The sequence below is a fragment of the Cytobacillus sp. SAFR-174 genome, assembly GCF_051964675.1.
In the GTDB taxonomy this organism is placed as follows: Bacteria; Bacillota; Bacilli; order Bacillales; family Cytobacillaceae; genus Cytobacillus.
Window position 1 is genome coordinate 1 of record NZ_JBQCMZ010000009.1, and the last position, 57,671, is coordinate 57,671.

General features: G+C 41.7%; 59 protein-coding genes (1 of these 59 running past the window's edge). 41 read left to right on the forward strand and 18 right to left on the reverse strand.

The window, feature by feature from the left end:
• The first annotated feature begins 133 nt into the window (after window positions 1-133).
• The 4 genes from ACTHRG_RS10945 (at window position 134) to ACTHRG_RS10960 (ending at window position 2,994) form a co-directional block, all read left to right on the forward strand.
• Entirely contained in the window at window positions 134-646 is a 513-nt protein-coding gene (locus ACTHRG_RS10945; RefSeq protein WP_440231174.1) for a mismatch-specific DNA-glycosylase, read from the forward strand.
• Between the two features lie 192 nt (window positions 647-838).
• On the forward strand, window positions 839-1,804 hold the full coding sequence (locus ACTHRG_RS10950; RefSeq protein WP_076256501.1) for a S8 family peptidase: 966 nt from the start codon (window positions 839-841) through the stop codon (window positions 1,802-1,804).
• Window positions 1,801-2,610 (forward strand): endonuclease I family protein, encoded by an 810-nt coding sequence (locus tag ACTHRG_RS10955; RefSeq protein WP_076256499.1) that lies wholly within the window; start codon window positions 1,801-1,803, stop codon window positions 2,608-2,610. Before ACTHRG_RS10950 ends, ACTHRG_RS10955 begins: the two co-directional genes overlap by 4 nt.
• Window positions 2,611-2,676: 66 nt before the next feature.
• The gene (locus tag ACTHRG_RS10960) at window positions 2,677-2,994 is read left to right on the forward strand and encodes an MGMT family protein (protein ID WP_076256498.1); all 318 of its coding nucleotides are present in this window, start codon (window positions 2,677-2,679) and stop codon (window positions 2,992-2,994) included.
• 49 nt (window positions 2,995-3,043) lie between these two features.
• Here the strand turns inward: ACTHRG_RS10960 and ACTHRG_RS10965 are convergent, their stop codons facing one another.
• Window positions 3,044-3,301: a YpbS family protein gene (locus ACTHRG_RS10965; RefSeq protein WP_440231175.1), complete on the reverse strand. Its 258-nt coding sequence runs from the start codon at window positions 3,299-3,301 to the stop codon at window positions 3,044-3,046.
• Window positions 3,302-3,561: 260 nt separating this feature from the next.
• Between ACTHRG_RS10965 and dacB the strand changes: the two genes are divergently transcribed.
• Entirely contained in the window at window positions 3,562-5,046 is a 1,485-nt protein-coding gene (gene dacB / locus ACTHRG_RS10970; RefSeq protein ID WP_440231176.1) for a D-alanyl-D-alanine carboxypeptidase/D-alanyl-D-alanine endopeptidase, read from the forward strand.
• A gap of 55 nt (window positions 5,047-5,101) precedes the next feature.
• On the opposite strand, the gene ACTHRG_RS10975 is transcribed toward dacB, so the two are convergent.
• A complete protein-coding gene (locus tag ACTHRG_RS10975) occupies window positions 5,102-5,635 on the reverse strand; it encodes a YceI family protein (protein WP_076256493.1) in 534 nt (177 codons plus the stop codon).
• A 206-nt stretch (window positions 5,636-5,841) separates the two neighbouring features.
• On the opposite strand from ACTHRG_RS10975, the gene ACTHRG_RS10980 reads away from it, so the two are divergent.
• Entirely contained in the window at window positions 5,842-8,418 is a 2,577-nt protein-coding gene (locus ACTHRG_RS10980) for a helicase-related protein (protein WP_440231177.1), read from the forward strand.
• Between the two features lie 166 nt (window positions 8,419-8,584).
• Window positions 8,585-9,046 (forward strand): CoxG family protein, encoded by a 462-nt coding sequence (locus ACTHRG_RS10985; RefSeq protein WP_440231178.1) that lies wholly within the window; start codon window positions 8,585-8,587, stop codon window positions 9,044-9,046.
• A 39-nt stretch (window positions 9,047-9,085) separates the two neighbouring features.
• Here the strand turns inward: ACTHRG_RS10985 and ACTHRG_RS10990 are convergent, their stop codons facing one another.
• Window positions 9,086-9,568, reverse strand: coding sequence for a ribonuclease H-like YkuK family protein (locus ACTHRG_RS10990; RefSeq protein WP_197207038.1), 483 nt, complete (start codon window positions 9,566-9,568; stop codon window positions 9,086-9,088).
• 251 nt (window positions 9,569-9,819) lie between these two features.
• Here ACTHRG_RS10990 and ACTHRG_RS10995 point away from each other — a divergent pair, with 251 nt between their 5' ends.
• The 16 genes from ACTHRG_RS10995 (at window position 9,820) to ACTHRG_RS11070 (ending at window position 24,434) form a co-directional block, all read left to right on the forward strand.
• On the forward strand, window positions 9,820-10,263 hold the full coding sequence (locus ACTHRG_RS10995) for a YndM family protein (protein ID WP_440231179.1): 444 nt from the start codon (window positions 9,820-9,822) through the stop codon (window positions 10,261-10,263).
• 125 nt (window positions 10,264-10,388) lie between these two features.
• A complete protein-coding gene (locus tag ACTHRG_RS11000; RefSeq protein WP_076256485.1) occupies window positions 10,389-10,766 on the forward strand; it encodes a hydrogenase maturation nickel metallochaperone HypA/HybF in 378 nt (125 codons plus the stop codon).
• On the forward strand, window positions 10,744-11,409 hold the full coding sequence (gene hypB, locus ACTHRG_RS11005; protein ID WP_440231180.1) for a hydrogenase nickel incorporation protein HypB: 666 nt from the start codon (window positions 10,744-10,746) through the stop codon (window positions 11,407-11,409). The genes ACTHRG_RS11000 and hypB overlap by 23 nt, the downstream gene beginning before the upstream one ends.
• Complete coding sequence (gene hypF / locus ACTHRG_RS11010; RefSeq protein WP_440231181.1) at window positions 11,387-13,675, forward strand: carbamoyltransferase HypF; 2,289 nt, start codon at window positions 11,387-11,389, stop codon at window positions 13,673-13,675. The genes hypB and hypF overlap by 23 nt, the downstream gene beginning before the upstream one ends.
• A gap of 12 nt (window positions 13,676-13,687) precedes the next feature.
• Window positions 13,688-13,921 (forward strand): HypC/HybG/HupF family hydrogenase formation chaperone, encoded by a 234-nt coding sequence (locus tag ACTHRG_RS11015; protein ID WP_076256480.1) that lies wholly within the window; start codon window positions 13,688-13,690, stop codon window positions 13,919-13,921.
• On the forward strand, window positions 13,896-15,002 hold the full coding sequence (hypD, locus tag ACTHRG_RS11020) for a hydrogenase formation protein HypD (protein WP_076256478.1): 1,107 nt from the start codon (window positions 13,896-13,898) through the stop codon (window positions 15,000-15,002). Before ACTHRG_RS11015 ends, hypD begins: the two co-directional genes overlap by 26 nt.
• A gap of 2 nt (window positions 15,003-15,004) precedes the next feature.
• Window positions 15,005-16,015, forward strand: coding sequence for a hydrogenase expression/formation protein HypE (hypE, locus tag ACTHRG_RS11025; protein ID WP_440231182.1), 1,011 nt, complete (start codon window positions 15,005-15,007; stop codon window positions 16,013-16,015).
• A 55-nt stretch (window positions 16,016-16,070) separates the two neighbouring features.
• The gene (locus ACTHRG_RS11030; protein ID WP_440231183.1) at window positions 16,071-16,550 is read left to right on the forward strand and encodes a cytochrome b5 domain-containing protein; all 480 of its coding nucleotides are present in this window, start codon (window positions 16,071-16,073) and stop codon (window positions 16,548-16,550) included.
• Window positions 16,550-17,455, forward strand: coding sequence for a hydrogenase small subunit (locus ACTHRG_RS11035; RefSeq protein ID WP_083675284.1), 906 nt, complete (start codon window positions 16,550-16,552; stop codon window positions 17,453-17,455). The genes ACTHRG_RS11030 and ACTHRG_RS11035 overlap by 1 nt, the downstream gene beginning before the upstream one ends.
• On the forward strand, window positions 17,448-18,857 hold the full coding sequence (locus tag ACTHRG_RS11040; protein WP_076256475.1) for a nickel-dependent hydrogenase large subunit: 1,410 nt from the start codon (window positions 17,448-17,450) through the stop codon (window positions 18,855-18,857). The genes ACTHRG_RS11035 and ACTHRG_RS11040 overlap by 8 nt, the downstream gene beginning before the upstream one ends.
• Complete coding sequence (locus ACTHRG_RS11045) at window positions 18,857-19,315, forward strand: hydrogenase maturation protease (RefSeq protein ID WP_076256473.1); 459 nt, start codon at window positions 18,857-18,859, stop codon at window positions 19,313-19,315. Before ACTHRG_RS11040 ends, ACTHRG_RS11045 begins: the two co-directional genes overlap by 1 nt.
• 136 nt (window positions 19,316-19,451) lie before the next feature.
• Complete coding sequence (locus tag ACTHRG_RS11050) at window positions 19,452-20,807, forward strand: DEAD/DEAH box helicase (RefSeq protein ID WP_440231185.1); 1,356 nt, start codon at window positions 19,452-19,454, stop codon at window positions 20,805-20,807.
• Window positions 20,808-20,830: 23 nt separating this feature from the next.
• Window positions 20,831-21,418: a branched-chain amino acid aminotransferase gene (locus tag ACTHRG_RS11055; protein WP_076256470.1), complete on the forward strand. Its 588-nt coding sequence runs from the start codon at window positions 20,831-20,833 to the stop codon at window positions 21,416-21,418.
• A gap of 148 nt (window positions 21,419-21,566) precedes the next feature.
• Complete coding sequence (locus ACTHRG_RS11060) at window positions 21,567-22,610, forward strand: fatty acid desaturase (protein ID WP_095242719.1); 1,044 nt, start codon at window positions 21,567-21,569, stop codon at window positions 22,608-22,610.
• A 91-nt stretch (window positions 22,611-22,701) separates the two neighbouring features.
• On the forward strand, window positions 22,702-23,838 hold the full coding sequence (locus ACTHRG_RS11065; protein WP_076256466.1) for a sensor histidine kinase: 1,137 nt from the start codon (window positions 22,702-22,704) through the stop codon (window positions 23,836-23,838).
• Window positions 23,835-24,434: a response regulator transcription factor gene (locus ACTHRG_RS11070; protein WP_076256464.1), complete on the forward strand. Its 600-nt coding sequence runs from the start codon at window positions 23,835-23,837 to the stop codon at window positions 24,432-24,434. The genes ACTHRG_RS11065 and ACTHRG_RS11070 overlap by 4 nt, the downstream gene beginning before the upstream one ends.
• Before the next feature lie 36 nt (window positions 24,435-24,470).
• On the opposite strand, the gene ACTHRG_RS11075 is transcribed toward ACTHRG_RS11070, so the two are convergent.
• Entirely contained in the window at window positions 24,471-24,776 is a 306-nt protein-coding gene (locus ACTHRG_RS11075; protein WP_440231186.1) for a hypothetical protein, read from the reverse strand.
• A 436-nt stretch (window positions 24,777-25,212) separates the two neighbouring features.
• Here ACTHRG_RS11075 and ACTHRG_RS11080 point away from each other — a divergent pair, with 436 nt between their 5' ends.
• The 3 genes from ACTHRG_RS11080 (at window position 25,213) to ACTHRG_RS11090 (ending at window position 27,674) form a co-directional block, all read left to right on the forward strand.
• Window positions 25,213-26,310, forward strand: a complete 1,098-nt coding sequence (locus ACTHRG_RS11080) for a branched-chain amino acid aminotransferase (protein WP_076256460.1) — start codon at window positions 25,213-25,215, stop codon at window positions 26,308-26,310.
• Between the two features lie 113 nt (window positions 26,311-26,423).
• Entirely contained in the window at window positions 26,424-26,693 is a 270-nt protein-coding gene (locus ACTHRG_RS11085) for a DUF1292 domain-containing protein (RefSeq protein WP_076256458.1), read from the forward strand.
• A gap of 69 nt (window positions 26,694-26,762) precedes the next feature.
• The gene (locus ACTHRG_RS11090) at window positions 26,763-27,674 is read left to right on the forward strand and encodes a CBASS cGAMP-activated phospholipase (RefSeq protein WP_440231187.1); all 912 of its coding nucleotides are present in this window, start codon (window positions 26,763-26,765) and stop codon (window positions 27,672-27,674) included.
• A 30-nt stretch (window positions 27,675-27,704) separates the two neighbouring features.
• On the opposite strand, the gene ACTHRG_RS11095 is transcribed toward ACTHRG_RS11090, so the two are convergent.
• Entirely contained in the window at window positions 27,705-28,868 is a 1,164-nt protein-coding gene (locus ACTHRG_RS11095; protein WP_440231188.1) for a glycosyl hydrolase family 18 protein, read from the reverse strand.
• Window positions 28,869-29,138: 270 nt separating this feature from the next.
• Here ACTHRG_RS11095 and ACTHRG_RS11100 point away from each other — a divergent pair, with 270 nt between their 5' ends.
• Complete coding sequence (locus tag ACTHRG_RS11100) at window positions 29,139-30,119, forward strand: DUF438 domain-containing protein (protein ID WP_440231236.1); 981 nt, start codon at window positions 29,139-29,141, stop codon at window positions 30,117-30,119.
• 28 nt (window positions 30,120-30,147) lie between these two features.
• Here the strand turns inward: ACTHRG_RS11100 and ACTHRG_RS11105 are convergent, their stop codons facing one another.
• The gene (locus tag ACTHRG_RS11105; RefSeq protein WP_440231189.1) at window positions 30,148-30,963 is read right to left on the reverse strand and encodes a hypothetical protein; all 816 of its coding nucleotides are present in this window, start codon (window positions 30,961-30,963) and stop codon (window positions 30,148-30,150) included.
• 360 nt (window positions 30,964-31,323) lie between these two features.
• Between ACTHRG_RS11105 and pepF the strand changes: the two genes are divergently transcribed.
• The 11 genes from pepF to ACTHRG_RS11160 all read left to right on the forward strand — a co-directional run bounded on the left by pepF (window position 31,324) and on the right by ACTHRG_RS11160 (window position 43,648).
• Window positions 31,324-33,111 (forward strand): oligoendopeptidase F, encoded by a 1,788-nt coding sequence (pepF, locus tag ACTHRG_RS11110; RefSeq protein WP_440231190.1) that lies wholly within the window; start codon window positions 31,324-31,326, stop codon window positions 33,109-33,111.
• Between the two features lie 168 nt (window positions 33,112-33,279).
• Window positions 33,280-34,293 (forward strand): glycosyltransferase, encoded by a 1,014-nt coding sequence (locus ACTHRG_RS11115; protein ID WP_076256448.1) that lies wholly within the window; start codon window positions 33,280-33,282, stop codon window positions 34,291-34,293.
• 20 nt (window positions 34,294-34,313) lie between these two features.
• Complete coding sequence (gene selD / locus ACTHRG_RS11120) at window positions 34,314-35,363, forward strand: selenide, water dikinase SelD (protein WP_175609045.1); 1,050 nt, start codon at window positions 34,314-34,316, stop codon at window positions 35,361-35,363.
• A 61-nt stretch (window positions 35,364-35,424) separates the two neighbouring features.
• Window positions 35,425-36,327, forward strand: coding sequence for a phosphate/phosphite/phosphonate ABC transporter substrate-binding protein (gene phnD, locus ACTHRG_RS11125; RefSeq protein ID WP_076256444.1), 903 nt, complete (start codon window positions 35,425-35,427; stop codon window positions 36,325-36,327).
• A gap of 11 nt (window positions 36,328-36,338) precedes the next feature.
• Window positions 36,339-37,094, forward strand: a complete 756-nt coding sequence (gene phnE, locus ACTHRG_RS11130) for a phosphonate ABC transporter, permease protein PhnE (RefSeq protein WP_076256443.1) — start codon at window positions 36,339-36,341, stop codon at window positions 37,092-37,094.
• A 12-nt stretch (window positions 37,095-37,106) separates the two neighbouring features.
• Complete coding sequence (gene phnC / locus ACTHRG_RS11135; RefSeq protein ID WP_076256441.1) at window positions 37,107-37,880, forward strand: phosphonate ABC transporter ATP-binding protein; 774 nt, start codon at window positions 37,107-37,109, stop codon at window positions 37,878-37,880.
• Between the two features lie 38 nt (window positions 37,881-37,918).
• Complete coding sequence (locus ACTHRG_RS11140) at window positions 37,919-38,530, forward strand: polysaccharide deacetylase family protein (protein WP_440231192.1); 612 nt, start codon at window positions 37,919-37,921, stop codon at window positions 38,528-38,530.
• A gap of 113 nt (window positions 38,531-38,643) precedes the next feature.
• Window positions 38,644-39,579 carry a phosphotransferase gene (locus ACTHRG_RS11145; protein ID WP_440231193.1) on the forward strand — a complete coding sequence of 312 codons (936 nt, stop codon included), beginning with the start codon at window positions 38,644-38,646 and terminating at the stop codon, window positions 39,577-39,579.
• 117 nt (window positions 39,580-39,696) lie between these two features.
• Complete coding sequence (gene htpG, locus ACTHRG_RS11150; RefSeq protein WP_440231194.1) at window positions 39,697-41,574, forward strand: molecular chaperone HtpG; 1,878 nt, start codon at window positions 39,697-39,699, stop codon at window positions 41,572-41,574.
• A 265-nt stretch (window positions 41,575-41,839) separates the two neighbouring features.
• On the forward strand, window positions 41,840-42,181 hold the full coding sequence (locus ACTHRG_RS11155) for a hypothetical protein (RefSeq protein ID WP_076256433.1): 342 nt from the start codon (window positions 41,840-41,842) through the stop codon (window positions 42,179-42,181).
• 102 nt (window positions 42,182-42,283) lie between these two features.
• Complete coding sequence (locus ACTHRG_RS11160; protein ID WP_076256431.1) at window positions 42,284-43,648, forward strand: amino acid permease; 1,365 nt, start codon at window positions 42,284-42,286, stop codon at window positions 43,646-43,648.
• 66 nt (window positions 43,649-43,714) lie between these two features.
• Here ACTHRG_RS11160 and ACTHRG_RS11165 read toward each other — a convergent pair whose 3' ends face one another.
• The 3 genes from ACTHRG_RS11165 to ACTHRG_RS11175 all read right to left on the reverse strand — a co-directional run bounded on the left by ACTHRG_RS11165 (window position 43,715) and on the right by ACTHRG_RS11175 (window position 45,069).
• Window positions 43,715-44,572, reverse strand: a complete 858-nt coding sequence (locus tag ACTHRG_RS11165; protein WP_076256429.1) for a DUF421 domain-containing protein — start codon at window positions 44,570-44,572, stop codon at window positions 43,715-43,717.
• Window positions 44,573-44,590: 18 nt separating this feature from the next.
• The gene (locus ACTHRG_RS11170) at window positions 44,591-44,797 is read right to left on the reverse strand and encodes a DUF1657 domain-containing protein (RefSeq protein WP_076256632.1); all 207 of its coding nucleotides are present in this window, start codon (window positions 44,795-44,797) and stop codon (window positions 44,591-44,593) included.
• A 68-nt stretch (window positions 44,798-44,865) separates the two neighbouring features.
• Window positions 44,866-45,069: a DUF1657 domain-containing protein gene (locus tag ACTHRG_RS11175; protein WP_440231195.1), complete on the reverse strand. Its 204-nt coding sequence runs from the start codon at window positions 45,067-45,069 to the stop codon at window positions 44,866-44,868.
• 234 nt (window positions 45,070-45,303) lie between these two features.
• Here ACTHRG_RS11175 and ACTHRG_RS11180 point away from each other — a divergent pair, with 234 nt between their 5' ends.
• The 3 genes from ACTHRG_RS11180 to ACTHRG_RS11190 all read left to right on the forward strand — a co-directional run bounded on the left by ACTHRG_RS11180 (window position 45,304) and on the right by ACTHRG_RS11190 (window position 46,887).
• Window positions 45,304-45,600, forward strand: coding sequence for a hypothetical protein (locus ACTHRG_RS11180; RefSeq protein ID WP_083675282.1), 297 nt, complete (start codon window positions 45,304-45,306; stop codon window positions 45,598-45,600).
• Window positions 45,601-45,693: 93 nt separating this feature from the next.
• Window positions 45,694-46,485 carry an LAGLIDADG family homing endonuclease gene (locus tag ACTHRG_RS11185; protein ID WP_076256425.1) on the forward strand — a complete coding sequence of 264 codons (792 nt, stop codon included), beginning with the start codon at window positions 45,694-45,696 and terminating at the stop codon, window positions 46,483-46,485.
• A 30-nt stretch (window positions 46,486-46,515) separates the two neighbouring features.
• On the forward strand, window positions 46,516-46,887 hold the full coding sequence (locus ACTHRG_RS11190; RefSeq protein WP_076256423.1) for an rRNA methyltransferase: 372 nt from the start codon (window positions 46,516-46,518) through the stop codon (window positions 46,885-46,887).
• A gap of 377 nt (window positions 46,888-47,264) precedes the next feature.
• On the opposite strand, the gene ACTHRG_RS11195 is transcribed toward ACTHRG_RS11190, so the two are convergent.
• The 9 genes from ACTHRG_RS11195 to ACTHRG_RS11235 all read right to left on the reverse strand — a co-directional run.
• The gene (locus ACTHRG_RS11195) at window positions 47,265-47,408 is read right to left on the reverse strand and encodes a hypothetical protein (protein WP_440231196.1); all 144 of its coding nucleotides are present in this window, start codon (window positions 47,406-47,408) and stop codon (window positions 47,265-47,267) included.
• A 96-nt stretch (window positions 47,409-47,504) separates the two neighbouring features.
• Window positions 47,505-47,978, reverse strand: a complete 474-nt coding sequence (locus tag ACTHRG_RS11200; protein ID WP_440231197.1) for a staygreen family protein — start codon at window positions 47,976-47,978, stop codon at window positions 47,505-47,507.
• A 76-nt stretch (window positions 47,979-48,054) separates the two neighbouring features.
• Window positions 48,055-48,816 carry a hypothetical protein gene (locus tag ACTHRG_RS11205; protein WP_440231198.1) on the reverse strand — a complete coding sequence of 254 codons (762 nt, stop codon included), beginning with the start codon at window positions 48,814-48,816 and terminating at the stop codon, window positions 48,055-48,057.
• A gap of 105 nt (window positions 48,817-48,921) precedes the next feature.
• The gene (locus ACTHRG_RS11210; RefSeq protein ID WP_076256418.1) at window positions 48,922-50,352 is read right to left on the reverse strand and encodes an alanine/glycine:cation symporter family protein; all 1,431 of its coding nucleotides are present in this window, start codon (window positions 50,350-50,352) and stop codon (window positions 48,922-48,924) included.
• A 324-nt stretch (window positions 50,353-50,676) separates the two neighbouring features.
• Complete coding sequence (gene parC, locus ACTHRG_RS11215; RefSeq protein WP_076256416.1) at window positions 50,677-53,121, reverse strand: DNA topoisomerase IV subunit A; 2,445 nt, start codon at window positions 53,119-53,121, stop codon at window positions 50,677-50,679.
• Window positions 53,118-55,100, reverse strand: coding sequence for a DNA topoisomerase IV subunit B (gene parE / locus ACTHRG_RS11220; protein ID WP_076256414.1), 1,983 nt, complete (start codon window positions 55,098-55,100; stop codon window positions 53,118-53,120). The genes parC and parE overlap by 4 nt, the downstream gene beginning before the upstream one ends.
• Before the next feature lie 314 nt (window positions 55,101-55,414).
• Window positions 55,415-55,828, reverse strand: coding sequence for a CoA-binding protein (locus tag ACTHRG_RS11225; protein ID WP_076256412.1), 414 nt, complete (start codon window positions 55,826-55,828; stop codon window positions 55,415-55,417).
• A 72-nt stretch (window positions 55,829-55,900) separates the two neighbouring features.
• A complete protein-coding gene (locus ACTHRG_RS11230) occupies window positions 55,901-56,761 on the reverse strand; it encodes a GNAT family N-acetyltransferase (RefSeq protein WP_076256410.1) in 861 nt (286 codons plus the stop codon).
• A 71-nt stretch (window positions 56,762-56,832) separates the two neighbouring features.
• Window positions 56,833-57,671, reverse strand: partial view of a 5'-deoxyadenosine deaminase gene (locus ACTHRG_RS11235; RefSeq protein WP_076256408.1) — the 3' portion only. The gene runs 499 nt beyond the window's last position; only the last 839 of its 1,338 coding nucleotides appear in the window; its start codon lies beyond the right edge, outside the window; it ends in the stop codon at window positions 56,833-56,835.

Sequence of the window (57,671 nt, forward strand, 5' to 3'; positions counted from 1 at the left end):
TCGAACCGCCGTATACCGAACGGTACGTACGGTGGTGTGAGAGGTCGGGGGTTAATCACCCCCTCCTACTCGATTGCCTGACGTTTTAGGTAAAATGAACAATAGCTTCTTGCAATATCGAAAGGATGGTTAAATGGAGCCTATTAAAGACCACTTAAAAAAAAATCTTGATTTGCTTTTTGTCGGCTTCAATCCAAGCATTCGGTCAGGAGAGACAGGCCACCATTTTGCAAACCCGAACAACCGATTTTGGAAAATTCTTCATGAATCTGGCTTAACTCCCCGTAAATACACCGCAGCGGAAGACTATAAATTATTGGAACTGGGCTATGGAATGACAAATATTGTGGCCAGGCCCACTAAAGCAGCCGATGAAATAACGAAGGAAGAATATAAAGAGGGAAGAACAGAGCTGATAAAAAAAATAGCTGAGCTCAAGCCAAAGGTTATTTGCTTTGTTGGAAAAGGTGTATACCAGGAATACAGCCGCAAAAAGAAGCTGCCATGGGGAGTTCAGGAGGAACCAGTAGTTCCAGGTACTATCGACTTCGTTGCTCCTTCATCTTCCGGTCTTGTCAGGATGAAAATCGATGAAATCATACAAATTTATGCGGAGATTCCGGAGCTTTTAAAAACTCAGAGATAAATCCGTTGCATGAATGCTTTGAGATAAGAATAAGGCCACCTCATAGTTCAAATATCACAAATTCTTCCTTTTCACTCTCTTAATTCTATTAATTTTCGCTACCAACGATACTGTTATTAAATATTCAGAATTGTTAAAATGTAGGTAACATCAAGAACCAGCTTCAATTTAATCTCTTAAGGAGGGAAAGAAATGGAGCAATATGTTCGTGTCATTCCTTATAAGGTGATTCAGCAGGAAGAGAATGTAAAGGAAGTTCCAAAGGGCGTAGAATTGATTCAGGCGCCAAAGGTTTGGAGCGAAACAAAAGGAAAAGGAATTAAAATTGCTGTTTTGGATACCGGCTGCGACATTAGCCATCCTGACCTGAAGGACCGCGTTAAGGGCGGGCGGAACTTTACAGACGATGATAACAGCGATCCAAATAGTTTCAAGGACTATAATGGCCACGGAACTCATGTGGCAGGGACTATTGCTGCACATGAAAATGATGCTGGTGTTATTGGGGTAGCTCCTGAAGCTGATCTCCTTATTGTAAAGGTCTTAAATAAAAATGGATCCGGACAATACGAATGGATAATTAAGGGCATCCATTATGCCATCGAGCAAAATGCTGATATCATCTCCATGTCGCTTGGCGGGCCAGCTGATGTTCCTGAACTGCATGATGCAATTAAAGCTGCTGTAAATAAGAATATCCTTGTAGTATGTGCAGCAGGAAATGAAGGGGATGGGGACGACTCGACCGATGAGTTTGCTTATCCAGGCTGCTATAATGAGGTGATTAGTGTAGGTGCTATTAACCTCGAAAGGGATTCTTCCGAGTTTACAAACTCTCATAATGAAATAGATTTAGTGGCGCCAGGGGAAGGGATATTATCCACCTTTCTGAACGGAAAGTATGCAACCCTCAGCGGTACTTCAATGGCTGCTCCACATGTTTCCGGAGCTCTGGCCCTCATCAAGGACTTTGCAAACAGGCAATTTGAAAGAAAGCTTTCAGAACCTGAACTTTATGCCCAATTAATCAGAAGAACGGTTCCACTTGGCAATTCTCCCAAACTTGAAGGAAACGGACTCGTTTATTTAACCGTTCCAGATCATTTAGCCGGAATCTTTGACCAGGAGTTCAAATCGACGGTTCTAAATGCCATATGATGAAAGTGACTAGTATAGCAGCGGAATGGGCCGAGGCTCAGTCAAAGTATATTGAAAGTGTTCAGAACGAACCTTATTATAACGCTGAGGAAGATATCATAAATCAAGAAGATTACTATGGAACCATTGATTTTGGGAAAGAGGATCTCCCGAAACAGGTTCATGATCTGCTGGTTCGTACTCATAGCCGGGAATTGGATTACTCACCTCACCGATATGTATATCCATGGGTGGATCTTCAGGAAAACCTCAAGCTTAAAAGTTTATATTCGGGGAAAGGGATTGATCCGCTTAAAGCCATTGACCAGGATCTCAAGCTCCTTCAGACGATTCACGAAGGCGGATTCCACAGCAATGAAAGAGTTATATTTAATACCGAGCATATCGTCCCGCAATCATGGTTTGAAGGAAGACAGCCAATGAAAGGGGATCTTCATCATCTTTTTGCCTGTGAGCCGGCATGCAATAGTATGAGAAGCAATTTTCCCTACTATGATTTTGAAGCCTATGTACCGGAAATAGAGGCAGCAGGCGTCAGGAATGGATGCGGGATGGCAGAACTGGAGAAGTTTGAGCCGGAATATGGAAAAGGGATTGCCGCAAGAGCTGTATTCTATTTTGCTGTCAGATATAAAAAAGGACTTAAAATTGACGAGAAGATGGATATGCAGATTTTGCTGAGATGGCATGAAGAAAATCCGGTGACTATATACGAAAAGCATAGAAACGCTGCCATTCAGGCACTCCAGGGGAACCGAAACCCATTTATAGATTTTCCTGAGCATGCAAAGAAAATGCTGCGATAATGAACAAACCCGTCTGAACTCAGGCGGGTTTGTTTTATAATAGAAAAGAAGGAGGAGTTATTACACGTGCAGCCATTTACAGAAAAAGTGATAAAAATCATTAAAAACATCCCAAGAGGAAAAGTCATGACATACGGACAAATTGCAAGGCTTGCCGGGAGCCCCCGGGGAGCAAGACAGGTGGTCCGGATCCTTCATACCCAAAGTGAAAAGCATCAGCTTCCCTGGCATCGGGTTGTAAATGGGAAAGGGGAAATTGGGTTTAAAGACGGAGATTCGCATGACTTTCAAAGAGAACTATTAGAAAATGAAGGGGTACAATTTAATATAAATAAAAGAATAGATTTGCAGGAATTTGCCCATGAATCATCACAGCCAATATAAAGAAGCGTGCATCCAATCGGAAGTCACGCTTCTTCATAATCATATGTACCTATTTTGTCTTTGATGCATATTCCTCAATCATCTCAGCTGTAACATACTTCCTTGCAGGTATTATGCCCTGTTTGGATAGTTCATTTATCTCAGCAGTTACTTCATTTATCTTATCCGCAGAAAAAGGAAGTCCTCTCCTGCAGAGATCCAATGCTTGTTCAATATAATACTCACGCTGCTGATCCAAGGCAGCAAACCTCGTGATTATCTTATTTTGCTTACCCACGTGTTCAGATATTGCTTTATGTACACTCATTTTTTCCACCCCTTATATAATTCACCTGTTTTTATCATACCATTTTTTCTAAGAGTTTTAAGAATAAATATTCTTACTGGCATAATATTTTGTTTAGAAAAAATACAAAAAAACAGCGATCCCACATAACTTGTACTGTGGAGAATAAAATAGTTAAGCAAGCGAAAAAATGATTCTATTTCCTCATTATGGAAATAAAGGGAACTCACCTTTCTTAGAAGAAATGGTAATGAAACAAATAGGAAGGTGGATTAATACATATGAAAAAGAGTGTAAAAATGCATATCAGTTTATTGCTGGTATTTATGCTGGCACTTGTTCCTTTAGCCCAGCCCGAAACTCCTCATGTCAAGGCAACAGAAGAAGGCAGTGAGCTCGTCCAGCAGCTGAACCAAATGCTTAATAATGATCCAATCCTAAAGGGAGGCCTTGCAGGAGTCAGTATCCGCAATGCAGAAACCGGTGAGCTTGTATATGACCATATCGGGGATGTGCGTTTAAGGCCGGCGTCTAATATGAAGCTCCTTACAGCAGCTGCAGCTCTTGAAACGCTGGGTGAAAATTATCAGTTCACAACAGAACTTCTTCACACAGGTTCAATAAAGGGAAAGACACTGCAGGGTGACTTGATCTTAAAAGGGAAAGGAGACCCCACTCTTTTAAAGGAAGATTTTGATGCATTTGCCGCTAAAGTGAAAGAAGCAGGTGTACAGGTTATTCATGGCAGCCTGATCGGTGATGACACCTGGTATGATGATGAGCGCTATTCAACGGATCTGTCATGGAGCGACGAATCCTGGTATTACGGCGGACAAGTCTCAGCACTTACTGCCTCCCCGAATGAGGATTATGACGCGGGTACAGTCATTGTAGAAGTATATCCTGCAGAAAAAGCCGGGCAGGAACCAATTGTAAAAATGGTGCCGGAAACAGACTACATAAAAATCGTTAATAATGCGAAAACCGTCGCTAAAGGGGAAAAGAAGGATATCCATATTGAAAGGGATCACGGGACGAACACCGTTTCAATAGAAGGAGAAATTCCTGTTGAAGGAAGCCGTTCAAGGGAGTGGATTGCCGTATGGGAGCCGACTGGCTATGCCTTGGATTTATTAAAGCGTTCTCTCGCTGAACAAGGGATTAAATTGAAAGGGAAGACAATAGCAGGCACTGCCCCTGAAGGAGCAAAACTGTTTGCTGAGCATAAATCCATGCCTATTAAAGAGCTGCTTATTCCATTTATGAAATTAAGCAATAATGGCCATGCAGAAACGTTAATCAAGGAAATGGGCAAGGTTGTCAAAGGGGAAGGCAGCTGGGAAAAAGGGCTTGAAGTATTAGAAGAACAGGTAAAAGCTTTTGGAATGGATGAAAAAACTCTCGTGCTCCGGGACGGTTCCGGAATTTCACATGTAAACTTAATTCCGGCCAATGAAATCTCTCAACTTCTTTTTGAAGTCCAGGACGAAGAATGGTTCTCTTCTTATTTGAACTCATTGCCGATTGCCGGCGACACAGACCGGATGGTAGGAGGTACTCTAAGAAACCGCATGAAAAACTCCAATGCAGCCGGGAATGTCAAAGCAAAAACAGGTTCAATCTCGACTGTCAGTTCGTTATCAGGTTATGTTAAGACATCCAGTGGGGATGAATTGATCTTTTCCATTATTTTGAACAACTTGATCGATGGCGGTGAAGGTAAAGTTATTGAAGATAAAATTGCCACGCTGCTAGCCGACCAATAACAGAAAAGAAAAAAGGCAGAATACCGCTTCGACGGTATACCTGCCTTTTTCTGTTTTACTCTGCTTTTGCTGCCTGTATTTGAAGATCGATTTTTACTTTATCTCCTACAAGGACTCCGCCAGTTTCAAGTGCTGAATTCCATGTTAAGCCATAATCGCTTCGTTTGATAGCCCCTGCAGCTGTAAAGCCGACTTTTTCATTGCCCCATGGATCTTTGCCTGATCCTTCATATGTGACAGCAAAGGTTTCTGTTTTTGTTACACCATGAATCGTAAGATCGCCTGTAACATCATATTCATCGTCACCCTTGCTTACAATGCCTGTTGAAGTAAATGTCATTTGCGGATGGTTCTCAACATCAAAGAAGTCTGCAGAACGCAGGTGATTATCACGATCTTCATTTCGTGTATCCACACTTGAAAGCGCAACATTGAATGTAATATCAGCTGTTGTTAAATCTGCGGGATCTGCTGTAATTTCCGCATCAAAGCTATTAAAGCTGCCTTTCACGTTCGCGATCATCATATGTTTGATTGAAAAGTCCACACTGCTGTGTGCTGGATCAACTGCCCATTTAGTTTTTGCCATTTTTTTCTCCTCCAATATCCGAATTTATTTATCTTTAATTCAAGATGTTTTAATTCTAAATAAATTATATTCCGGTTCAAGTTTTATGTCAATGATATTTTTTGAAAAGATGGTAAAATGAAGACTACTTAAATTTTCTACATCATACATAACCTAAGTCATAATGATTACATCGCCTATTTGCGATGTTTAAAGGGGAACGGATCATGAATCAGCTTGAACAGATATACAATAATGCTGAAGAGCATACAAAAATAAAAATTCTGGAGGATGCCGACCGTTATCTGGGCAGCCAGGAATCTATGCCCTCCTATAAGGAATATCTTTCTGAAAGATTTCATTATATCGATCAAATCTGGGTAAATGTGTGGCTTAATAAAATCACCGCTAAAATATCCAAGCAGGAAAAAAAGAAGTATTTAAGTGAGAAAGGATACGACACCGAAAATGTTGACAGGAAAATAATCAACCACCTGTTTCGGACGGAAATGAGGGATTATCAGCCCTTTAACAGTTTGGACTGGCTTAATGACCTGTTTGAAAACAATAATGAAGCTTGGGCTGAGCGTTTTGAGAAGGCAAGGGCGCATTATCTGCAGAAAGCAGAAGAGGAGCAGCTACAGCGAAAGAAGTATACCATTCGCGATGATATTGAAAAGAAAATGGATGAAATTATTGAAAGAGATTATAGCCTTCTTTATCTTCATGTCAGACATATGGCTTCAAAGCAGCTGGTTTCCGATTTGAAAAATAAGACAAGGTATCAAAAAGTGGATACTTTCGCTCTTGAAGAAAGGCTCGAGGAAATAGGGGAATTCCATGCCGGTGATTATGCTGTAATGGGGGATTTCTTTGAAGAGCTGACAGGAAATATCCATAAAGCAATTTATTTGGGCAAGGGCTATTTCGAATATGAAACGTATTACTATGTTTATAAAAACCATATATCAGGATTTCTTTCTGATACTCTGCAAACACTCATCCTGCAGAGCCTTCCGCAGCATCTATTCGAGGAATATGAAGATGCATATGATAAACCGCTGACCGGAAAGTCTGTAAAGAAGCTGATTGCCCATACTCTTCAAAATCTTAATGACAGCTTTTTCGAAACCATTCAGGAGGAATTTGTTGAAGATTTGGTCAAGCTTGCGGATATCCCCTTTGACCCTGAAGTCCATCAAGAACAACTGGAGAAGGACATTGAAGACAGGGAAAGAAAAATAGCAGAAGAACTGGCTGAGCAGCAGCGGAAGAAAGAGGAAGAAGAACGCATGCTCGAAAATATTTTCGGGCAGGAATACAGTCCTTCAGTGGAACGTGCCAAAAAATATGTACTTCATATTGGAGAAACCAATACAGGGAAAACCCATCATGCGCTTGAAGTCATGAAATCAGCAAACAGCGGTCTGTATCTGGCGCCTTTGAGGCTTTTGGCACTCGAGGTATATGATAAATTGAACCGAGATGGTGTACCATGCTCTTTGAAAACCGGTGAAGAAGAGAAGACAGTTGCCGGTTCCGAGCATCTGTCCAGCACAGTGGAGATGTTCTATGAAAAGGATTTTTATGACGTCATTGTGATCGATGAATCTCAGATGATTACGGATAAAGACAGAGGCTTTTCCTGGTATAAAGCCATTACCAAGGCAAATGCCAATGAAGTCCATATTATTGGAAGCCGCAGTGCTAAAAGCATGATGCTGCAGCTGCTTGGCGACGCAGATATTGAACTGAATGAATACAGCCGGGATATTCCCCTTGAAGTGGAAGCAAAGGAATTTAAATTCACTCATGTCCGAAAAGGCGATGCACTAATCTGTTTTTCAAGAAAGAGAGTGCTTGAAACGGCCTCAAGACTTCAGCAGGAAGGGCACTCAGTAAGCATGATTTATGGAGCGATGCCTCCGGAAACCAGAAAAAAACAAGTCCAGCGTTTTATAAATGGTGAAACTTCCGTTATCGTTTCCACTGATGCCATTGGGATGGGACTTAACCTGCCTATCCGGAGAATTGTGTTCCTGGAAAATGATAAATTTGACGGAACGAAAAGAAGGACCCTTACTTCCCAGGAAGTGAAGCAAATTGCCGGAAGAGCAGGCCGAAAAGGACTTTACAATATTGGGAAGGTTGCTTTTACAAAAGATATCAAAAGAATGAAGGCTCGGCTTGAAATGGAAGATGCACCAGTACACAGCTTTGCCATCGCCCCGACCAATACAGTATTTGAAAGGTTTCAAAGATATTACCGCGATCTCGGATCATTCTTTGAGCTTTGGGATAAGTTTGAGAGCCCAAGAGGAACCAAAAAAGCGGCATTAACAGAGGAGAGAGACCTATATGAAAGGATCCGCGGCACAGAAATTGAAGCAAAGCTCGGCCTGATGGATCTATATGGTTTTCTCCATCTGCCCTTTTCAAAAAAAGAATCTGATCTTGTCCGTCAATGGGAAGAAACCATGTATGCCATCATTTATGGCGAGGAGCTTCCTGAGCCCCGTATCAAGAACAGGAATCTGGAAGAGCTGGAGCTGACCTATAAAGCAATCGGCCTGCATTTGCTGTTCCTGTATCGTCTTGAGCAAAGGACCGAGGCGTTATACTGGGAAAGATTAAGGGAAGAAATCAGTGATCATGTTCATGAAAGACTGAAAACGGACATTAAGGAGCTCTCAAGAAAGTGCAGAAAATGCGGCAAGAAACTGCCTTGGGAACACGAATACCAAATCTGTGATGAATGTCATTCTTCTCGTTCAAGAAGAAGGTATCATTACTATAGAAGGTAAAATTTTAAGCCTGCTGGCATAACAGCAGGCTTTTTCACTGGCAGCAATTTTACGTTTTCCTTAAAGGAATGAGAAAGACAATAAATTCATGAATTTTACCCGTCCTTTCCGAATACATATTCATGGAAAACAACTATGTAAGTCTTATATTAAAGGAGCGGTATAAATGGCAAGCTGCACACATCAGGCAGAAGTAAACATTCCAATAGGGGCAATATGGAGCTTTGTCAGTGATATTGGGAACTGGGCACCATTAGTGCCCGGATATATTGCACATGAGGTACTGAGTGACAAAGAATCAACCTGGAGCTTCAAAAGCGATATGGGGATTATTAAGAAAAAAATCGAATTAAAAGTGAATATAACGAGCTGGCAGGAGCCAACAAAGGTTACGTTTCATTTAACAGGACTTAATGAGAAGTTTACAGGACATGGATACTTTCTTGCGGAGAAAGGAAAGAATAAGAAAAATATCATGACAGGATCACTTGATATTTCAGCAGAGGGAATGATGGCTAAAGTAGCCAATTCCTTGCTTAATACAGCTCTTCCTGAAATTACTGCAGAACTGACAGAGGCTGTGGCATTAAAGGCCGAACAGGAATACAGGGAGCATGCAGGTGTATAATTTGCCTCAATGAAAAGAACTCATATACCCTGAGTTCTTTTATTTCGTATATCGATTAGCGTAGCTGGAGGCCACGAATGCTTCCGGCTTTATTTTTGGCTCAAGGCCGATTGATTCGATCCTGGACACCATTTCTTTCACAAATTCCCTGGTTTTATTTCTTTTGCCTGATCCGATGTCCATATGTCCTTCCATTGAGAATGATCCGCCTTTATAAAGGAATGGCAGAACGATTTCAAACATTTTGTCTTTGTAATCCTCTGTAAACAAAGAGACCACTTCTTCAGTCAGCGAGGTTTCATAGGAGATTCGCTCATGAAGATGCAGCATTTTCCTTGGTATAACAGTTTTCCGAATACATGCCCAGGCGCCTTTTCGCTCGTTTTGAATCACAATCCCGGTTATAAACACAGTGCGATTGCAATGCACCTGTGAATCTGTTCCAATCATCAGCCTGAAGTTCCCATCAGGATTTCGCTTTATAAAAAGTAAGATCCTGTTGAATACCTGCTCAAAAGTCATATTCCTCTCCTGAAGATTTTGAAATTTATAGTCAGCATTCACCTATTATCACCACATTAAGTATTTTGTCTCGGAGTATCACTCTTCCACAACCTTTAACTTAAAATGTAATCCCTATTACTGCCATTATATTGAAGGACACTGAACAAGTTGTTTATTTTTTTGAAAAAATTGCTTATGAGGCACAGGAACACAAAATGAATGGGAATCTTCATATTGATAAAAGCTATGGTAAAAGAGGAGGTATTCTTTTGAACAAAACACTTATCTTAATACTTAAATTAGCATCAGCTATTATTGCTTTTGCCATAGCGCTTGATTTATTTTTTGATGCGACATTCGCTGATATTCTTTCTTTCAGTATTCTGGTAACAGCCATGTCCTATCTGCTCGGAGACCGCATCATCCTTCCGCGTCTTGGAAACAAGAATGCCCTTATTGCTGACTTTTTCTTAGTTTATGCATCTGTTTGGGTGTTTGGAAGTGTGCTGCTTAACAGTTATCTGCAAATCGCTTGGGGAAGCATTATTTCAGCAGGAATTATCACTGTTTCTGAGGTATTTGTCCACAGATTCCTTGTAAACAAAAGGGAAAGCAGCCAAGAGAAAGAGAGCAGCCAATCTGCTATAAATCCGCGGCTTGCTTATGGGATGGAAATGGCTGAAGAAAGAGAGCCAACAAAGGATTGGGAATAAATTGATATATAAGTCGAAGCCCCGTTCATGACCACTTGGTCTGAAAGGGCTTTTTATTTTGCATGTAACTAGAGATTTTAGAATATCCATTAACAAACAGTCAATTTGCTAAAAGGAGGTTACATATGCACGAAATGTCTCTGATGGCTGAAGTACTTCGCCTGGTGGAGGAAGATGCCATCGAGAGAAACATTGTGAAGGTTGATCGAATCTCTGTCATTGTAGGGGAACTTTCCAATGTCCTGCCCGATGCATTAGAACTTGCATTTTGTTACTTTCAAAAACAGGAGTGCAGCCTGATCAGCGAAAAAACCGAACTCGCTATTATAAGGGAGGAAGCAAAAGCCAGGTGCAAAGAGTGCAGAAAAGAATTTGCACCGGATTACCGAATAGCCCTTTGTCCACATTGCCATCAATTAAATACTGAAATAATCTCCGGTGAATCTTTTCAAATTGAGTCTTATGAAGGAAGTGAGAGTTGTGAAGATAATAATGGACGATGATGTTTTGAAAGATAATAATGTTGCAGCCAATTTTAATAGAACTTTATTTAAGCAAAATCAAACACTAGTCATCAATCTTATGAGTGCACCAGGTGCAGGTAAGACCACACTCCTTGAGAGAACCGTTAAAGCGCTGGCATCAGAATTTAAAATCGCAGTCATAGAGGGGGATCTTGCAACTGAGCGGGATGCAGACAGGCTTCGGGCTTTAGGTGTAAATACAGTACAAATTAACACAGTTGGCGGCTGCCATCTTGACGCAAGAATGATAGCCAAAACATTACCCCAATTCCAGCTTGAGGAAATTGATATCCTTTTTATTGAGAACATCGGCAATCTTGTCTGCCCCTCAGGTTATGATTTGGGACAAGACTATAAGGCTGTCATTCTCAGTGTACCTGAAGGCAATGACAAAATCCCCAAATACCCTTTGATGTTTCGCCGTACCGATTTAACCATTATCAATAAAACAGATTTACTTCCATACGTACAGTTTGATTTAGAAGAAGCACAGAGGGATCTACGCACGATTAACCCGGATGCTGCTTTTCTTGCACTGTCATCCAAGACGGGAGATGGGATGGAGGAATGGATAAACTGGTTAAAGAAAGCACGTGCCCATGCTGCGTTCAGTCAGAATTAAAGTAACCGGAAAAGTACAGGGTGTCGGTTTCCGTCCCTATATATATGGCCTTTCAAGAAAATACAACATTCAGGGAACAGTTCAAAATAATTTAGATGGCGTTTTCATTCAGGCAGAAGGCGAAAGCGACTCCATTGCCAGCATGATTGATCACATTCAAAAGAGCCCTCCTCAACTGGCAAAAATTATTGAAATGACTGTAGATGACAGTCTGCCATCGTATTTTAACGATTTTAAGATTGTACCAAGCAAGCGAAGCGGTCATGCTGAACCATTAATTCCAGCAGATGCAGGAATGTGCAATGACTGCCTGCGCGAGATGCGTCAAGAGAGTAACAGGCGGTTTCAATATCCTTTTATAAATTGCACTCAATGCGGCCCGCGGTATTCCATCATTCGGGAGCTTCCATATGACAGGCCACACACCGCCATGGACCAATTTCACATGTGTATTTCCTGCAGGGAAGAATATGATAATCCAACAGATCGCCGCCATCATGTACAGCCGGTATGCTGCCCTGACTGCGGACCTGACCTAATCCTTTATGATTCGAATAAGAAGCCGGTGAAAAGAAAGCAGAAAGCTATTCAAGCGGCCTCGACTCTTTTATCGGAAGGAAAGATTGTAAGCATTAAGGGGATAGGGGGATATCATCTTGCCTGCGATGCACACAATGAAAAGGCCATTAATGAACTAAGAATCCGGAAAAACAGGCCGCAGCGCCCTCTGGCAATTATGGCGAAATCACTTGAAATCGCCCTGAAGTATTGCCATGTTACAGGAAAAGAAGCTGAGATGCTAAAAAGTCCTGAAATGCCAATCGTTGTTTTAAGGAAAAAAAAGTGCTCCGATCTTCCTGAACTTCTCTCCCCGGGGTTGTCGACCATAGGAATCATGCTTCCGTATTCGCCGCTCCATCATCTGCTTTTTGAGAACAGCAAGCTGGAATGCATCGTACTGACAAGCTCTAACCCGTCTGGACACCCGTTATATTTCAAAGAGGACCCAGGCATTCTGTGTGACTATATTCTTACCCATAATCGTCCCATCCTCCACCCCATTGATGACTCTGTCATACAAGTCAATCAGGCCGGAGAAGTTATTTTCCTCAGACGTTCCAGAGGTTTTATACCGGAGGTTTTTAAAACCGCCTATCCATTAGATCAAATCCTAGCTTTAGGGGGAAACCAGAAGAATGCCTTTGCTGCCGGGAAGGGCCACAGCATTTATATGGGCCCGCATATTGGGGATCTGGATAACGAAGACATGATGCAGCATTATGAAAATCAGGTGAAGCATTATAGCAGCTGGCTGGGGTTTGAGGAAAAAGTGATCGCCGCTGACTCACATCCTTCGTATTCCGTAAGCAAGTATGCGAGCGATTTCAAGGGACCAGTGATCCAAGTCCAGCATCATCACGCCCATCATGTGTCATGCATGGCAGACAATGATTTATATGAACCGTGCTTTGGACTGATTCTCGACGGCACAGGCTATGGGGATGACGGTCATATTTGGGGGTTTGAATTATTGTATGGCTGTGCCGATTCCTTTGAGCGGCTGGGCCACCTTACTTATACACCGCTGCCTGGAGGAGAGAAGGCAGTAAAGGAGCCCTGGAGGAATGCTGCTGGAATGATTCTTCACTTCTGGCCAGGTCATGGAAAGGAGCTTGCTCTGAAACTGTTTCCCGAAAAAGCCAGAGAAATCAGCATTATCGAACACATGGTGAATAAGAAGATCCACACACCCCTCGCCGGAACGTGCGGCAGGCTTTTTGATGCTGTCAGTGCCATATTGGGAATTTGCCAAACTTCCACTTACGAGGGAGAAGCAGCGATGAAACTATCAGATTATCTGTATAGATCCCCGTCAGAATGTAACAAACCTTATCCCTTTAAGATAATAAAAGACAGAGGAGAACCATACCGGCTCGATTTTTCCCAGATGATTTATCAAATAATCCAGGAATATTTTGAGGCCGTTCCACCTGCTGTTATTATTCAAAGATTTCATCAGACAGTTGCATCTGCATCGGCAAAGTTAATTTTATGCAGAGCGGATGAAAGACCAGAGCTTAGCCGGAGGATAGTCTTATCAGGTGGCTCGTTTCAAAATTTATTTCTTGCCGGGGAGCTTTCCAGAATGCTTGAGGAGAACGGTTTTACTGTTTATACACATAAAAAAGTTCCTTGCCATGATGGCGGATTATCATTAGGGCAATTAATGATTGCAGCCAGACAAACAAAAGCTAAAAAAATATAAAGGGGTGATTTCATGTGTGTAGGTGTTCCCTCAAAAGTTATAAAACTGGAAGAAAACCGTGCTCTTGTGAATGTCATGGGATCTAAGATTTATGTGGGCATCCTTTTTGTTCCTGAGGTGAAAATCAATGATTATGTGCTAATTCATGCAGGACAGGCCATGACTATCATCAATGAAGAATTTGCCCGTGAAAGCATTGAAGAATGGAGGAGAATAATTGATGGACAGCATGGCACCCTTTTCTGATCCGGTTCTAAGCCAGCGGTCAGCAGAAGCAGTCATCCAATTAGCTAAACAATATATTCAGCTGAACGGAAGAAAACCTGTTTTTATGGAAGTGTGCGGCTCACATACGATGGCCCTTGCCAAAACAGGTGTAAAAACGAGATTAAAAGAGTATGTTCACTTAATAGCGGGGCCGGGCTGTCCTGTTTGTGTAACAGACCAAAGAACGATAGACAGCATGATCAGCTTATCAAACGAACGAGGCAGCATTCTGTGTACATTTGGGGATATGATGCGCGTTCCGGGATCCAGGTATTCTTTGCTGGAAGCAAAAACAGAGGGAAAAGACATTCGTGTAGTCTATTCCCCAATGGACAGCATACGAATCGCTGAGAAGAATCCTGACAAAGAAGTAATATTTTTAGGCATTGGCTTCGAAACGACCATTCCATTGCTTGCAGCAGCCATCAAAGAAGCGGAACAGAAAGGGTTAGCCAATTTCAGCATTTGGATGACGACAAAATTGGTCGAGCCAGTTTTACGGGCTCTCCTTGACGCAGGTGAAATTCACCTGGACGGTTTTTTGCTCCCGGGCCATGTATCCGTTGTGCTGGGAAAAGAGAGCTACTCTTTTTTAACAGAAGAATACAGTATGCCTGGAGTCATTTCAGGTTTTGAGCCGGTCCAGCTATTAAGCAGTATTTATAAATTGCTGCAGCTTTGTATAGAAAATAAAGCGGAAATCATTAATGATTATCCTTATGCAGTTTCTGAGTCAGGCAATGCCGCTGCCAAAAGCCTGATGAAAAAATATTTACAGCCGGGGGATGAAGACTGGCGCGGAATAGGAACCATTCCCAATAGCGGCCTGGCACTTAAAGAAAAGTACCAGAACTTTGATGCCAAAAGGAAATTTAAGATTACGATAGATCCTCCGCGAAAGACGAAATGCAGATGCGGTGAAGTCATTCGGGGACTGACTGCTCCTGAAGAATGTATTCTTTTCAGCAAAGCCTGCACACCAGCTAATCCAATTGGTCCCTGCATGGTTTCAGCAGAAGGCACATGTGCCGCACATTACCACTATATGAAGGAGGAGTGATCATGCTGCAGCGGATTAATCTGGCCCATGGCGAGGGCGGGGAGCTGACAAATATGCTGATTAAGGATGTTTTTGAAAAAGCATTCGGCCACGCGGAGCATACAAAGCACGATTCAGCCATTTTTCAATGCAAGCCCGAAACAATTGCATTGACAACTGACAGCTATGTAGTAAAACCGCTCTTCTTTCCGGGAGGGAATATTGGCAAGCTTGCTGTTGCGGGGACTGTTAATGACCTGGCTGTCAGCGGTGCCGTTCCCAAGTTTATGACAGCAGGGTTCATTATTGAAGAAGGTCTCCCCCTTAAAGATTTAAAGGAAATTGTTCATAGCATGGCTGACGAAGCAGAAAAAGCAGGAATCAGGATCATTGCAGGAGACACAAAGGTGGTCGAAAAAGGCAGTGCAGACAGGTTATTCATCAATACTTCCGGCATTGGAACAGTGGAGAGCGGGCACAAACTTCAGCCAAAGCAGATTAAGAAAGGCGATTCTATTATCTTAAGCGGAACAATCGGAGACCATGGAATTGCGATTCTCAGTGCCAGAGAAGAGCTTGGCTTGCTTACGGACACAGTCAGTGATTGCGCTTCTCTCATTGGGATTATTCAGAGTCTGATGCACAGGATAGATGGCATTCGCCTATTGAAGGATCCGACAAGAGGGGGACTTGCAACAGCACTTGTAGAACTTTGCGAAGACTTCCATTTCAATTGCGAAATTGATGAAGAATCCATTCCCATTCGGGATGATGTTCATGGTGCCTGCGATATTCTAGGCTTCGATCCCCTTTATCTGGCAAATGAAGGGAAAATGATTTTACTGGTGGATTCGAAAAAGGAAGAGCAGGCACTTCAAGTATTAAAGAGCCATCCTTTAGGTGAGAACGCAGCTGTCATAGGACAGGTAACCGGCACAACTCACAGCCCCGGGAAGCTTTATTTAAAGACACCTTTAGGAACAACACGCAGACTGCAGCGCCTTGCCGGGTTGATGCTGCCCAGGATCTGTTAAAGTTTTCTCTGTTTCCTGCATAGGATAGGGTATGAAAGCCTAAGGAGAGAATGCGATGCAAAACATCAGGATGCTTCAGCAGCAGGTGAATAGCCTTATAACTCAGGCAAGACATGATATTTATTCAATTTCTGCCACTTCAGACCCCACTGCCAAACAGGTAAAACTTCAGAGAATTTGGGACGCATTGACAAGCATTCAATTTCTAAATGATTTACTGGCAGCCCATGCAGCTGCAAATGATAGGCCACCTATTAACACGATGGCATCCCCGACTGCAGCAAATCCGGCAGTGGCTGTTCCAAATCAAACCTTTACAATTCAGGATTTAGCAAATTACGATGGCAAAAATGGCAGGCCTGCTTATGTGGCCGTGAGCGGCGTCGTTTATGATGTAACCAATAACAGAGCATGGGCCGCTGCTACCCATTTTGGTTTGGTATCAGGAAGGGATTATTCACAGGAGTTCGCCTCCTGCCATGCAGGACAGCAATCGATTTTAGCAACTTTGCCAGTCGTCGGGAGGCTGATTTAATGGAAGATTGTATCTTGCCGCCGGAGCCATTGACGAATGAAGCCATTGCAGAACGGTTAACAGCTGGAGCCAGAAACGGACTTGCAAACGGAACAGTCAAAAAGAAAAACCTTGTATATTTGGAGCTCAATGGATGCTCCGGCAATATCATCTCCCTGCTGAACGGGGCAAATCCGGACTTTGAATATATGATAGGCTCGATGGTCAATCTCGTATACAGCAACAGCTTAATGGCAGCAGAGGGGGAAAAGGCCATTGAACGGCTTATGAACGCATTGGATGAAGATTATATCCTGGCGGTGGAAGGTGCAGTGGCTTTAAGAGACAATGGATTATATAACATCATTGGCACCTGGAAGGGAAAACCGCTTACCGGTTTGGAAGCAGCCAAAATACTCGGGGAGAAAGCATCCCATATTCTTGCTGTCGGGGCATGTGCCACGCACGGGGGTGTTTCAGCAGCCAGGCCAAATCCTTCGCAGTCTGTAGGTTTGCAGGATGTTCTGCCTGATAAAAATATGATTAAACTGCCAGGCTGCCCTGTTCATCCGGACTGGTTTTTAGGAACCTTAGCCCACATTCTTTTATACGGGGATCCGGATACCGATAATCTTGGGCGGCCATTAATGTTTTACAGCACCCTTATTCATGACCGATGCCCCAGGAGGCCTTTTTTCGACCGGGGCATTTTTGCAGAAAAGCTCGGAGATAAAACCTGTTTATTTAAGCTTGGCTGCCGTGGCCCTGTTACCAGGACTGATTGTCCGACAAGGCAGTGGAATGGCCATGTGAATTGGCCGATAGGGGATGATACGCCTTGCATTGGATGTGCCCAGTTTGGCTTCCCTGATGCAATGGCTCCTTTTATCAGTTATGACACGACAAGGGTGGTGAAGAATGAGTAAGCGGATCGTCATTAATCCATTGACAAGAATAAGCGGTTTTATGGAAATTGAAGTGATCGTCGACAAGAATAAGGTCGTGGATGTTAAAACAAAAGGAAACCTATTCAGGGGCTTTGAGCAAATGCTTGCCGGCAGAAGCCCCTTTGATGCTGTTTATTTTACCCAGCGGATTTGCGGCATTTGTTCTGCAGCCCACTCAGTAGCTTCTTCGGCCGCTTTGGAGGATGCGCTGAACATTGAACCGAGTGAGCAAGGGAAGTATCTTCGGGATATTATCCATTGCTGTGAGTTCTTGCAGAACCATATCCGCCATTTTTATCAATACACGGTTCCTGATTTCGTCAAAATTGAAGGAAACACATTGCTGCAGACAGATCATGCTGATTTCAGACTGCCGGAAAAAGTAAATAGAGTCATCTCCCAGCATTACTTTGAGTCTCTGGAATTAAGCAGGCTCGCCCATCAAATGCTTGCCGTTCTCGGAGGAAAAGCTCCGCATAATCACGGTGTGTTTATTGGCGGCATTACAACACAGGCTACAGCAGAAAAAATTGTCCATTTAGATTCCATTCTTCTGAAAATAACAAAGTTTATCGACGAAAAAATGATTCCTGATGTTTTTGAAATTGCAAAATATTATCCTGAGTATTATAGATTAGGCGGCGGGTATGGGAATCTCTTAACATACGGCGCATTTAATCATTATAAAGATATCGGTACCCTGTACGTTGATCCTCTTGTCTTTACCGATGATGGAATCCGGCCATTTGACGAACAAAATATTCAGGAAAAGATAGATTATGCCTGGTTCCAATCACCAAAAACCACTTACTCTCCTGATGAACTGATTGCGGAACCTGATCGTGATAAAGACAAAGCCTATTCGTGGGTTAAGGCTCCCAGATACGCAGGGCTCCCATTTGAGGTAGGCCCTTTAGCAAGGCTGATACTGAGCGGAGAATATACAAACGGAATTTCCGCAATGGACAGAACCATTGCCAGGGCCCTCGAAGCAAAAAAGATAGCCGGCATTATGAAAAATTTGCTGAATTTGCTGATCCCAAATACGAATGTCCAAAAAAAGTATGAATTGCCTGAAGAAGAAGTTTCGGGTAAAGGGTTAGTTGACACCACCCGCGGCGCTTTGGGCCATTGGATTAAAATAAAAAATAAAAAAATCGATTTCTACCAGATCATAACACCATCAACCTGGGACTTTTCCACCCGGGATGAGAATGGATACATGGGAACCGCAGAGCAGGCATTAATGGGAACCCCCATTCATGATCCGGAAAATCCGGCTGAAATTGGAAGGATCCTTCGGTCTTTTGATCCTTGCATGTCATGCGCGACACATGTACATACACCCGGGAAAGAAGTCAAAACCATTCAGGTGCTATAATGAAAAAGACCATTATTTTAGGAATAGGCAACCGCCTGATGAAGGACGATGGAGTCGGCATCTATATTGCTGAAGAGCTGATGAACACAGAAGAAAACATGGATTGCGAATACATCATAGGAGAATCCGACATAGATTATAGCCTCTCTAAGCTCGAAGGTGCCGAGTTTGTCATAATCCTTGATGCCATTTTATCAGGGGGTATCCCCGGTGACATTGAAGTTTATTCTTTAGATAAGATAGACTCTCATCGATTTCTCGGCTTATCGCCGCATAATATGCATCTGTTTCAGGCACTATATGAACAAAGAGACAAAATGGAAGTCTGTCTGATCGGGGTTGAACCTTTTGATATTTCCTTTCAAATTGGATTAAGCAGTGAACTTGAAAAAAAATGGCCCGAAATCGTAAGCAAAGTAAAAAAAACAATGGATGAAATTTTATCAAATAGAGGTTAGTTTTCAGGGTCTGAACTGAATGCTCACCTTTTTTTGTGTTTTCCTGCAATAAGAATGCTTGCTATTTTGCCGTTAAACACACAATATAAATAAGGACATATTTAATAAAGAACAGGAAAAGAAAGTAGGGTTTTATTTGCAGGAATTTTTAAAACTTGGCATTTCAGGAGAGCTATCTGATATTCTGCTGCAGCAGGGCATCGCTAAGCCAACGCCTATTCAGGCACAGGCGATTCCAGCTGTTATGGAAGGAAACGATGTTATTGCCCAGGCTCAGACAGGAACCGGAAAAACATTGGCATTTACTTTGCCTATTCTGGAGAAGATGGACCCGAATGCTGTTCAGATTCAGGCTCTGATTATAACGCCGACAAGGGAATTGGCATTACAGATAACAGACGAAGTAATGAAGCTGACGAAAGACAGTGATATAGATGTATTAGCTGTATATGGTGGGCAGGATGTGGACAAGCAGCTCAAAAAGCTGAAAAGGAATGTCCAGATTGTAGTGGGGACACCTGGCCGGCTGCTGGACCATATCAAGCGAAATACCATTGATTTATCACAGGTGGATTTTTTAGTATTGGATGAAGCCGATCAAATGCTGCATATAGGCTTTCTTGATGAGGTTGAGAGAATTATTAAAGAAACGCCTGCCAAAAGGCAGACGATGCTTTTTTCTGCAACTATGCCGGCAGAAATAAGAAAACTGGCAAACAAACACATGAAAGAGCCGCAGTATATCCAAATTGAAAAAACACAGGGGCCAGCCCATTCAGTTAAACAAATAGCGATACATACCGTCGACCGCGCTAAGCAGGGGACGCTGATAGAACTGATTCAAACCCATAGACCATTTTTGGCCGTGATCTTCTGCCGTACAAAACGCAGAGTAACCAAATTATATGAAGTGCTGAAATCGAACGGTTTTGATTGCGATCAGCTTCATGGGGATTTATCACAATCGAAACGCGAACAAGTCATGAAGAGATTCAGGGATGCGGAGATACAGCTGTTAGTTGCTACGGATGTAGCTGCCAGAGGGCTTGATGTCGAAGGGGTCACCCATGTTTTTAATTATGATATCCCACTCGATCCTGAAAGCTATGTGCACCGCATCGGGAGAACCGGCCGGGCGGGCATGAAAGGACTGGCCATTACGTTTTATTCGTCTGCAGACAAGCCGCTCCTTGAAGCAATTGAAAAAGGACTGAAAATTACTATTCCTAAGCAAAACCTTGGCAACAGCGATATCAAGCATGAAGCAGCATCTGAAAAAAAGAGACAGGATTCCAAACGCCAAACCTCCGCTGGAAAGAAAAATGACAGCAGAAAAGGTGGCCAGCCCAAATCAAAAGAAGACAGGTTTTCCCATGAAAAAGGCAGAAAAGGCAAAAGCAGTTCACCACGAACAGGCCGCACAAAAGCTCAAGGGAAAAAGAAGCCTTCTCCCACAGCTTCAAGAAATTCATCAAAAAGACGGGGAAGGTAAAGATATTTGAGGAGGAAAGCAACTTGTTAAAAGAACGGATGGAAAAGCACTTGAAAGAACAGCCCTCTGAACTTTATGTAAAAGAAAAAGAATATGCCCAAAAGCACGGACTTTTGAATGATGGTCATGAAGCTGGAATCAAGAATCCAGAAGACCGATTTAATGATGCTTATATAGAAAGAGGAGATAAGGAAACAGAGGAAGTTCTCGGACAGGAGCCTGCCGGCTTTTTAAATCAGCCAATAGACTACTTCAAAAATCATAAAAATGAATTTATGTATCTGGAGTCGAAATGGTTTGACCTGATTGGAGCGGATGCCGTTTCCTTTGAAACAGATGATGTTTTTGGCAACTATGAAGTAATGCTTGGACTGAAGCTGCCAAAAAAAGCAGAATCAGCTATGAGAGCATTTATAGATGCAAATACTCTTACAGGCACACCAAAATACAGCCTGATGTTCAGCCAGCAGGATGGGCTTTGGGATTTTAATTTTTCGCTGAACGACATTGAAGGCTTTAAAGAGGAACTATCTATACAAGACGCATATCAGTTAGTATACGAATTTCTCTTTAACCTTGTGTCAGAAGTGGAAGAAACCCGCAATAAGTAAATATTTATAGCCAGATATTAGGATGAACTCTCAATTTTTCGTCCAAACCATGATAAATGTCATGGTTTGGACATGACACCTATGTCTACAAAGCAGTTTGCAAACCCTTTATTATTAAAATTAACGTCATGATGAAGGGAATTAACAAATGACTTCTAAACAAAAACAACTTAACTTAAAAAAACAAATGGCACCTTATGAAAAATCAGATTTAACAAAAAGCATTATGCAGCTGGTCAATACGCTGGGACCATTTTTCCTGCTGTGGTTCCTTGCTTATAAAAGCCTGAGCATTTCTTACTTGCTGACGCTTGGCATATCTATAGTTGCAGCAGGCTTTCTTGTCAGGATCTTCATTATTTTCCATGATTGCTGCCACCATTCCTTTTTCAAAAACCGCAAAGCTAACAAAATCATTGGCACAATCACAGGAATCCTGACCGTCTTTCCTTATCACCAATGGCAGCATGATCACAATGTGCACCATGCAACCAGCGGTAATCTGGACAAGCGCGGTACAGGAGATATCTGGACACTGACAGTGAAAGAATATCAGGATGCCTCATGGTCGACTCGTGCAGCATACCGCATCTACCGCAATCCGTTCGTTATGTTAGGTTTAGGTCCTATTTATGTATTTTTGTTAAAAAACCGTTTTAACAGAAAAGGGGCAAGAAAGAATGAACGCATCAATACGTATCTTATAAATGCGGCCATCGCCGGTTTGTATGCGTTCATGTGCTGGGCTATCGGGTGGGAAGCGTTCCTGATGGTGCAGGGGCCGATCTTTATGATTTCAGGAGCAGCCGGAATCTGGCTTTTCTATGTACAGCATACATTTGAAGACTCGTATTTTGAAGAAGATGATAAATGGGAGTATGTTAAAGCTGCTGTAGAAGGAAGCTCCTTTTACAAGCTGCCGAAAGTGCTTCAGTGGCTTACAGGAAACATCGGGTTCCATCATATCCATCACTTGAGCCCGCGCGTTCCTAACTATAACCTCGAAAGCGCTCATTATAATACAGCTGAACTTCAGAATGTGCCGACGATTACTCTTTCTACCAGCCTGAAGTCACTTCGATTCCGTCTATGGGATGAAGAAGCCCAGGACTTCACCGGGTATGGAGCAGCAAAGCAGTCGGCTGTCAGCAAAAAACAGAGCAGAACTAAAACGGCATCTGTGAAGCCGTAAACTGAATGTATAAGCTGAAGAACAGCTCCTTTGTGATATGATAGCAAAGGAGCTGTTTCATTATTTCATGAATAAAAAGAGGGTACCTCACATGTTAAAAAAATATTTAACTGCATTGAAAAGTTCAGGCATTTCTCCATATATATGGAGTGTATTCAGCATTCTGCCGTTTTATTTCATCTTCAGATCCACATCTAAAATCACCATAGCCGTCGGAATTATCCTGACTATACTCTTTTTTATATCACTGCGTTTTGCCTTTATTTCACGGAAATGGCCTGTCTATTTGTGGACTGGCATTTTAATCAGCATATCGATCACAATGACCATTCTCTTTTCATTTATTTATTTTGCATTTTATATTGCTTATTACAATGGCCATATCAAGAACAGAATTGCCTTTTTAACGCTGTATGTCATCCACCTGATCGCAACCACCATCTCCATAAACATTAATTTTGTCACCCAGAAGCCATTATTTCTCGAGCAGATTCCTTTTATTATTATCATCTGGATCAGTGTGATTTTGCTTCCTTTTAACATTCACAATAAGAAAAAGCAGGAAAAGCTTGAGGAGCAGCTTGAGGATGCCAACAAAAGGATTGCGGACCTCGTCAAACAGGAAGAAAGACAGCGGATTGCCCGGGATCTTCATGATACTCTCGGACAAAAATTGTCTCTTATCGGGTTAAAAAGCGATCTGGCCAGGAAGCTCATCAGCAAAGATCCGGACCAGGCAAAGGAAGAGCTTATAGACGTTCAGCAAACCGCCAGAACAGCATTAAACGAAGTAAGGAAGATGGTTTCGCAGATGAGGGGAATCAGACTGAAGGAAGAGATTATCCTTGTAAAGCAAATTTTAAAGGCGGCTTCTATCGAATTCATCGGGGAAGAAGATATCAAATTAAAAAATGTGTCACTCTTCCTTGAGAATATTCTAAGCATGTGCATGAAAGAGGCTGTTACTAACGTAGTAAAACACAGTAAGGCGACAGAATGCCGCATCAGAATAGAACAAACCTGGAATGAAGTCAGCATTACCGTCCGGGATAACGGGGTCGGCATGAATCCCTCAACAGATGTAGGCAAGGGGTCCGGACTGCTCGGCTTAAGGGAGCGGCTCGACTTTGTCAACGGAAGTCTTGAGATTGTATCTGAGAATGGAACAACGATTATAATGAAAGTACCAACAGTCGTGAAGGAACCAAACAAGGAGGAGAGGGCATGATAAAAATCGTCATAGCTGAAGATCAGCGGATGGTGCTTGGTGCGTTAGGATCTCTGCTAAATCTTGAAGACGATATGGAGGTCATTGGGAAAGCTTCAAATGGAAAAGAAGCCATATCCCTTGTCAAAACTCTTAAACCGGATGTATGCATTATGGATATTGAAATGCCGGAAAAAAGCGGCCTGGAAGCGGCGGAAGAATTAAAAGACTGCGGCTGTAAAGTTATTATTCTGACAACCTTCGCAAGGTCAGGCTATTTCCAGCGTGCCCTCAAGGCCGGTGTAAGAGGTTACTTGTTAAAAGACAGCCCAAGTGAGGAACTGGCAAGCTCTATCAGAAACGTCCTGGAAGGAAGGCGCATCTATGCACCTGAATTAATGGATGATGTCTATGGCGAAGAAAACCCGCTGACAGACCGGGAAAAAGAGGTGCTGGAGCTGATAGCGGACGGCAAGAACACGAAAGAAATTGCCGACCAGCTCAGCATTAAGACAGGTACCGTGCGCAACTATATCTCGGCTATTCTTGACAAGCTCGAAGTTACGAACAGGATTGAAGCCATAACCCAATCCAAAGAGAAGGGCTGGTTTAAATAGAATCTTCAATGAAAAAGGACAGCGGCCCATTAAGGCTTAGCTGTCCTTTTTCATTTTCTTTATTTCTTCCATCACGATGAAGGCAAGATCATCATTTCCGAACAAGGATAGAACACCAAGCAGAGTCTGATCAGGCACATCGCCTGCTTCTTCTTTTGGAACAGTCAGCTCCAGCGCTTCCTTTAGTGAACTGTTTTCCCCCTGATCCGGATATGCCTTTAAATAGATTTCCTCCGGATTTAAACCGTGATTGACGCACCACTGGGCAAATACGAGGATCATCATTTTCTCTTCGCCCTGATAGTTTTGGATAATTTTTTCTTCAAGCTCTTTACTGTTCATTATCATAAATCCCCTTTTGTATTTATATATTGATTATAAATTTAAAAACATGATTTTTCACCTTTATTTCTTTTTCTTTTGCATATAGAATTTTCAGTAATCCGAATTAATTCGAAATTTATTGTCAATTCGTATTGACAATTAAATAGTAGAATATCATAATATTAGAAAAACTTATAAAAACTTTAACAAATAACTGCACTACTGCCTTGAAGTAGAAAAGAGCGAAAGGCAACCCTTACAAAAACAGCATACGAGTCTTTTTCAATGACTTCAGCTGTTGCTGCCCATCATCCATATTGGTTGTTGCCGGGAAGCAAGCCCTTTCGTCCACGCTCGGAGGATGACTGGGCGTTTTTATTTACACTCTTTTAAGAGCAGCACGAAGAGCAGGCATTAGGTTTTTAAATCATCTACAGATAGGGAGTTTTGACAAATGACAGAATTTAAAATTGAAATCAACCACACACCTGAGAAAAAACAAAAACCTGCATTTGATAACCTGGTGTTTGGCAAGAATTTTACGGATCACATGTTTGAAATGGATTATACAGCAGGACGGGGATGGCACGACCCAAGAATTGTACCTTACCAGCCGCTTTCTCTTGATCCCGCTGCAATGATTTTCCATTATGGTCAGAGTGTATTCGAAGGGTTAAAAGCCTATCTTACCATTGATAATGAGGTGTTGCTCTTCCGTCCCGAAAAAAATATGGAGAGACTGAATAAATCCAACTCCAGGTTATGTATTCCTGAAATTGATGAAGAGCTTGCTCTTTATGCCTTAAAAGAATTAATTTCAGTTGACCGGGACTGGATTCCGAATGTGGAAGGAACTTCACTGTACATCCGGCCGTTTGTCATTTCAACTGAGCCATATCTGGGAGTTGCTCCATCAGCCAGATACAAATTTATCATTATTCTTTCGCCGGTAGGCGCTTACTATAAGGAAGGCATCAACCCTGTTAAAATTGCTGTTCAAAACGAATACGTGCGGGCAGTAAAAGGGGGAACAGGCACAGCTAAAACCGGAGGGAACTATGCAGCAAGTCTGAAAGCTCAGGAGCTTGCAAGCTTAACAGGATATTCGCAGGTTCTATGGCTTGACGGGAAAGAAAATAAATATATTGAAGAAGTGGGAAGCATGAACATTTTCTTCAAAATTAACGGAGAAGTTGTAACACCAGAACTTAATGGCAGCATCCTGGAAGGAATCACTCGAAACTCTGTACTGGAGTTACTGAAATACTGGAATGTTCCCGTGTCCGAAAGAAGAATTTCCATTGAAGAAATCTATCAGGCACATGCTGATGGCCAGCTTGAAGAAGCCTTTGGAACAGGCACGGCTGCTGTTATTTCTCCAATTGGCGAATTCTTCTGGGACAACAAGATTATTGAAATCAATGAAGGGAAAACCGGGGATTTGTCCAAGAAAATCTATGATACACTGACAGGCATCCAAAAAGGAACCGAATCGGATCCATTTGGATGGAGTGTAAAAGTGGAAAAGAAAGAGACAGCAGGAGTTAAATAATTCTTTATTGCAGGATCGGTATCATAAAGCCGATCCTTTTTCTATTTTAGGCATGAAATCCCTCTAAAACGGGAAAATATAGAAAGAACCTATTAAGGAGAGGAGATTAAAAAATGGACAAGATAGAAGTAGGAGAAGTTTTTACAATCAGTGATGAAAATGATCAGGAAATGGAAGTGGAGGTCCTCGCGTCTGCAGAGGTTGATGGCAATCAATATGCTGCTGTCAGCTTTGTCGAAGATCTTGAGGAAGACACAGAAGAAGATATTGATGTGTTCTTCTTAAAACTGGATGAGGATGGCGACTTTACACCCATTGAAAACGACGAGGAATTTAACAAAGTTTCAGCGGTATTTGAAGAGATGATAAACAACGAGGAATAGAAGAGAAGGAAGATTCCTTCTCTTTTTTACATATCCTGGAGAATGATTACGGAAACAGCAGGTGATTCAATGAAAATCTTATGCATCGATGGCGGCGGAATACGCGGTGTTTTTGCCGTAAGCATTTTGAAAGCTCTCGAAGAGGAACTGAAACAGCCTGCAGGCGACTATTTTGATATAATCGCAGGCACAAGCACCGGATCGATCATTGCCTCTTCACTGGTCATGAAAAAAGATATGAGCGAGGTCCTGAAAGGATACGAATCATTCGGGAAAAAGATTTTTGTCAAACAGGCTAAGGTCGGCCTTTTTAAAAGCGTATACAGTGATAAGTATATGCGGCGCTTTTTCCGGAAAGCCTTTGGCGAAACGGAGCTGTCTGATATAAAAAAACCGCTTTTGATTCCAGCTGTCGATGTGACACATGGCAAACCGTTTGTCCACCGTTCCAATTATGGAAGTCCCGGCAACGATAGCCTATCCATGAAGCTTTGGGATGCAGTGCTTTCCTCCTGTTCTGCACCTGTCTATTTCCCGCCGAACAACATCAGCAACAGTTATTTATCCATAGACGGAGGGCTATGGGCGAATAATCCATCTCTCGTTTGTATTACGGAGGCTATGCATCACTTCAGGATGGAGCTGCAAAACATAAGAATCCTTTCGCTTGGAACCGGTCTTCAAAAAATTGATTTTACGATTGATCATGATAAATATTGGGGTGTAAAGCATTGGCTGCCATTCCAGCTCCCGTCCATGAAAGTGACACCCAAGCTATTGGACCTGGCTCTTCATTTATCGTCCGAATCAGTTACCTACCATTGCAAACATCTTCTCGGAGAAAATTACCTGCGCATTAATGAAGAGCTGGGAGAAGAAATGCCTTTTGACGAAATAAAGTTTGTGGAAGAATTGATTATGCTCGGGGAGAAGGTCTATAAGGACCGGCGGGAGGAAATTAAGAAGTTTTTACTTTCATGAAAAAGAGCAGGGAATTTTCCTGCTCTTCTCTCATTTTGTATGCATCACAGAATAATACTTTACAGGCTCTGCTGTGTTTTGAAGAACTTCAGCAATCGTTCCAGTGAGGCTGTATGGCCCCTTTGCGTCATGGCCGGCTTCCCAGATCATCATTCCGCCGAAACCGTGATTTAAAGCCAGTATGGTTTTCTTTTGCATTGTGGCTGTCCCATTATAGTAATAGTTAATGCCGTTCATGCTGATCCTATCTTTAGCTGCATTTTCAGGATTTTCTTTTATGACAGCCTGATAGGAAACCGGCTTAACGGCAGGATCCTCCGGCTGGGCATAAAGCGGCACGCCCAGAACCAGCTTATCCTTGGAAATCCCTTGTGAATCAAAAAGGCTGCTCCAATAATTGGCGATATTCTCTGTAAAGGAATAGGGAGAAAGATTAGCGGCATTGTATCCCCCATCCCACTGGCCGTCATATGCCATGATATTCACATAATCAACCTTCCTGAACATGTCGGGCTCATACACAACATATCCGCTCTCTGTACCTGTTACACTATGAACCTTGGCATGAACCGCAACAGACAGCTCCTTGCCGTTTGCATGGAGCACTCCGCTCAAATGATTGATAAAAACAGCCAGGAATCTTGCATCCTCCTTTGAACGCGGATGCTCAAAATCAATATCAATTCCGTCTAGGTGTTCCTTTTTAACCAGCCCCGAGAGTTCTGTTACCAGCCTGTTTCTCGAGGAGTCTTCCGCTATTGCCTGTTTAAAATAATCATAGGATTCCCCGCCATTGATATGAAACCATCCCCCCACAGCCAGGAATGCCTTCACATCTTGCTTGTGAGCATTCGACACCACTCTCTGCAGATTATTCCGCGCCGTCTCACCATTAAAAGAAATGCTTCCGTCTTTCTCAGGATGAGCAAAAGAAAAAATGACATGAGAAAGATTTGAATAATCGATCGAAGCGGGATCGCGATAATCCTGGACATAACCCATCAGCACTTTTTCCGGGATCTCTGAAAACTCCGGAACCTTTTTTGGAACAGGAAGTTTGTCCGATTGGGAAGCAGGGGCAGGCTGTTTAATAGACTGGAGTCCGCTTGTGTTTTTTGTATAATAAATGCCGGCAGCGAATCCGCCGAAAAAAACAATTGCAATCATGATCAAAACTTGATATTTTCTCTTCACTTCTAGAAAACCTCCATCTTTCAATCCTTTAATAGTGTAACAAAAAAGGGAATGGGGAGGAGGTGGTAATTTATTGCTGACATTCCATTCAGGCATATAACAATAAACTTTTAATAAATATATGATTCTCATCACATTACGATCTTCCTCCACATGGTACATTCCTTATAAGCACTAGTAACAGCCTAGAAAAAGGAATGATATAGGAGGAATTGTACAGTGAGCGAATTAATAAATAACCGTGAGCATCCGGACCATCACAGCCATTCTATTCTTAGAAGTGATGAAGCAGCTGTTCATCCTAAACCGGAAGAACAGCCTGGACATCCCATTCATACTTTCAACCGGGAGAATAAGGCAATTGATAAGCATTTGAGAGAAAATGTTAAGGTCCATCTCGAGGCGTTCATCCAGGAGGATCATGAGGATAATGTTTATGCTCTATTAGAAGACTTCATCCTGCTCCTTGATCTTGATAAGCATTACAGCCGAAAGGAAAATCTGCTTTTCCCATACCTGGAGAAGTACGGAATTTATGGACCAACCAATAATATGTGGAGCATCGATGACTTTATCAGGGATGGCATAAAGGAAGCCAGGAACCTTCTCACTCAATACGAGGGGGACAAGCAAAAGGTCATCAATGCAGTCCGTTTCGTTTTCAATGAAGTTAGTGCCATGATTTACAGGGAGGAAAATATTCTTTTCCCAATGGCTTTGAAAAATCTTACAGAAGATGAATGGGTAAAGATCGCCCATGAAAGCGACGAGATTGGCTTCTGTCTGACCGGCCCTGAAAAGGAATGGATGCCTGAACGGAAAGGGATTGACGGGAATGCCATATCAGAAGGCTACATCAAAATGGAAACCGGCATTTTGTCCTTAAAGCAGATGGAGCTGTTATTTAATCACTTGCCTGTTGATATCACTTTTATTGACCATGATGACGTTGTCCGGTATTTCTCTCATGGCAAGGAAAGAATATTTGCCAGGACAAAAGCCGTGATTGGGCGAACCGTTCAGAATTGCCATCCGCCCCGCAGTGTACATGTAGTGGAGGAATTGCTGAAGGATTTCAAGGAAGGACGAAAAGACTCTGAAGATTTCTGGATCAAATTCAGAGATAAATATGTTTATATCCGTTATTTTGCCGTACGGGATGATAACGGGCATTATATGGGAACCCTTGAATTCACACAAAACATCAGTCCCATACAGGAAATCGAGGGAGAGAAAAGGATTCTTTCTTAATCAAAAAAAGCTAAGAGCGTGATGCTCTTTAGCTTTTTTTGATTTTTGATGGATTATTAACCTTGTATAAAACAGGTTCTTCAATAATGAATTCTTCGTCACAGTCTTTCCCTTTAGGCAATTTCTTTTTAACTATTTTCCCATCGAATTCGAGACTTTCACCCGGCTGAAGTTCAAATTTCTTCAGCGTTTTCGAATGGGAACACCAGCCAAGCCCAACTTCAATCGGTTCGTCCTCCTGAATAATAAGATCTTCAAGTATGATGACTTCATCATTGGCTTCATTGAAATGGTTCCAGCTCAGGGCAAGCTGCTTAACTTTAGCTGTAAAGTGAACCTTATCTGCCGGCAGCTCCAATGCAGGCTGTTTTTCCTTTTTGGCTTTTTTGGCTGCCGGTTTATCACTTTTGCTGTTTTCAGCAGATTTCTTTGTTTCTTCAACAGACTTCTCTGTGGCTTTTTTTGAAGCTTTTTCAGAAGGAGCTGAAGTGATATCCCCAAAATCAGCAGCAAGTGCTTTCCCAAAGCTCGGAGACTGCATCTCCTTAAGATAAGCCGGATGTATGCAGCTCAGATTCCCATCCTGAAACTCGATTATAATTGTATAAAAATCTCCAGACTCCCCGTACGTCTGATAACCTTTAACCGTAACAAGACGCTGCTGTGTTTTTTCTTTATACCAGAATTCCTTTTTAACTTCCCTTGTAGTTGATAATCCCCATTCCCTGACTTTCTCTTCATAATGGGCATCATCCTGAAACGTTTCAAAATGACCCGCCGGAGGAAAATACACAGTATTGTTTGAGTCTTCTATATGAGGCAGAGTAATCGCCAAACCGTCCACATCCTTTCAACATTATTTTAATGGCCATAAGTGATAAAATCAAAAATGTGGAAGGGTTTTTGCGATAACTTTTGAATATAGTTAATAAAAAAGGCTGTTTTTCGAAGATTGTTGTTTGCTAATGGATTATGCCCGTTGATTTCCGCTGCAGGCACTTGCTTTCCGCGGGGCGGGCGCTGAGCCTCCTCGACGCTACGCGTCTGCGGGGTCTCACCTGTCCCGCTACTCCCGCAGGAGTCAAGTGCCCTCCGCTCCAATCAACTCAGCAAATTATACTCAGTTACTCAGTTATGTAAAAGCAACAAATTTTACGAAAACAGCCTTATAAAACAACAGTTTGCTGTAAAGGAGTTAATTAGAATGAATACATTCAAAGACAGAAATGACGTTCCGCTGAATGAGAAATGGAATCTGGACGACATTTACTCCAGTTTGGAACAATGGGAAGAAGATTACAAGCTTATTGAACAACTGGCCGATAAGCTGAAAACCTTTGACGGACAGATTCACGATGGCAACTCCCTTTATCAATACCTTGAAAAAAAAGAAAAACTCTCTTACATATTTAATAAGCTGTACGCTTTTGCAATGCTGAAAACCGATGAAGACACACGTGTGACAGATTCGCAGGCCTATGTAGACAGGGCAAAGCAATTAAGCGTCAAAGTCAGTTCTTCCACTTCTTTTTTTATGCCATTTCTCTTAAGCCTTGATGAGGAAACACTGAAGAGCTATATTGCTGAGGAAAAGGGCTTGAAATACTTTGAGGAGGACTTGCTCGAATCCTTCCGCTATAAGCCGCATGTCCTTAATAAAGACAAGGAGGAAGTCCTGTCCCATCTCGGCGAAGCACTTTCGGTTCCCAGCCATACTTTTGGAATGATGAATAATGCAGATATAAAGTTTGGCGATGTAACAAAAGAGGATGGCGAGAAGGTTGAACTGACGCGGGGCATGTATGCGAAAATCATGGAAGAAGAAGACCGGGAAAAGAGAAAAGAAGCCTATAAGGCCTATTACCAGCCCTATGTGCAGCTTAAGAACTCCATTGCTTCCACCCTTTCTGCAGCGATAAAAAACAATGTCACCATGGCCAAAATCCGTAATTATCCTTCAGCACTTGAAAAAGGACTATTCGGTGATCAGGTGCCAAAGGAAGTGTATGTCAATCTAATTGAGACGACTAAAAAAAATATCGATGCAATGCATCAGTATACTGCGATACGCAAGGAACAGTTAGGCATTGACGAGCTGAGGCAATATGATCTAAGTGTTCCTTTAGTAAAGGGTGTCAAACCTGAAATTTCCTATGAAGAAGCTTATGACACCATGTGTAAAGCGCTCGAGCCTCTTGGGGATGATTATATTTCTATTCTGAAGGAATTTAAGTCAGGCCGCTATATTGATGTGCGGGAAACTCCAGGGAAGCGGTCAGGTGCCTATAATCTCGGCATTTATGGAGTTCATCCTTATATCCTCCTGAATCACCGTGATGATCTGGACAGCCTTTTTACACTTGCTCATGAATGCGGGCATGGTGTCCACAGTAAGCTGAGCTCACAGCACCAGCCGCAGATCACCGCCCGTTATAGCATCTTTGTGGCGGAGGTCGCTTCAACAGTGAATGAAGTGCTCCTGATTCATTATCTGCTGAACACGGAGAAGGATAAAGATGTCCGCAGGCATCTCCTTAATTATTTTATTGATCAGTTTAAAGGAACCTTCTTTACTCAAGTTATGTTTGCTGAGTTTGAGATGAAAACCCATGAATTAGCGGAAAGGGGAGCGCCGCTTAACGCTGAGGTTTTCAGCGGAATTTACGAACGTTTATTCCGTGAATATAACGGGGATGAAATTGTTTTTGATGAAGAAGTGAAATTCGGCTGGGCCAGGATCCCTCATTTTTACCGTCCATTTTATGTGTATAAGTACGCAACCGGATTTGCGTCTGCCATTCATTTGGCAGCGAAAATTCTTGAAGGAGACAATGAAACGCTGCAAAACTATCTGGAGTTCTTAAAAAGCGGAAGCGCCGATTATCCGCTGGAGCTGTTAAAGAAAACCGGAGTGGATCTGATTTCTCCATATCCTATTGAAAACTCCCTTCGGAAATTCAGAGATCTTGTAGAAGAATTCGGAAACCAATAGAAGGATTGGGCCTGTTTCTTGGTATAGAAACAGGCTTTTCTACAGTCATAATTAAAAGAAAAGCCTGCTGAAATACAATTAATGGACAGGATGAAATATTCCTGCAATAATTGATGCAAACTTTAATTAAAATGAAGATAATGCAAATAAATTGTGAAGGATGAAAGGATGAAAGTACTTCTGGCAAGCCCGAATTTTCACCAGGCAAGAGGGAACACAGTTACTGTTCAGCGTATATCCGATAACCTTAATAAGCTGGGCATTGAGACTGAAATAATCAATATCACAGACGGCTGCAAATTATCCAGCCTGCCAAAAGCCGATATTGTGCATGGCTTTAACGCTTATCGGTTTGGCCAATTCATGAAGGGGCTCGGTGAAAAACCTGAAAGATATGTCGTAACCATGACCGGCACTGATTTAAATATCGACCTTTATGACCCGGTGAAGAAAACCGTAGTCATTCAAACCGTTAACAATGCCGAAGCTATACATGTTTTTGATGAAGAAGCTAAGCTTGTACTGGCAGGTGAAGTTCCTGAAGCAAAAGATAAAATCAGCGTTATCCATCAGGGCACTGTAATATTTTCTGAAGCTTGTGCCGACTATAAAAAAGAACATGGCACTTTTTTATTTTTGCTGCCGGCAGGAATCCGCAACGTGAAGAATATTCCTTTTGCCATCGAAAAGCTTAAAGTGTTGTATGAAAAGAATCCCCACATCCGTCTTTGGCTGGCGGGTCCCATAATTGAAGAAGAAGAGGGGAATATCGTAAAGACCCTTACTGAAAAAAATAAAGAATGGGTTCAATATCTCGGCCAGATCCCGCATCACCATATGGGAGAGCTATACAGGCAAGCGGATGCCGTTTTAAACACATCCCATTCTGAAGGCCAGCCTGCTGCCATTTTAGAAGCAATGGGGTATAGCCTTCCTGTTCTTGCAGCCGATAACCTTGGCAACAGGAATATCATTTCACATCAGGAAACGGGTTTAATCTACACTAATCCGGTCGAATTTCTTGATTATGCAGACAAACTAGTGAATAATAACGAATTGAGGATAAAATTGGGGCATGCTGCCAAACTCTACGTGGAGGGCAGTCATTCTTCGGAATATGAAGCTAAAACCCTTCAAAACATTTACGAAATCATCTTTGAAAAGTCCCCAAGTAAACAATAAATGAGCAAGGAGTGAGAACTATGTCGAGAGAAGAAATCGTGAAACTGACTTCTTTATCAACAAAAGGCGGCTGAGGATGCAAAATTGGTCCTGAAGACCTGGCGCAGGTTCTGCGTCATTTGCCTAAGTCTGTACCTGACCCCAACCTCCTGGTAGGATTGGATACATCGGATGATGCAGGCGTATATAAAATAAATGATGAAACTGCCCTTGTGCAGACACTGGATTTCTTCACTCCTATCGTTGATGACCCCTACATGTTCGGCCAAATCGCCGCAGCCAATTCGCTGAGTGATATTTACGCTATGGGCGGCAAGCCTATAACCGTCATGAATATTGTAGGTTTCCCTATCAGCAAACTGGATAAAAGCATACTTGCAGACATTCTGGCTGGAGCATCCGATAAAGTGAAAGAATCCGGTGCTGTGTTAGTTGGAGGGCACTCCATTGACGACCAGGAGCCAAAATTCGGTTTATCTGTTACAGGAACCGTGCATCCTGAACGGATAAGAACAAATGCAGCAGCCAAGCCTGGCGACAAACTGATCTTAACCAAGCCGATTGGCGTCGGCATTCTTACTCAAGCGATTAAAAGGGATATGCTGGATCAGGAAGGCATTGACCGTGTGATGGAAGTGATGGCTGCTTTAAATAAAGAGGCAGCTGAGGCTATGGATAACTACCAGGTTAATGCCTGCACAGACATTACTGGTTTTGGCCTTCTCGGCCATGCGATGGAGATCGCAGAAGGAAGCGGCACAGGATTAACCATTGAAAGCACAGCCGTGCCTGTTCTTCCAAAAACCAGGGAGCTTGCCCAGCAGAACATTATTCCCGGCGGCTCTAAAAAGAATCATAAATGGCTCTCCGGACGTATTCAATACGAAAATATTGATGATGTTGACCAAGTGATTCTTTGTGATGCTATAACATCAGGAGGACTTTTAATAACCGTTCCTGAATCAGAAGCTGAACCCCTCCTAAATGACCTGAAGGAAAAAGGTGTAGAATGGGCTTCCATCATTGGAACAGTCACAGATCAAAATCCCGGAAAGATTACGGTGATCTAAAAAGGACTCGAACAGAGTCCTTTTTTACCTTTACTAAAAAACAAAATAAGGAAGTGCTAACATGAAAAAATTCTTAATGCTCCTGACTATCTTCTCAATGATGCTTTTGTCAGCCTGCAGCGGAAATGAAACAGATAACACAGATAAAAATGGAAAAGATCAATCGAAAGAAAAGTTCACCATTGGGGTCATCCCTGTTCAAACAGAGGGATCGATGGAAGCTGCCATGGAGAAATTACAGTCAACCTTATCTGATAAACTCGATCGGGAAGTAGCTGTCGAAGTTTATCCGGATTATAACGGGGTAGTGGAAGCCATGAACTACGATAAAATTGATATGGCATACTTCGGCCCATTAACATATGTTGTTGCCCATGAGAAGAGCGGTGCCAAAGCCATTATTACACAGCTAATTGATGGAGAACCATTCTATTATTCATATATCATTACCCACAAGGACAATCCATGGAACTCACTTGAAGATTTATTGAAAAACAGCAGTGAAGCTGACTTTGCCTTCGGTGATATCAATTCAACGTCAGGATCCCTTATCCCATCCATAGAATTAAAGGACCGTGACGTTTACCAATCAGAGGATGAACACAGCTTTAAATCCGTCCGATTCACGGGCTCACATGACGCTACTGCATTGGCAGTTCAAAATAAACAGGTGGATGCCGGTGCGATCGACAGCGCCATTTATAATCAATTAGTGGATTCAGGAAAAGTAGATGGAGAGCAGTTTAAAACGATCTGGAAATCAGAAAAGCTTTTCCAGTACCCTTGGGCTGTACATGAAAACACTGATGAAGAAACCATTAAAGCATTGAAGGAAGCTTTTCTTGCTATTGAAGATCCCGAAATTCTGGATGCATTCGGTGCAAGCGGATTTACTGAAGCAAGCAACGAAGATTATGAAAGCATCCGTCAGGCTGCCCTAAAAGAGGGACTTATTAAAGAATAGGGCTGATAAGATTGTGGTTTAAAAAACGCAGCATATTAACATATACCGTGTTGGCTTTATTCATTTTTCTAAGCATGAAGCTGACAGAATTCGACTTATCGAAATTCAGAGACTTCCGCAACATGATTGATTTCCTGTCCCATTGGTTCCCGATGGATTTTTCTCTCCTTCCAAGGATACTGGAAGACAGTCTGGAAACATTGGCCATGGCTTTTCTGGGAAGTTTCTTCGGGCTTATTATCGGACTTCCCTTAAGCTTTATGGCCGCCAAAAATACTTCCGGCTCAAAGTTTGTTTACCATATAACCCGAGTCGGCCTCAGCTTTGTCCGATCCATCCCTGAAATTGTTTTTGGTTTGATTCTTTTGACGGCTCTTGGGCTTGGTCCTTTTCCGGCTGTCCTGGCCATTATGTTTCATAACATTGGGGTTCTGGGAAAACTGATCTCAGAACTCATTGAAGCATCCGATCCAGGGCCGCAGGAGGCCATGAAAGCAGTTGGGGCAAAAAGCTGGTTTGCTTCTCTATTCAGCATCCTTCCTCAAATATGGCCAAATGTATTGTCAAATTACTTCTACCGGTTTGAGGTTGCCATAAGGACTTCCCTTATCTTGGGCTTTATTGGCGGGGGAGGAATTGGCCAAAGACTTTTTAATGATTTTAAAACCTTCCAATACAATTCGGTTTCGCTCGATGTCCTGGTGATTATGATTATTGTTATTCTAGTGGACCTTTTTGGAAGCTATGTCAGGAACCGAGTGATATAAAGGAGGACGGAAATGCTTGAGATTCGAAATATAACTGTCCGTTATCCCGGCATGAAGCATGATGCGCTTAATTCAATAAATCTGATGATACACCCTGGAGACTTTGTTTGCGTGCTAGGTAAAAGCGGTGCCGGAAAGTCCACCCTGATCCGCTGTCTAAATGGCCTGCAGACCCCTTCATCAGGGGAAATCATCTGGGATGGCCAATCCTTTTCTGCACTTAGTGATGAACAGCTTCGGAGAATCCGCAGGGAGATGGGCATGATCTTTCAGCATTTTAATTTAGTTCCGCGATTGACTGTCCTGCAAAATGTTCTGACAGGCATGTTCGGCTACAGGAGCAGTTTCAAGAACCTCATTGGCTGGTTTACAGAGGAAGAAAAGGCTCAGGCTAAACAAGTCATTGCAGAGGTGGGCTTAACCGACTTTGCTGACCGCAGGGTTGAGCATCTTAGCGGAGGGCAGAAGCAGAGAGTAGGCATTGCCAGGGCTCTCCTTCAAAAGCCAAGGTTCCTGCTGGGAGACGAGCCTGTTGCCAGTTTGGATCCTGGAACTTCAGACCGGATTTTCAGCCTGCTGCAGGAGATGCATAATCGGCATGGTCTGCAAACCATAATTAATGTCCATGATGTTCAATTGGCTAAACGCTATGCAACCCGCATCATTGCTTTAAAAGATGGGGAAGTCGTTTTTGATGGTAAACCGGAACAGTTCACAGATGATATGTATGTATTTACATATGATGCAGAAAGTTATCAAGAAAAATCGTATAGCCGATCAACTTAAGAACAGGAGGCAGAAGAATGGCCAATTGTCCATGAGTAGTGGATAGCTCGAACGTCGTGTACGTTTCGAATGACCCTGACATCCAGTTATTCAATTCCGGACATCCATCGAAGAAAACAGTAACGCTGACTTTTGACGATGGGCCGGCAAGAGTTCTTCCGGAACTATTGGATATATTGAAGAAAGAGAAGGCTCCGGCTGTTTTCTTCTGGCAATCAAGGCTCTTATACCCCGGTCGTCCGTGGAAAAGAGTCCTGGAAGAAGGCCATCAGATAGGAACTCACTCTTCAAAGCATTCCAATTATGCTAAATTGACCCCAAATGAACAAATCCAGGATCTCAAGAGAAGCAAATTAAAGATTGAATCCATCACTGGCCAGGAAGTGAAGCTATTCAGGCCCCCATATGGGCAGTATAATGAACATACCATTGCTGCAGCTAAAGAGCTCGGCCTCTCCACCATATTGTGGAGAATCTCGTCCATGGACTGGGAGCTCAAAGAAGAGCCTGAACAAATGATCACAAACGTTCTAGAGAACCTGGAAGACGGAGCAATCATTCTTTTGCATGAATTAAGCCAGACTGTAGAAGCCCTGCCTGAGTTAATTGCTAAGATAAGGGGAAAAGGCTACGAATTCAGTTTGCTGTAAAAAGTATCCTCTCTGAGGGTACTTTTTTTTATGCACTGAAAAAAGGAGTATTATTTTTTAAAGCCATTTTATATATATTGTTAGGTAGGATGCCTATAAGGGGGAGCGAAAGCTTGTTTACTAATATTGTGACTGCAAACGGGACTCTGAATGACCGTTATATTTTAAGGAGAGAGCATTTATATCAGGGCTCGAACGGCCGGTTTGTCGAGCGCTTTTTTATTGATGAGAGCAAGAGCTATATTTTCAAACCCCTGACAAATAATACTCAGCTTGGAAAAGAAGTGTGGATTTTCGAAAATGTATTGGCAGAACTGCCGCTAAAGTTTCCAAAAATCCTGTCGTATTCCGTTCAAAACGCACTAAGCAATAATTGGATTATTTTAGAGGATCTTGGCACCATCACACATACTTTTGTTTCTAAGATTGCACTCGAACTAACTGCATTAATGGCCAAATGGCACTCTTTACCCGCTGAGCGGTTTTCCAATACAAAGCTGAGTGGTCCTAAACCAGCTATTGAGGAAATGGCAAACCATATTCTGCAGAACAAAGAGAAGGTTTTTACTATTTTCAGGTTACATAATATTTCAGAACGATTAGGAATCACCCTTTTCAGCGCATGTACCTCTAAATCCTTTTCTGATGTGAAGGTTCTTTGCCATGGGGATTTGCACCAGGGGAATTTTGGGTATGCTGGCGATAAAACGGTGGTTCTGGACTGGGAACATTGCCACTTAAACATACCTCATTGGGATTTATTTCATTTAATCGATATGTCACATCCGGATTTCCCTAAGCCTGATGACCATACTTTACGAAATAAGATTCTGGACTGTTATTGCGAGGAATCCCAAATCTCTGTTCCTGACAGGGTGAAATTCAAACAGGAATATTATTTATTTTCAGCTGTTTTTTCGGCTTGGATGATGCTGTTAATACAATCAGATTTAGAAAATCAGAGAGCGAAGTGGACTACAGAACAGCTGTCGAGACAATTAAAAGAAACAATCCGCAATCTTGTTGAATGTGCGGAAGAAATCATTTAGAAAGAAGTAAGTTCAAGCTAATTGACACAAATCAGCTAATATGATATTTAAATATTGTTTAGCACTCTTAAGGTTTAAGTGCTAATGCAATAAAGAATGGTAAGGGGAGAGACTAACATGGAAACAAAACAGTTTCAGGCAGAATCCAAGAGATTATTGGAAATGATGATTAACTCCATTTACTCTCAAAGAGAGGTGTTCCTGAGGGAGCTTATTTCCAACAGCAGTGATGCCATCGATAAGATCTACTACAAAGCACTTACAGACGATTCTTTAACGTTTGACAAAGACAGTTACTACATAAAAATCGTTCCTGATAAAGAGAACAGGACATTAACAATCAAAGATACCGGCATTGGCATGACTAAAGAAGAACTGGAAAACAACCTGGGTGTCATCGCCAAAAGCGGTTCTCTCGCATTTAAGAAAGAAAATGAGATTAAAGATGGGCATGATATTATTGGCCAATTTGGAGTAGGGTTTTATGCTGCTTTCATGGTCGCAGATGTTGTAACAGTGATCAGCAAAGCACTTGGCAGTGACCAGGCCTACAAATGGGAATCCCATGGTGCTGACGGTTATACGATTGCACCATTTGAAAAAGACGCGGTCGGTACTGAAATTATATTAAAAATTAAAGAAAACACAGAAGATGAAAGCTATGATGAATACCTTGAGGAGTACCGTTTAAAGTCGATCATAAAAAAATACTCTGATTTCATCCGCTATCCTATTAAAATGGATGTTAAGGTAAGTAAGCCTAAAAGTGATGCCGAAAACGAGTATGAGGAAAATATTGAAGAGCAGACCATAAACAGCATGGTCCCAATCTGGCGAAAGAATAAAAGTGAACTGACAGACGAGGATTACGAAAAGTTCTATCAGGAAAAGCATTATGGCTTTGACAAGCCGGTAAAGCATATCCATATAAGTGTGGATGGTACAATCCGCTATAATGCGATTTTATATATTCCTGAGAATATTCCTTTTGATTATTACTCAAAAGAATATGAAAAAGGCCTTGAGCTTTATTCGAATGGCGTTTTAATCATGAATAAGTGTGGAGATCTTCTGCCTGATTACTTCAGTTTTGTCAAAGGGATGGTAGACTCCGAAGATTTATCACTTAATATCTCAAGGGAAATGCTCCAGCATGATCGGCAGCTGAAGCTTATTGCGAAAAACATCAGCAAAAAGATTAAAAATGAACTGCAGCAGCTGATGAAAAATGAGCGGGAAAAATATGAACAATTTTATAAGTCATTTGGAAGACAATTAAAATATGGTGTATACAGCGATTTCGGAACCCATAAAGAAACGCTCCAGGATTTATTGATGTTCTATTCTTCAACAGAAAAGAAATTGGCATCACTTGATGAATATGTATCTCGAATGAAGGATGACCAGAAATATATTTATTATGCTGCTGGAGAGTCAAACGAAAGAATCGAAAAACTTCCACAAACTGAGCTCGTGGCGGACAAAGGTTATGAAATTCTGTACTTTACTGAAGATATTGATGAGTTCGCCATTAAAATGCTGATGTCCTATAAAGAAAAGGAATTTAAGTCAGTCTCAAGCGGAGATCTCGGCATAGAGAATGAGGAAGAAAAGATAACCGAATCAGAAGAAAAAGAGCATAAGGATTTATTCAGCAGCATGAAGGAGATTTTATCAGGAAAAGTAACTGATGTCCGGATTTCCAAAAGGCTTAAAAGCCATCCGGTTTGCCTGACTGCAGATGGCGAAGTCACCATTGAAATGGAAAAGATCCTCAGCACCATGCCTGACAATCAAAATGTTAAAGCGAACAAGGTACTGGAAATCAATTCAAGCCATGAGGTGTTCCAGGCTTTAAAAAATGCAATGGAAAATGATAAGGAAAAGTTAAGTCTCTATACAAACCTCCTATATAATCAGGCCTTGCTGATTGAAGGCCTGCCAATCAGCGACCCTGTGGAGTTTACGAATGATATCTGCAAAGTTATGGTCTAATAACTATACAAACAGCCCGATTCCATTGGGCTGTTTTTTGTTATTTGTTTAACGATTCTAAGGAATATTTTATGTACCAATAAACACACTAAGCAATAATGGAGTGCTATGTTTCACAGCAAGGCAATTACCCTGAAATATATGCCTTGTCCTTTACTATACGTTCTTGACATGGTACGGCTTCGAAAATATTGAAAACTCCAAGCAACCATTCCACCTGGTAGAAGGTGAACAAATACATTCCAGAATCGGGAAGGAGATTAACATGTCTGTTTTCGTTTACCAATCATTTGAAGTGAAGCAGGATAATTTCGTTGAAGCTCTAAAAAATCTGAGGATGATCCAAAGTTACCGGAACGAAAATTACGAGCACAAGGTGGAGCTATTGTCGCCAATTTCAGGAGATGATCATACATATGCTTTCCTATCCACATATGAGGGCCTTGCAGAGATGGAATTGCAAAACAAAAAGATGTTTGAAGATGAGGAATACAAAAAACTGATCGAGCAATTTTTCCTGGAGGATATCGTCCAGGGAAGCATGCACACTCAACTGTTCAGAACTGTAACAGGATTAAAGAGCGACAGTTCCGAGAAAAAGAAATAAGGTTTTTTGGCAATTTTCCATGTGGCATCGAAACGGAAGCCGATCAGCAGCTGAATCGGCTTATTTTTCTGCCAGCATGCGACGCAATGAGGGAGGTACATCATGGATTTTTTTCTTCCAAGCGGCAATTCCTCGAAAGAAAGTAAATCAGGTGATTTAAAATGGTGGCAATTATCACTGATTGGTGTGGGCTGCACCATCGGGACCGGATTTTTTCTGGGGTCTGCCATTGGAATCAAGATTACAGGACCAGCCATTGTATTTTCATTTATATTAGCGGCTATCGGAACTTATATAGTCTATAATCTTTTAGCTAAAATGACAGCAGAAGACCCTCAGGAAGGATCTTTCTGCTATTATGCCAATAAAGCGTATGGGAAGTGGGCAGGATTTAGCTGCGGCTGGAATTACTGGTGCTCAAATATATTAATTATGGGGAGCCAGTTAACCGCTCTATCCATATTAACGAGATTTTGGCTCCCGCATGTCCCGCTTTGGATTTTTGCAGCGGGCTATGCCATTCTTTCGATTATTGTAGTCCTAACAGGAAGCAAGGGCTTTGATAAGGCAGAAAACCTCTTTGCAGTTATTAAAACTGCTGCTATCATCATGTTTATCATCCTGGCTTTTGCTGCATTGGCAGGGATAATGGATGGAGATGTCAAACATCCGGGATTCCCGGGGTCTGCCGGTGACTGGTTTCCAGAGGGCTTTAAAGGCTTTTGGTCATCTTTAATATATGCGTTCTATGCATACGGAGGAATAGAAGTAATCGGGCTGATGGCTACCAGGTTAAAAAAGAAAGAAGATGCTCCCAAAGCCGGCATTATCATGCTGATTGTCCTGGTCATCATTTATGTCATTTCACTTGGCTTAGCCGTTTACATGGCTTCACATGGGGAATTTAATGAAAAAGAAAGTCCGTTTGTGACTGCCATGGAACATTATAACCTGGACTTTTTCCCGCACGTTTTTAACGCAGCCATCATCATTGCGGGCTTCTCAACCATGACAGCTTCACTGTTTGGAGTAACATCATTGCTGGTTACTTTAGCTATTGATGGCGATGCTCCAAATCTTTTTTCAAAAAAGATAAAAAAGTGGAAGGACCTGCCGCTGCCATCACTCGCACTTGCAACAGCCGGTTTAATTGCATCCATTGTAACAGCTCTGCTTTTGCCAGGGAAAATTTATGAATACATTACCACTGCTGCAGGAATCATGATTTTATTCAATTGGTCTTTCATCATTATTTCTGCGCTGCGGATATTGGAGAACAAGATATTTGGCAAGCTCCTTGCCATTTTTGGACTGATCCTGATCCTTGCTGCGGTCAGCGGAACATTACTTGAAAAATCAATTCGGTTTGGTTTTTTCGTAAGCTTACTTTTCGTTGCAATAATAGCGATTGCAGCTCTGATTATGCAAAAGGCAGTATGGAAGAACGAAGGAAAAGGAACCTGTTAAAAACAAACACCAAATGTCTGGTGTTTGTTTTTTGATGGATGGAAGAAAGAAGGAGGGAAGGCAAAATTACTTTAGGTACGGAGTCAGTTTCTGAATAATTTGATTCAGCTTTTCACCATTTCTTTCATACATTTTCTGTGCACTTTTTGAATCAGTCTGCAATGAAAATACTTCAAGGTCCGCTGCACACTTCTTAATCATGGCCAGAAGCAGAGGACGCTGTTGGGGTGCAGGAACCTTAATTAAATCATCATATACATCCACTGTTAAATCACCAAATGAATCAATTTGTCCCAAAAAAATATTTTCCTGAGCAAGGCCTAATTTCTCGATCTCAGCTTTCAGCCACTTTTGGTTTTTTCCCGACCCGGCCAATGGATCGTTTAGAATTTTACCATCCATAATAACCGTTTGCGGTTCTTTTTCCTGAGGCAGGTTCAGTTGAAGATCTTTTGGAGTGAGCGGCTGGTTTTCCTTCTTCAGCATGATGCTCAGGTCACCACGAGGCTCCAGAACTGCAAACTCCACATCGGCAGCCTTAAAGACATTTTTTTGGCGCAGCAGGGAGGATAGGTCATCAATAGAGTATCTTTCTTTTTTTAAGTTGTCTTCCAGAATCTTTCCATCTTTAATAAATATTGTCCCTTTTCCTTCAAAGAAATCGCGGAAGCTTTTGCTCTTTAAGGCTAGAATATCAGCAAATAATGTAACAAGACCAAAGATCATAATAGAAAGAATTCCGCTTGCCCAATGGTTGTCTAAGCCCATAATAATTTCACCGGCTATACTCCCAATGGTGATGCCTGATACATATTCAAAAAAGGAAAGCTCTGAAATTTGTTTTTTTCCAATCATTTTTGTAATAACAAACAAAACACCCGCAAACAGTATAGAACGAGCACCAATCAGCAGCCACTCAGGCATAATTTCATCTCCATATAATTAATTTGGTTTATATTGAGGCTCCTCAAACTCAATAACCTTTTTTCTGCTTTCCAAATCATTTTTTATTGTGCTAATATCCAGCATAGATTCATGAAAAAGACGCTTTGCTTCTTCGTCCATTGAAGTTAATGCAAAGCTGGATAATTGTGCTTCGATAGAACGTATTGCTGCAAGACATTGACTGATATCAGAAGCAATGGTCATCGGGAAAATCACACCATTCATAAGAGTTTTTATATAAAACGGCGGCTGGCAAAAGCCAGCCATTTGATTTATTGATTATATTGAGGCTCTTCTTTCTGAATTTCCTGAAGCCTTGGTTCAAGGCTATCAATGATGGATTGTGTCTGCTGGGCAGCGCTTTGGTACAGCTGCTTGGCATTTTGATTTTCGGTAGCAAGAGCAAAGGTTTCAAGGCTTGCCTGAGCGCTTTTTAACCCTGCAATAGCTTGTTTTACTTGAGTTCCAACTGTCATGGTCTTACCTGCTTTCTGTATTAATAAATCACACGTGTATTTTGGCTTTTTTCAACTTTTATATGTGATTAGTCTGCTGATTTTTGCTGGGTATTCAAGAAGTATTTGTTTAACTGGAGTTAAAAGGACCATCAAAAAAATTGCCAGCATATTTGCATTCCACTAAGTGAAAATTAAGAACCGGATGATTAAAATCTCATCCAAATTCGTTTTATAATAAGGGAGTGCTTGCAGTTGAATAACTGGATTTCAGCGCTTTTCAATAATATGGGGAATATGCGCAGGCCAATGATGAATATGTTTGGCGTAAAAAGAAAGAGCAACTGGGGCTGGCTATGGGGATCACTAATCAGCATAGTGCTGAGCACAGCAGCGGTAGCTTTTACACGCAGCCGAAACCACAGCGCCAATATGCATCCCATGCAGCAGATCATGAACAAATCAAATATGAACAATGCTTTTAAGAACCAAAACCTGTCAGCACTCACTGAAATGGCAGATGAGCTTGGTTTTGAGAAGAAGAAGCAATAGATGGAAATGCCCACAAGTATGTGGGCATTTTTATATTTTTTCAACAAACAAGAACATATGTTTGATATAATAAATTAAAGGGAGAGGATAAAAATGCGAAATCCTGAAATTGATGATAAGCAAATCATAAATATGTATAAAAGCGGGATGAGTTTTAAGGAAATGACAAAGATCATAGGTTTAAGCGACAGAGCCATTCGCAATGTACTATATAAACATAAAATAGAAATGAATCGGAGTCGATCATCTGGACAACCCAGAAAGAATATGGTTAATGAGGGTTTCTTTAAGACATGGTCTAATGAAATGGCGTGGGTCCTAGGATTAATAATTACAGACGGGTGTATAAATAAAACTATAAACACAATAACTCTAACTCAAAAAAATGAAGATATTTTAAGATTAGCCGCAAAGTATATGGAAGCAGACTATATCCTGGCACCTGCAGGAAAAACTAAATCAACTCCGACATTAGTCATTAATTCAAAAAAAATAAAAAATGATTTGTTAGCGTTAGGTATAACAGCAAATAAATCTTTAATTGTTCCATTTCCCAAGGTTCCAGAAGAATATATGGCTTCTTTTATAAGAGGCGTAATAGATGGAGATGGCTGGGTGCAGAAAAAAGGGTATGTGATGAATATTACAACAGCTAGCCAAACATTTGCCAAAGGCTTACTAACTGTTTTTGAAAATTGGAGCTTAAGAAGCGAAATAACTATTGAGGTGAGCATCACGGGAAACCTCATATATCGAGTATGGGTAAAAGGAAAAACCTATCTTCCTTTGCTTGCGAATATTCTATATAATGATGCTGTTGAGCACTTGGAATCACAAAAGAAGGCAAATATGCTGATACATTCGACCTTAAATTTAAATAAATAATTTACCATTAAACAGGAGGCGGGCGTAATAATGTGGGAATTAGTAAATGGCAAGTTAATTCAAAAAACTGACGAGAATAGAGTAAAATTCAGGACAAATATAAGTAAGTCTATACTAAATGAATTAGAAACTTTATCAGCAGAACATGACACTCATATTAACTATCTGCTTGAAAGCGGACTTCAAGAAGTATTGAATCAGGATTTTATTACATATGATAAAAAAACTCGGCCAAAGGATCGAGTTCAATACAAGACAACCTACGATAAAGTCTTATTGGAAAAAGTTAAAGATTTCGCAAACAACCACGGACTCTTTATAAATGATGTTATTGAATACAGTGTACGTTTTATAAATCTGGAGAAAATAAAAAACAGCAGCTATAAGAACAGGGTAGAGTAGCAGCAGCTGCTTTATTCTTAAAATATATTACAACGCCCCGAACATAATATATATTATAGGAAGTAATGAATTGAAATAAAAATACTGTCTCATTATCAAAGTATACTTAAGATAGTGAGACAGTATAAAATTTTTCATCAAATTAATTCTACTTGTTTAATTTGCATTTATAGAATTTTGAAATGAATTTTCAGCTGAATTTATTTACAGCCAGATTCATTTTCACTAAATTCCTGGTTTTATGTTCTGATGCTCCAGCTGATATTAGTTTAATCCTTATTTAAGGGATATTTTTGAAGATTCATAAACCCCTCTTATATTTTATATTTAACATATCTAGTTTACATAATATTTTTACGTGCAACCTTTTTCTAAACTTATTCACTATCCTGTGTACTATTAAAGAATATTTCTGCCTGATCTTTATTTTCCTTTCCATTGTTATTGTTATTTTCTTTTTCACCCATTATCCCATCAGATTCATAACTTAATTCAAATGTGTTCTTTTGTTCCTTTTTCATTTCGATCGCTCCATTGTTTTGATATTTAGTACAGTGTCTTTTACATTAATAAATGCGTTTTGAGCGCCACCAGAACATATGTTTCCTAGATGCTTTTCACACTGGCATCATTGCGGCAGTTAAATACTTTCTTGGTGTCCCATAATAAATCAGCTTGCTGAATTCCGGATAAATAGATTCAAAGTATATAAAGATTGGCGAATCAAGCAGCCATGGATAGTTGGAATAAAAAGACCGGTCTCCATAGACCATGGCTGTCAGCGCCAGATTTAATTCTTTCTGGAAAATGAGAAACCTTATTTTTGCGTATTGCTGATCAAATTCCCCTCTGCTGATATACACCCTCCCGCTCAGAACATACTGCCCCATTTGCGGAATCCATTCAGCAAAAACTTCATCACGGAATTTAGGATTAATTGCACTAAAATCATAGCATCCGCCTATTGCCAAAAATAACTCTCCGGTTGCATCTGAGTGTGTAAGTGTATATTTCCTGCTGTCTACGGGTCTGAATTCCGTTGCAGGAGGCAAATATTTTACCGACAGCTTAGATGGATTAAATTTGCTCACATGATGACCCCCCTATGCAAATTTCCTTATGCCCAGTATATGGGAGCCATATAGAAACGTGACAAATGCCCAGTCACTAACGCTTACGGGAATTCATTTTCATGACTTTGGTGTCTTTTAAATTCCATTTCCCATCTTCATACAGCCAAAAGGACTCTACAAAGGCAATGGTATCTGCATTATAGGCCCCGCTTATTCTCTGAACTCCCATTAATCCCTCTTTCCCTTCAACAAGGATGATCTTTAAAGTGCTATAAGGATTTACCATAAGCTCAGTTGGCTCGCTTAGCTTCCCGTTTACATACAGACCGAGCCGTTCATACTCTTCACTCCTGTCCCGTAAATCGAACGTATACGATTGTTTTGTTTCCTGGATGCTGATATTTGCTTTGTACCCATTTTCAAATTGACTATTAATTACTAAAGGATCTGGAACGGAGAGGTCAACCAGCTTAAAGTCCTTCAAAGTATATAAATAAAAATTCGACAGGCCTCCGCTTCCGCCAGTTGGAATACTAATATACATGTCTTTGATTGAATCACGGTTTAAATCTTCAAACTGTATTTGAGGTTCATATCCTCCCTCAAGCTCCGCTTTATACTTATTACCGTCTGACGCCTTTACTTCAAGTGAAATCTCCTTTAAAAATGAAGCGCCTTCCTCATAATAGACACCCTTAATATAGACAGTGTCTGCCTTATTATCACCAGTAACATCCACTTTATCTTTTGACAGCTTTACAGTCTTTTGTTCTTGTTCACCTGCATATACACCGGTTATAGCGGATAAAGACATAAAAAAGAAAGCCGCAAACGCAAAAAGCAATTCCTTCTTCATTTACGTATCCTCCCTATTTTTTTATTATCTTGCCCAATTTTGGAAATAACATGTAAAACCACAAAAAACCTCCTATCCCAAGGATAAGAGGCTGTGATAAATACATTATTTAGCTTCTTTTTTTAAAGCACTTTCTTTTGTTTCCCAGGATTCAATCCCTTTTAGACCTGGGATAGAATCCGCATAAAACACTGGGTCTTTCCCTTCTTTCCTCTGTGCCTTATAATCATTTAAAGCGGCATAGGCGACTTTAGCAAGCAAAATAATCGCTATAAAGTTAATGATCGCCATTAAGCCCATGAATAAGTCAGCAAGGCTCCAAACGATAGCTAAATCAACTACAGATCCGAAGATAACCATTCCGATTACAGCCAAGCGATAAATAAATAGCGCAGTGCGGCTCTCTTTAATAAATTCAATATTGGTTTCTCCGTAATAATAATTTCCGATAACCGAAGTAAAAGCAAATAAGAAAATAGCAACTGCAATAAAAATAGGTGCCCATGATCCAACATGTGTGCTAAGAGCTGCCTGAGTCAATTCTATGCCAGTAAGATCTGAATTCGCATAATCACCTGATAGCAGGATAATAAACGCAGTAGCAGAACAGATTAAGATCGTATCCACAAATACACCAAGGGTTTGGATCAGTCCTTGTTTTACAGGATGGGAAACCGCTGCTGTTGCCGCTGCATTTGGTACACTACCCATACCTGCTTCATTTGAGAATAGACCCCTTTTAATACCCATCATCACAGCTGCACCCATTGCTCCGCCCGCAGCCTGATCAATTCCAAATGCACCCTTGACTATGCTGCCAATCAGATTAGGGATTTCAGTAATGTTCATGATAACAATGATGATAGCGACAGCTAAGTATATAACCGCCATAATCGGCACAACAACTTGAGAGACATGCGCAATCCGTTTAACACCGCCGAAAATGATAGCCGCCGTTAATACCGCCAGCACAATTCCGATGGTTAGACGGCTAGTGCCAAACGCTTCATTAAACGCTAAAGAGATGGTGTTCGATTGGACAGAGTTAAAGACCAATCCGAAACAGAATGTAATAATGATTGCAAAAATGATCCCCATCCAGCGCTTGTTAAGGCCTTTTTCCATATAGTAGGCAGGTCCACCACGGAAACCATCTTTATCTTTTACTTTGTAAATCTGGGCAAGTGTGCTTTCAATGAAGCTTGAAGCTCCCCCAATAAATGCGATAAGCCACATCCAGAAGACAGCACCAGGTCCCCCTGCAGCAATCGCAGTTGCTACACCGGCAATATTACCTGTACCAACACGGGAAGCTGCACTAATAGTAAAGGCCTGAAAAGATGATATCCCTCTTTTGCCTTCAGCAGATACCATTGCTTTATCGCCCAATATTCTGAACATTTCACCAAAATATCTTAATTGGACAAACCTGCTTTTAAAACTGAAAAATAAACCAAGAATAATTAATGCGGCAATCAAAATGTACGTCCATAAAAGATCATTTAGAAAGCCTACGATTGTTTCCAATAAACCCATGCTATTCCCCCTAATTATTTTTATTATCTTGCAAAAACAACACACACCTTATAATCTATCAAAAGAATTTTTAATAGACAAGTCGAATATTCATTCGCAGGAGAGAATATGCAACAAGAACCTTGATATTAAGCGGATTAGAATGGATTTTTCCACTATGCAATGAAATATTTTTAATCGCTTCCATTTAAACTAGTATTAATTTTTTATGCAAATAAACTTTCAAAAGAATAACATTATTCAAACTATTTTGATACAGTTTTTATTTTAAAAGATGATATCACAGCAGACAAAAAACCCCTGTATTCACAGGGGCTGTTAATTCTATTCAGTTGCATTGACGGCATTTTCTGCTTCAGCCTTCCAGATGCATTTTGCTTTGCCGCTTTCGGAATCGTCAATGATGAACGATCCATTTGAATAGCGGTCATTAAAACGAATTGACGAAGCATTAACTGCTTCTATATGCCCTTTTTCTGTTTCAATGTATAAGTCATCTTTACTGCGGACAATTACACACCCAACAATACGATGAGGGTTTGATTTCAATTCACGAAGCATCACTACACCGCGCTTGGCACGGGAGGTTCGTTCAAATTCAGTCAGCTTCATTTTTTTCATGGAGCCGCGCTGTGTAACAATCACGACAGCCTGCTCTTTCGGGTCCTCTATAAGCTGAGCTCCTGTAACAAAGTCGCCGTCTTTGAGATTAATGCCTTTAACGCCGGCAGCCCTTGCCCCTACAATGCTGACCTCTTCCTCATGGAACCAAAGGCCGTATCCCTGGTGGGTCGCAAGGAAAATTTCCTTCGTGCCATCTGTTAAATAAACGTCAAGAACTTCATCATCGCCCTTTACATTGACAGCAACCAGCGGTTTAGAATATCGCTGTGCCTTATATGATTTCAGTTCGGTTTTCTTTACCATGCCGTTCTTCGTCATGAAGAGAAGATAATCTTCCGTCTCAAAATCTTTTACAGGAATTGCCCGGATAATCGATTCATTCCGGTCAATCGGAATGATATTGGCAATATGCTGACCAAGGTCTTTCCAGCGGATATCCGGCAGCTGGTGAACAGGGCAGTACAGATAGTTGCCTTTATTCGTAAATACAAGGAGAACATCGGTTGTATTCATATCAAGCTGGGCAATAATTCTGTCTGAATCCTTCATGCCGAAATCCTGCCCGTTAGAGGCGGCAAACGATCTCTGGCTGGTACGCTTGACATAGCCTTCCTTCGTTACCGTTACAATAACATCTTCACTTGCTACCAGAACTTCAAGATTGATCCTGATTTCCTCGATTTCCGCTTCAATTCTGGTACGGCGTTCATCAGCAAAGCGTTTTTTGACATCCCTTAACTCTTTTTTAATAACAGAGAGCAGCTTCTTCTCGCTTTCGAGAATAGCTTTAAGCTCGCCGATTAGCTTAGCAAGCTCCTCGGCCTCTGCTCTTAAGGCGGTTATATCGGTATTGGTTAAGCGATATAGCTGCAGGGAAACAATTGCTTCTGCCTGAGGTTCAGTGAATTCAAACTTGGCAATCAGATTATCTTTCGCATCCCGTTTGTCTTTAGAAGCGCGGATCGCTGCAATCACTTCATCCAGTATTGACAGAGCCTTCATGAGACCCTCAACGATATGCTGGCGCGCCTCGGCCTTTTGCAGCTCATACTGGGATCTGCGTGTAACGACTTCTTTACGATGGCCTATATAAGCATCCAGCAACTCTCGTAACCCCATTAATTTCGGGTGGCGATTATGAATGGCAACCATATTGAAGTTATAGGGGATCTGCAGGTCACTGTTTTTGTACAGGTAGTGAAGCACACCTTCAGGATCTGCATCCTTTTTTAACTCGATCACAATGCGAAGGCCGGTCCGGTCTGTTTCATCACGGACTTCAGCAATACCTTCCACTTTCCGGTCAAGGCGGAACTCATCAATCTTCTTGACCAGATTTGCTTTATTCACTTCATAAGGAATCTCAGTGATGACGATCTGTTTTTTTCCTCCGCGCAAATCCTCAAATTCAGCCTTTCCGCGGACAATGATTTTGCCTCTTCCTGTTTCATAAGCCTTTTTTATTCCATCGACTCCCTGGATTATGCCTCCTGTAGGGAAATCCGGACCTTTGATATGCTCCATCAGATCATCTATGGAACAATCAGGCTTATCCATCCGTAAAATAACACCATCAATAATCTCATTTAGGTGATGGGGCGGAATATCAGTTGCATACCCCGCAGAGATGCCTGTTGAGCCATTGACAAGCAAATTCGGATAAACTGCCGGCAAAACGGTTGGCTCACTGGACGTGTCATCAAAGTTCGGGATGAATTCAACGGTTCTTTTCTCAATATCTCTCAGCAATTCGGAAGAAAGGGGAGATAAACGGGCTTCTGTATAACGCATGGCTGCCGGGGGATCTCCATCGATGCTCCCATTATTTCCGTGCATTTCCACAAGAAGGTTACGGACCTTCCAATCCTGGCTCATCCGCACCATCGCGTCATAAACTGAAGTATCGCCATGCGGATGATAATTGCCGATTACATTCCCGACTGTTTTAGCGGACTTTCTAAAGCCCTTTTCATGTGTGTTTCCTTCTACGTGCATGGCATAAAGAATCCGTCTTTGAACGGGCTTTAGCCCATCACGTGCATCAGGAAGGGCACGATCCTGAATAATATATTTACTATAACGCCCAAAGCGGTCGCCTAATACATCTTCAAGAGGAAGGTCCCGGAATTTTTCAGCAGAACTCATGAGTCAACACCCTCCTCCTCTAGTACTGAAATATTTTCATTTTCAAGTATGCTTCCATCTTCTTCAAGGCCGAATGCCACATTCGATTCAATCCATTTGCGGCGGGGTTCAACCTTATCGCCCATCAAGGTGGTCACACGGCGTTCAGCTCTGGCTGCATCATCAATTTTAACGCGGATCAATGTGCGCGACTCCGGATCCATAGTTGTCTCCCACAGCTGGTCGGCGTTCATTTCCCCGAGCCCTTTGTAACGCTGGAGCATGTAGCCTTTACCCACCTTTTTAATGGTATCCTGAAGGTCATCATCACTCCATGCATACTCAATCACTTCTTTTTTGCCTGACCCTCTGCTGACTTTATATAAAGGAGGCAGCGCAATGAATACCTTTCCCGCTTCAAGCAGCGGTTTCATATACCTGTAAAAGAACGTGAGCAAAAGGACCTGGATATGCGCTCCATCAGTGTCGGCATCTGTCATGATGATTACCTTATCATAGTTGACATCATCCAGATTAAAATCCGCGCCAACACCTGCCCCAACGGCATGGATAATGGTATTGATTTCTTCATTTTTAAAGATATCCGCAAGCTTTGCTTTTTCTGTATTGATTACTTTACCTCTAAGCGGAAGCACAGCCTGAAAACGCCTGTCCCGGCCCTGTTTGGCTGACCCTCCGGCAGAATCACCCTCAACCAGATATAATTCATTTCTTTGAGGGTTCCGCGATTGGGCCGGAGTCAGTTTTCCCGAAAGCATTGCTTCCGATTTTTTCCGCTTTTTCCCGCTTCTTGCTTCCTCACGTGCTTTGCGGGCCGCTTCTCTTGCCTGGAAAGCTTTTATCGCCTTTTTAATTAACAGAGAGCTTGTCTCAGGGTTTTCTTCAAGGAAATAAGATAAATGCTCGGAAACAACTGAATCGACAGCAGAACGTGCTTCACTGGTCCCCAGCTTGCCTTTCGTCTGTCCCTCAAACTGCAGAAGCTCCTCAGGAACACGAACAGAGATGATCGCCGTGAATCCTTCACGCAGATCCGCTCCATCCAGGTTTTTATCTTTTTCCTTCAGAAGATTCACTTTGCGGGCATATTCATTAAAAGCCCTAGTCATCGCAGTTTTACTCCCTGCCTCATGCGTACCGCCGTCCTTTGTGCGGACATTGTTGACGAATGAAAGAACATTTTCCGAGTACCCATCATTGAATTGAAAAGCAAAATCCACTTCAATTGCATTGCTTTCGCCTTCAAAGCTTACGACAGGGTGCAGAACATCCTTTTCTTCATTTAAATATTCTACAAATGCTTCTATGCCGTTTTCATAGTGAAAAACGTCATGAAAATCATTACGCTCATCTATGATTTCTATTTTCATTCCTTTTAGAAGGAAAGCAGATTCACGAAGACGCTCACAAAGCGTTTCGTAATTATAGGTGGTTGTCGAGAAAATCGACGGATCCGGCTTAAAGTGAATGGTGGTCCCTGATTGATTTGTCTTGCCGATCTTTTCCAATGTGGTCACCGGCTTGCCGCCCAGCTCGAAACGCTGTTCATATACAAAGCCGTCACGTTTAATTTTAACCACAAGCCATTCGGAAAGGGCGTTGACGACAGATGCACCAACACCATGAAGCCCGCCGCTTGTCTTATAGCCTCCCTGGCCAAACTTTCCCCCGGCATGAAGGACAGTTAATATGACTTCTGGAGTCGGCTTGCCCATTCTGTGCATACCTGTAGGCATTCCGCGTCCTTTATCTTGTACACTAATAGAATTATCTTTATGTATTCTGACAATGATATGATCCCCGTAACCTGCCAATGCCTCATCGACAGCATTATCGACAATCTCATATACAAGATGGTGCAAACCCCTTGCATCCGTACTTCCAATGTACATCCCAGGGCGTTTTCTAACCGCTTCAAGCCCTTCGAGTACCTGTATGGCATCATCATTGTAGTCAAAAGCTTCCTGATTTCTTGCCACGAACATACCCCTTTCATTTCCTGCAAAACACTTGCCGCTGAAAACACGGCATTGGAACACCCCATAAGAATTCGGCTGTACGGCCAATTTTCATTGTGAAAAAACAACGTTCGAACAGGTGTTCTATACTTATATTTTACCATATAAATTAGGATGGTCTATGCTTTATTTTATCTATTTATTTGGTTTTGGCAAATAAGATCTTAAGATTTAAGAGATTTATCATGATTATTTCCGTTACACGAACCCTTTATTTACAGGGATTCTATAAAAAATAAAAAACATGAGATCTTATATAGACCTCATGCTTTAGCTTACTTTGTCAGAGCATGTTCAACTTTAATGCAGCGGTCCATGATGACAGTGTACCCTTTTTCTTTAAGAAAATCGTATGCTTCCTGGTTTGCCACTCCGAGCTGAGCCCAGAAGATATCAGCATCTATTTCAGCAAATTCCCGCGCGATTTCCGGAAGAAACTCAGATCGCCTGAATACATTAACGATATCTACATGCCCCTCGATGTCTTTAAGACTGGGCACTGCCTTTACTCCAAGTACTTCATCAACAGACGGATTAACCGGAATGATTTCATAGCCCGCTTTTTGCATCGCCTCTGATACCATATAGGATGTACGATCAGGATTTCCGCTTAATCCTACAACAGCTATCCGCTTTGCCTTTTTTAAGAGGACACCGATTTCGTCCCTGCTTGGGTTTTCAATAGCCATTTTGTTCCCTCCAATTTTATCTGGTTAATTATATTTTACCTAAAAACACAAGAGCACACTAACTTATTGCTTTTATTCCCGAATATCGAGCTTATAAAAATTCAATGACCTCTCAACTGTAAACCCTGCTTTTTTATAAATAGACAGCGCTTTCCCGTTTGCTGTCCCTGCACAAAGCTTTATGCTTTCGGCACCACTATTTACAAAAAGATCATGAACCGCCATTTCCAGCAAATTCAGTCCAATCCCAATCTTGCGCTTACTGGGATTCACACCAATGAATTCAATGCTTCCTTCTTTTTCTTCACGATTGTATTCTGCATATAAATAGCCATTTAATCCATCCGCATCATCGGATGTATAGACTTTTTGATCAGCATTCATTTTTTCGATAATCTCTTTCCCTGAATAATATGTATGAGGAAACACAGTATCATGCAAATGAATAAATTCTCTATGGCGTTGAATGGGCAATAAACTGACCTTTCTTAAACCATTGCTTGAATGTTCTTTCAGTTCCATGTATGTTTGAGCCGATTGCAGCCTGAATCCATTTTTGGATGCAAATTCGGCTGCAGCTTGGTTGGATGTATCAGCAAATAAATAGTATGTATCCAGCTTTCCTTCAAAATAATGGAGTGCTTTTTCCCATAATATTCTCATAAGTTCCTTTTTCTGTACAAAAGGTCCCCATAACTCAGCTGTCCCTTTATAAAGATCTGCATCTATACCCAGAAAACCAGCAAGAGCATCACCCTCCCGGACAATAAACGCAGCTGATTCGGCATCATGATTCATTTCTTCCAGACTTTGAAAAATATCGTTTTGGCTGGTCCCCAAATACCCTATATGACACTCTGGCAAGGCGTTCATTTCTGCAATAAACTCAGATGCCTGCATGAGATTTGCATGGTCTAAAATTTCAGCTTTCAAAACATCACACCCCTTTACTATATTTTACCATAAAAAAACCCGGCTGATTTGCTTTCAGCCGAATTAGAAGATTAATAAACTGCTGTCTCTAATCTTTTGAGCAGCCTCTTTATGCTAGTGTTCGCTTCTTTTAAAACCATTTCTTTATCAACTGTTTTCAGCTTCCGTTTTTCCATCACCATTTTCCCGTTAACAATGGTGGATTCTACGTCTGCACGAGTGGCTGAATAGACAATTCTCGAGATGGTATCGATATCAAAAGACGGATACACATGAAAATCATTCAGATTAAGGATAGCAAGGTCTGCTTTCTTTCCGGGCTCCAGACTTCCGATTTCCTGTTCCATTCCAACTGCCTTAGCTCCGCCGATCGTCGCCATTCTGAAGACAGTTCTCGCATTCATTGCAGTTGGGCCGTGTACAGGCTTCTGAATGATTGCAGCCAACCTCATTTCATTAAACATATCCAGATTGTTATTGCATGGAGCTCCATCTGCTCCCAGGCTGACAAAAGCCTGCTGATCCAATAAGGAAGGAATCTCTGCCACACCAGATGCCAGCTTCAGATTGGATCCCGGACAATGGCTGACCTTTACACCCCGCTCTTTAATGATTCTTTTTTCTTCTTCATTTAGCCAAACACAGTGTGCCAGTATAAGCCTTTCATTGGCAAGCCCAATGCTGTCCAGGTAGACTACATTCCGCATGCCCAGTTCTCTTTCAACAAGGAGAATTTCATTGGCATTTTCCGATGCATGAGTATGGACCCTTACGTTGTATTGTGCAGAGAGATCCCTGACATTTGTCAGCAATTCCTCTGTGCAGGAAACGACAAATCGGGGACAGAAGGCATATTGTATTCGTCCGTTATCACGATTGTGCCATCTTTCAAGGAGATCCACGCTTTGCT

Excerpts from the sequence above, each read along its gene's own strand:
- ACTHRG_RS11065 (WP_076256466.1), top strand. The coding sequence starts at position 22,702 with ATGTTAAAAAAATATTTAACTGCATTGAAAAGTTCAGGCATTTCTCCA.
- ACTHRG_RS11035 (WP_083675284.1), top strand. The coding sequence starts at position 16,550 with ATGGAAGATTGTATCTTGCCGCCGGAGCCATTGACGAATGAAGCCATT.
- hypE (WP_440231182.1), top strand. The coding sequence starts at position 15,005 with ATGCTGCAGCGGATTAATCTGGCCCATGGCGAGGGCGGGGAGCTGACA.
- ACTHRG_RS10990 (WP_197207038.1), bottom strand. The coding sequence starts at position 9,568 with ATGACTTTTGAGCAGGTATTCAACAGGATCTTACTTTTTATAAAGCGA.
- ACTHRG_RS11090 (WP_440231187.1), top strand. The coding sequence starts at position 26,763 with ATGAAAATCTTATGCATCGATGGCGGCGGAATACGCGGTGTTTTTGCC.
- ACTHRG_RS11155 (WP_076256433.1), top strand. The coding sequence starts at position 41,840 with ATGTCTGTTTTCGTTTACCAATCATTTGAAGTGAAGCAGGATAATTTC.
- ACTHRG_RS10950 (WP_076256501.1), top strand. The coding sequence starts at position 839 with ATGGAGCAATATGTTCGTGTCATTCCTTATAAGGTGATTCAGCAGGAA.
- ACTHRG_RS11210 (WP_076256418.1), bottom strand. The coding sequence starts at position 50,352 with ATGGGTTTATTGGAAACAATCGTAGGCTTTCTAAATGATCTTTTATGG.
- ACTHRG_RS11170 (WP_076256632.1), bottom strand. The coding sequence starts at position 44,797 with ATGACCATTGCTTCTGATATCAGTCAATGTCTTGCAGCAATACGTTCT.
- ACTHRG_RS11160 (WP_076256431.1), top strand. The coding sequence starts at position 42,284 with ATGGATTTTTTTCTTCCAAGCGGCAATTCCTCGAAAGAAAGTAAATCA.
- ACTHRG_RS10965 (WP_440231175.1), bottom strand. The coding sequence starts at position 3,301 with ATGAGTGTACATAAAGCAATATCTGAACACGTGGGTAAGCAAAATAAG.
- parC (WP_076256416.1), bottom strand. The coding sequence starts at position 53,121 with ATGAGTTCTGCTGAAAAATTCCGGGACCTTCCTCTTGAAGATGTATTA.
- ACTHRG_RS11080 (WP_076256460.1), top strand. The coding sequence starts at position 25,213 with ATGACAGAATTTAAAATTGAAATCAACCACACACCTGAGAAAAAACAA.
- ACTHRG_RS11190 (WP_076256423.1), top strand. The coding sequence starts at position 46,516 with ATGTGGGAATTAGTAAATGGCAAGTTAATTCAAAAAACTGACGAGAAT.
- ACTHRG_RS11115 (WP_076256448.1), top strand. The coding sequence starts at position 33,280 with ATGAAAGTACTTCTGGCAAGCCCGAATTTTCACCAGGCAAGAGGGAAC.
- ACTHRG_RS11000 (WP_076256485.1), top strand. The coding sequence starts at position 10,389 with ATGCACGAAATGTCTCTGATGGCTGAAGTACTTCGCCTGGTGGAGGAA.
- ACTHRG_RS11070 (WP_076256464.1), top strand. The coding sequence starts at position 23,835 with ATGATAAAAATCGTCATAGCTGAAGATCAGCGGATGGTGCTTGGTGCG.
- ACTHRG_RS11185 (WP_076256425.1), top strand. The coding sequence starts at position 45,694 with ATGCGAAATCCTGAAATTGATGATAAGCAAATCATAAATATGTATAAA.
- ACTHRG_RS11030 (WP_440231183.1), top strand. The coding sequence starts at position 16,071 with ATGCAAAACATCAGGATGCTTCAGCAGCAGGTGAATAGCCTTATAACT.
- ACTHRG_RS11175 (WP_440231195.1), bottom strand. The coding sequence starts at position 45,069 with ATGACAGTTGGAACTCAAGTAAAACAAGCTATTGCAGGGTTAAAAAGC.
- ACTHRG_RS10980 (WP_440231177.1), top strand. The coding sequence starts at position 5,842 with ATGAATCAGCTTGAACAGATATACAATAATGCTGAAGAGCATACAAAA.
- dacB (WP_440231176.1), top strand. The coding sequence starts at position 3,562 with ATGAAAAAGAGTGTAAAAATGCATATCAGTTTATTGCTGGTATTTATG.
- ACTHRG_RS11205 (WP_440231198.1), bottom strand. The coding sequence starts at position 48,816 with ATGAAGAAGGAATTGCTTTTTGCGTTTGCGGCTTTCTTTTTTATGTCT.
- ACTHRG_RS11015 (WP_076256480.1), top strand. The coding sequence starts at position 13,688 with ATGTGTGTAGGTGTTCCCTCAAAAGTTATAAAACTGGAAGAAAACCGT.
- ACTHRG_RS10945 (WP_440231174.1), top strand. The coding sequence starts at position 134 with ATGGAGCCTATTAAAGACCACTTAAAAAAAAATCTTGATTTGCTTTTT.
- ACTHRG_RS11040 (WP_076256475.1), top strand. The coding sequence starts at position 17,448 with ATGAGTAAGCGGATCGTCATTAATCCATTGACAAGAATAAGCGGTTTT.
- ACTHRG_RS11060 (WP_095242719.1), top strand. The coding sequence starts at position 21,567 with ATGACTTCTAAACAAAAACAACTTAACTTAAAAAAACAAATGGCACCT.
- ACTHRG_RS10975 (WP_076256493.1), bottom strand. The coding sequence starts at position 5,635 with ATGGCAAAAACTAAATGGGCAGTTGATCCAGCACACAGCAGTGTGGAC.
- ACTHRG_RS10985 (WP_440231178.1), top strand. The coding sequence starts at position 8,585 with ATGGCAAGCTGCACACATCAGGCAGAAGTAAACATTCCAATAGGGGCA.
- phnC (WP_076256441.1), top strand. The coding sequence starts at position 37,107 with ATGCTTGAGATTCGAAATATAACTGTCCGTTATCCCGGCATGAAGCAT.
- ACTHRG_RS11225 (WP_076256412.1), bottom strand. The coding sequence starts at position 55,828 with ATGGCTATTGAAAACCCAAGCAGGGACGAAATCGGTGTCCTCTTAAAA.
- ACTHRG_RS11075 (WP_440231186.1), bottom strand. The coding sequence starts at position 24,776 with ATGAACAGTAAAGAGCTTGAAGAAAAAATTATCCAAAACTATCAGGGC.
- ACTHRG_RS11085 (WP_076256458.1), top strand. The coding sequence starts at position 26,424 with ATGGACAAGATAGAAGTAGGAGAAGTTTTTACAATCAGTGATGAAAAT.
- hypF (WP_440231181.1), top strand. The coding sequence starts at position 11,387 with ATGCTGCGTTCAGTCAGAATTAAAGTAACCGGAAAAGTACAGGGTGTC.
- pepF (WP_440231190.1), top strand. The coding sequence starts at position 31,324 with ATGAATACATTCAAAGACAGAAATGACGTTCCGCTGAATGAGAAATGG.
- htpG (WP_440231194.1), top strand. The coding sequence starts at position 39,697 with ATGGAAACAAAACAGTTTCAGGCAGAATCCAAGAGATTATTGGAAATG.
- phnD (WP_076256444.1), top strand. The coding sequence starts at position 35,425 with ATGAAAAAATTCTTAATGCTCCTGACTATCTTCTCAATGATGCTTTTG.
- ACTHRG_RS10955 (WP_076256499.1), top strand. The coding sequence starts at position 1,801 with ATGATGAAAGTGACTAGTATAGCAGCGGAATGGGCCGAGGCTCAGTCA.
- ACTHRG_RS11165 (WP_076256429.1), bottom strand. The coding sequence starts at position 44,572 with ATGCCTGAGTGGCTGCTGATTGGTGCTCGTTCTATACTGTTTGCGGGT.
- ACTHRG_RS11045 (WP_076256473.1), top strand. The coding sequence starts at position 18,857 with ATGAAAAAGACCATTATTTTAGGAATAGGCAACCGCCTGATGAAGGAC.
- hypD (WP_076256478.1), top strand. The coding sequence starts at position 13,896 with ATGGACAGCATGGCACCCTTTTCTGATCCGGTTCTAAGCCAGCGGTCA.
- ACTHRG_RS11195 (WP_440231196.1), bottom strand. The coding sequence starts at position 47,408 with ATGAAAAAGGAACAAAAGAACACATTTGAATTAAGTTATGAATCTGAT.